The organism is Microbacterium sp. Y832, from assembly GCF_057669765.1.
Genome location: NZ_JBYHFM010000001.1, coordinates 1 through 57,671 on the forward strand (window position 1 = coordinate 1; position 57,671 = coordinate 57,671).

Consider the following 57,671-nt stretch of genomic DNA (forward strand, 5'->3'; position numbering starts at 1 on the left):
GAAAGGGCCACCCAATGCTGGGTGGCCCTTTCGCGTTTTAGGGGTAGTTTTCCGCGAGCAGCTCCGCGTTGACGGCGCTCACTGAAATTCCCCAGTTGTGCTCATCGAAATTCCCTACTCCGGGTCGCTTCCGTTCGTGAGGGCGGGCCTCCCTCGAAGTCGTGCCGATTTAGTGCGTAGCGCTCCGGTCGAGTGAGTCGAGGATTTCCTGTGCGTTGGCTCCGGGCGGCGTGGTCGCGGTGATCTCGTTCCCGCCGATGCTGATGCTGACGTCGCCGAGTGGTCGGAGGCTGCGGATGATCTTGCGGACGCTGGCCGCGGTGGCCTCTTGTAGGTGGCGTGAGACGGCGAGGGCGGTGCACACGATCGTGAGGTGTGCGTGGATCGAATCCCGTTCGTGGTGGAACATTAGTCGCGCGCAGGTCGGTCTTCGCCATCCGGAACGACCGCTCGACCCGGAACAGCTCCTGATACGCCGCGACGACCTCACCACCGGGGAGCCGGACCTGGAGGATGTTCGTGACGTACCCTTTCAGGCCGGCGAGCTGCCGGGCGCGGTCGATGAGGACCTGGTCGACGGCGGGGCGGGTGCCGGTGAGCTTGACGAAGCGGTCCTTCTTGAGCGGCCGCACGTCATGGCTCGGCTTGGATGCTCGGCGCGCTCGGGTCAGCGTCGGGCGGTTACCCCGAGGACAGATGAGATCGTCTCTGCGGGCATCGTGTGGAGAGGGAGGGAGTGCCTGCCTTCATTTCGGGGGCAAACGTCGTCGAGCCACGAGGTTAACTCCGAGCGACGGTCTCGGAGGTAGGGCTGCAAGGTTGGTAAGTCTGCCAGCTCGCGAGCATCGATATCGAGGGGCACGAGTCCTGTTGCCTGCGAAACGCCGAGCCTGCTGGCCCAGAGGACAGCTTCTGAGTGAAGATTCTGCGATTCGTCGCCCTCGCTCGTTGGCCCGTTTTCAGGCAATCCGACCCTTGTCCCATATCCCCTACTCTGCAGAACCCAGAGGGCAGCTGCGAGACCTCGGGCGGTCGGGAAATATGCTCTCCGCGTGGCCATGCGTGTCACGCTACGCCGCCTCAAGGCAAGGAAGAGGGGGGAGATCTGGCGTCAGCAGTGGTACACAGCCCCTTGATTGCTTCATCCTGATCCTGTCGCGGATGAGCGCCTGCGGAACGGGGGAAATGATGAAGAAGTCCAGGATCTCAGTTGCAATCATCGCGACGGCGACGGCGACGGCGACGGCGACGGCGACGGCGACGGCGGCGGCCGTGTGCGGGGTGCTTCTTGGCTCGTCCGCCGTATTCGCCGATGAGTCAGTCGATACAAGACTGTCATAGCCCTCGTGGTCGCTGTGGGCGACGGCGAGATTCCTGAAGATGCAGCCTCTGTGGAGGCCGTCCTCGCGTGTGATGAGTTCACCGGCGACGTTCTGGCATACGCCCAGGAGCGCGGCTACTGCCCGACGCCCAGCAAGGGAGGGCCGACTACCTATGCGGTGCAGACATATAACTGCGGAACAGCCTGGATCGAGGGATACAACCGGGGCGCGCGCGGGCGAATGTATGTCAACTACGGGTTCAGCTCTAGCCAAGGCGTCGTCGTCCACCGAACCCTCACGGTCGGAACCGACCTCGCCATAGGGTGGAACGACAGCGCCGCGATGTGGAGCGCCGGTGACGATTCAGGCGACCGGTATGTCGGCATCGGGTCGCCAGGCTGGCACTCGGCGTCGTACTCGGGCGCTGTCACGTTGGTCTGGGGCGGATGGTGCACGATTCCCACGATCACCGACAACTTCACCATCTGACCGTGCGGACGACGTTACCCTTCAGCATCGCGGATCGGCGGCGCACTCGAGACGTATTCGTCACGCGGGGGCGTCGTTCGGGTCGAGCGTCTTGAGCATGTCCTCTTCGACGGCGTTGTCGGCTTCGAGTTCGCTTTCTGTCGTCTCGTCGCCGCCCGTCGGGGCGTCTTGTTCGATGGGCTGGTCTTCGGCGCGTCGCTCTTCATCCATGCCGTAAGGCTAGGCCTGCATCCGCGGGGCGGATAGGGGCTTGACGGGAGCTGCACGCGCGAGAAGGGGCGGGGATGCCTGACTGCGCATCCCCGCCCCTGGTCACTCTGCGGCTGACTAGCCTTCGACGGGGAACCCGACGAACGGAGCCGTTTCGGTTCCGCTGAACAAGACGCCGTCGATGGTTCCGGTCACCGTGACCGTCGCCTCACCGGCCGGAACCGACGCCAGACGCGTGTTGATCGACACCGAGACCGTCTTGCCCGGCGCAACGTTCGTGAACGTCTTGGCACCGTAGACGGTCGAGATGGTCAGGTCGACCGGAACCGAATCGTGGTTCGTCGCCGACACTGACAGGTAGACCTTGCCCGCGAGGGAGCGCGGCGTCACTTCGGCCGTGACATCCAAGCCCGCGTTCAGCGAGAAGGTGCCCTCGATGCCTGCCAGTCGGCTGGTGTAGCTCGTGAGGTACCGGCTCAGGAACGGCGCGCGCGCGCCGTGCGCTTCCTGGTCGTTCGCGGTGCTCGCCAGCGGCAGCGTCAGGGTGGGTTCGCTCACCGTGATGGTCCCGCCCGAGCCGCTGCGCGGCCAGCTGCGGGTGTAGTTCGTGCCGATGCCGACGGCGAGCTGGTGGCCCTCGAGCAGGGTCCAGTCCACGTCCTTGAGGTCGAACGTGACCGTACCGTTGGCCACCCTCGACATCTGCTCGGTGAACATCACCGCGGTGCCGTCGGGTGCGACATCCCACAGCCGCGCCAGCACGTTGCCGGTGCCGGTCGCGTTGAACGAGATCGTGGGAGTACCCGAAACGCGCGTCTCATCGTTCAGCGGGCGCGACCAGGTGTAGTAGCCGTCCGCGTCCGATGTGGTCCGCGGCGGTTCCGCGCTGCGACTGCGAGCCTGGAAGTTGCCGCTCTCGGCCTTGACGAGATCGCCCTTCGGCAGCAGGCTCGGGGCGTTCTCCATGTCGAACGTGGCAGCGCCGGCCGGGGCGGCCGTGCGGCCGTCGTCATCGACGTACGACCCGGGCTCGAGGTCGATCACGGTGGTGCGGTCGATCGCGGGCCACGAGTCCTGTGCGCGCCACGAGCCGAAGTTGTCCTGGATCAGGAACGCGGGGTCGACGACCTCGGGCTCGATGCCCTTGAGGTACTTGTCGTAGAAGCGCATGACCTCGTCGTACCAGCCCTCGCGTCCCATCTCGAGCACGCCGGCCGCGTTGCGGTCACCGCCGCGCACGTGGTCCCACGGACCGAGCCAGCCGCGCTGGGGTCCTTCGTGGTTGGTGAGGTACTCGTTGAAGTCCTCGGGCTTGGTGTTCGCTTCGGTCATGCCCTGTGTGACGAACAGCGGGACCGTCGAACCCTTGGCCTGCTCGGCCAGGTTGCGGGCGCTCCAGTACTCCGAGTCCAGACGGGGCTCCAGTGCATCCCGCAGGTTGTTCGAGAGGCATTCGGGGTGTGCGATCTCGTACGCCGCGTTGGCTTTGTACCGCGCGGTGTCATCGGCCATGCCCTGCAGCGACGCGATCCCGTTGTAGGCACGCGGGGTGCCGGTGACGTTGGAGCGCGGCACCTCGTTGCTGTACAGGTAGTTGTACATGTTCCACAGCGGCTCCTGTGCGACGACGGCCTCGAGTCCTTCGGGCTCGAGGTTCGCTCCGATGAGGCCGGTGACGGCGTCGTAGGACTTGCCGTACAGGCCGACCTTGCCGGTGGACCATTCCTGGTTCACGACCCAGTCCACTGCTGCGACCACGTCGGCCTGTTCGCCGGGTCCGGCGAAGTCGATGCAGCCCGTCGAACCGCCGTATCCGCGGAGGTCGACGTAGACGACGGTGTAGCCGCGTTCCATGAGCGATCCGCCCTCGATGAGGTCGGTGAAACGGTCCGAGGGGCCGGTGTGGGGGTGGCGGTCATTGCCGGACTGGCCGATGTGCCCGAAGTACGGACCGACCGACAGGATGATGGGGGTGGGCTGGTCGAGCGGCAGGTGAACGGGTCGAAGCACATCGGCGTGCAGTTCGACATCGCTTCCGTCCGAAGTGGAGAAGTAGTGCTCGGTCCAGGCGGCGCCTGCCGGGACTCGGCTGTTCTGGTCGCGGGTGATGCCACCCGTCAGGGGAGCGTCGACGATCGTGTCGGGCGGGGTGACGGGAACCTCGGCCGCCTGCGCGACGGCGGGGAGGCTGGCAAGGACGAGGCCCGTTGTGCAGGCCAGCGTGAGTGTTAAGCGCCTGAGGCGCACGTGTTGTGTCATGCCGTTGAGGCTATGGGGGTGCGGATGCCGGGGGGAAGGGTTGCCCGATGGCTCGTTACCCGGTCGTTACCTCCGCCGGAAACGCCGCGCGGATCGGCCGTTTCGCGATGCTGTCCGCACTGGTAGCCTCTGCGTGACCGCTGAATCGATTCACGATTCGGGTCCGCACGATGTCGGCATCTCGACGCCGACGGGGTGGCCGACGGCACGCTTGTCAAGGAGGACATGTGAACACTGCTCGCACGCGCCTGCGCGATACCCTTCGCGCGCCACTGATCGCGCTACTTGCCGCGACGCTGGCGATCACCCTCGCGGGTGTGCCGGCGCGGTCTGCGTCGGCGGTCGAAGCCGGACCCGCGCCATCCGTTCTTTCCACGAACTTTCTGCCGGCGCCGATGGGTGTCGACGCCGCCACGGCGCCGACGTTCCGGTGGAACCTCGCGCCGTCGCAGTCCCAGACCGCCTACCGTGTCGTAGTGGCGTCGTCCGAGCAGCTCCTGGGCGACGCCGCTGATGTGTGGGACTCGGGGCGGGTCGAGTCGGACCGCATCGGCGGCATCGCGTACGCGGGTCCGGAACTCGCCGAGGGCGAGCGGTACTTCTGGAGTGTCATGACGTGGGACGGGGCAGGGGTCGCGACGTCATGGGCGACGGCGGCAATGTTCGGTACAGGCCCTGGTGCCGGGTGGTCCTCTGCGGACACTGTGTGGGTGGGCGGATCCGAGAGGTGGGGGTCGGACTTCTCGCTGAGTCTGCGTGCGCGGTTCGTGCAGCGTCATGTCACCGTCGCGTTCAGAGCGACGGACGCGAACAACTACTACCTGTGGCAGTTCCGAGGTGACGGTGTCAACGAGCTCGCCGTGCACCGAAAGCTCGACGGCGACCCGTCGCCCGCCGTGCTCAAGACGGTCCCGCTCGGCGTGCAGATCGAGAACGGAGCGAGCGCGAGACTCTACGACATCCGCATCGAAGCGGAGGGTGACGTGATCCGCACCTACCTCGATGACGTCCTGGTCGACACCACCGTCGACGCGACGCTCGCCAGCGGCGGGTTCGGTTTCTACACCGGCGGCACCGAGTCCTTCGTCGTCGACGACGTGCGGATGACCGACCCGCACGGGGCCGTGCTCTACGAGAACGACTTCGAGGGGACTGGATACAACGACTTCAGCTGCGGCACCCTGACCGGGTCCGCCCTGTCCATCCCGATCGCTCAGCGTACCGGGTGCATGCACTTCGGCCCGTGGTCGGACTACGACCTCGAAGTGGACGTCAAGGTCTCGAACGTCGCGACGGGGATTCTGCTGCGGGCCGCGGACGCCCGGAACAACGTCATGTGGCAGATCCGCGGCGACAACTCCCGCATCGTGCCGCACACGAGGGTCAACGGCACCTTCACCGCGCTGCCCCACACGGTGGTGTCTCCCGCGATCGGCATCGGCACGACCAACCGCATCAAGATTTCGGCGCGAGGCGACATGTTCACGACATCCGTCAACGGCACACAGGTCGATTCGCGTGTCGTCCCCGGCGTCCGCGCCGGCGGGATCGGGTTCCGCAACGGCGGCCAGGAGGTCGGCGTTTTCTCGAACCTCCGCGTGACCAGCCCGCGCGGACAGGTCGTGTACGAGAACGCCTTCCCGAGCGGTGACTCAGCGTTCCCCTGCGGCACCGCCGAGTCAGGGGAACTGACGGTTCCGCGGTCCGCAGACTGCGTGCGCGCGGGGCAGGCGGGCGGCGCGGAGGAATGGGCGTTCCTGCGCGGCGAAGCGGCGCTCGAAGACAAGCCGGTGGCATGGGCGACCTTGTTCACCAGCGGCTCGTCGACCGCCCCGGGGCGCCAGTACGTCTATCGCATCTGGGTCAATGGAGAGTTCGTCGGTGCCGGACCGCAGCAACCCGCCGCCGACGAGAACCGATTCGGCGGGTACGACGTCACATCGCTCGTGCGTGCGGGCGAGAGCAACGCCATCGGAGCGCTCGCCCATTCGACACAGGGCCCGGGGTTCCTCGCGAAGCTCATCGTTGAATACGAGGACGGGACTCGCCAGGTTTTCGACACGGGGCGCGAGTGGACGAGCCGCGGAGGGACCGACGTCTACCCGAGCGGCGGGTCGATCGGAACGTCGTACTTCCGCGCACCGGTCGAGGACCTCGACGCGCGCGTCTACCCTTTCGGATTCGCCGAGCCCGGGTTCGACGATTCCTCCTGGGCGCGAGCGTCCGCGCGATCGACTCTGCCGCGCCTCGCACCGTCGACGACCGAGAATCTCGCCGAAGAGCTCCACGCTCCCGAGCGGATCGTGCAGAAGGGTCCGGGCCACTACTTCGTCGACTTCGGCCGCTCCTGGCTCGGCGGCGTACGGCTTCAACTGGACGGTGCCGCGGGAGCGCGCGTAGAGATCCGGTACGGCGAAGAGCTGACCGATCGCACCACCACGGCGAACACCGTGCGCTGGCAGATGCGCACCGGCAACAACTACCGCGACTATTACACGCTGTCGGGCAACGGGGAGGCGCTGCAGAATTGGGGCTTCCGGGTGTTCCGCTACGTGGAGATCATCGGGGCGCCCGAGCCTGTCACGGCAGACAACCTGCAGGCGGCCGCGCTCGTTTACCCGATGAGCGACGACGCTCAGTTCCGAGGCGACGGTGAAGCGATCGATGCGGTCTGGGAGTTGTCCCGGCACACGATCGACTCGCAGAACTTCGACATCTACGGCGACTCGTGGACGCGAGAGCGCGCGCCGTATGAAGCTGACGTGTTCATCCAGCTGCAGTCGCACATCTATCTCGATGCTGACCCGACCCTCGCGCAGTACTCGGTGGAGTACCTGTTGAGCAGGCGCACCTGGCCGACCGAATGGCCGATGTACCTGATCCTCGCCGCGCACGAACTGTGGCAGTCCACGGGGGACGAGTCGTTCACCTCCGAACACTATGACGCACTCGTGTCGAAGCTTCCCGCTCAGTACCTCGAGGAGGAGACGGGGCTCATTCGCAAGACATCGGGTTCGGACGGATGCAACAGCCGCACGGACTGCGACATCGTCGACTGGCCCGCGGGCGAGCGTGACGGGTACCAGTTCCGTCAGTACAACACCGTCGTCAACGCGCTCGCCTATCGCAGCTACCGCGACATGGCCGACATCGCCGACGCGACCGGTCACGCCGACGACGCCGTGCGCTTCGGCGCGATCGCCGATCGGCTGCGCGAGGCGATGAACACTTATCTCTACGACCGGGACGCCGGTGCATTCGATGACGGGATGGATGCCGCGAAGGTGCGCACCGGTCATCATGCGATCCACGCGAGTGTCTTCGCGCAGGCGTTCGGCGTCACAGCCGACGATCAGCGAGAGACCGTCGGTGAGTACCTGGCGGGTCGCGGCATGCAATGCAGCGTGTACTGCGCGCCCTTCCTTTTGCAGGCGCTCTATGACGGCGACCAGGGTGACGCGGCGTACGGGCTCATGACGTCGACGGGGCAGCGCAGCTGGATGAACATGATCGCGCTGGGTGCGGGTGCCACGATGGAGGCCTGGGACCCGGCACTGAAGTCGAACACCACGTTCTCGCATCCCTGGGCCTCGTCGCCGGCGTTCATGATCCCGCGCGGTGTGTTCGGAATCAGGTCGATCGAGCCGGGGTACGAGAAGTTCTCGGTCAAGCTGCAGCCGGGAGGGTTGTCCTCCGCGGACGTCAGCGTGCCCACCGTGCGCGGCTTGATCCGCGCGGCATACGCGCAGGAGGGCGGCCGGACGGATCTCGGACTTCGGGTGCCGTCGGGCTCGACCGCGGTCGTGTCCGTTCCCGTCGAGGGCGTGGGAGACGGCACTCTCTTCGTGGACCGGATCGAGACTCAGGCCGCCCGCGAGGGTGGGTACCTCGTCATCGAGGTGCCCGCTGGGTGCCATTACGTCAGCGCGTCGCGGGACAGCGACCCGAGCGCCGTCGGTGCGGCGTGCCCGGACGGCTTCGATCTCGGCGCAGAAGTGACGCCGAGGATGCTGGGCGGCAAGACGTACCTCTCCGTCTCGGCGGCGAACAACGCCACGGTGCAGGCTGACGTCGTCATCGCGACGCCGTACGGGAACAAGACGTTCACGAACGTCCAGCCCGGCACGTCGGTCAGCGTCTCGGTCAACTCGAGGCTCGCGGCGATCCCCGCGGGCGAGGTGACGATCGTCGCGACGCGCATCGCCGACGGTGAGACGGTCTCGGACACGAAGACCGTTCGGTACGCGGCGTTCCCTCCTGGGCAGTGACCGGCTCGTGCGTCGCGTCAGCCCTTGACGGCGCTGCTCGTCATCCCGGCCACAACCTGCTTCTGGAAGAGGATGCACATCACCGGCGGTGGAATCGTGATCAGCGGGATGTCCGCGAACAGCGGGTCCCACTGCGAGTTGGACGGGCTCTGGACGTTGTGACCGCTTGGAGCGCGCTGGTCACGATCCCATCACGGACTGCGCTCGACTTGACCGGGGGGATGAGCGTAAATAAGGTAGGAGTACCCGGCTGAATCGATTCACTTTCGGCCTGACCTCAAAGGGGAGGCTGCACCCGTGGCTGAGAGCAACCCGTCGCGCGAGCCCGCGCTCGTCCTCGAGCGCGTCGTGAAATCCTTCGGTGCTGTTCTCGCGCTGCGCTCGGGAAGTCTGACGCTGCACCGCGGGTCGATTCACGCGTTGATCGGAGAGAACGGCGCCGGCAAGTCGACGCTCGTCAAGATCGTCGCCGGCCTCTACCGGCGTGATTCGGGCGAGTTCCTCTTGGACGGCCAGTCGGTCGACTTCACCTCGACGGCGCAGTCGAAAGAGGCCGGAATCGCCGTGATCTACCAGGAGCCGACGTTGTTCCCCGACTTGTCGGTGACCGAGAACATCTTCATGGGGCGCCAGCCCACGAATGCCGTGGGGCGGATCGACCGCAAGGCGATGCGCGCGGAGGCCGTGCAGATCTTCCAGCGTCTGGGCGTGAGCCTTGACCCTGACCGCGTGACCGACGGCCTCTCGATCGCCGATCAGCAGATCATTGAGATCGCCAAAGCCATTTCGCTCGATGCCAAGGTGCTCATCATGGACGAGCCGACAGCGGCGCTGTCCGGCGTCGAGGTCGAGAGGCTGTTCGCCGTGGCGCGGAGCCTGCGCGACGAGGGTCGTGCGCTGTTGTTCATCTCGCACCGGTTCGACGAAGTCTTCGCCCTGTGCGACACGGTCACGGTGATGCGCGACGGCTCGTACATCGACACGACGGCAATCGCGGACACGACCGTCGACGATCTCGTGCGCCAGATGGTCGGGCGCGATGTGAACGACTTGTTCCCCAAGCTGCCCGCCGAGATGGGCGACGTCGTCCTCGAGGTCGAGGGACTGACTCGGAAGGGCGTGTTCTCCGACATCTCCTTCCACGTACGTGCGGGCGAGATCGTGGGTCTGGCAGGGCTCGTCGGCGCCGGGCGCAGCGAGGTAGCGCGCGCTGTCTTCGGCGTGGACACCTACGAGTCCGGGGTCGTCACGCTCGAGGGCAAGGTGCTCCCGAAGGGCAACCCCCGCCTCGCGACGACGCGAGGCGTCGCACTGGTACCGGAAGACCGCCGCAAGCAGGGACTCGTGCTCGACGATGGAGTGTCCCGCAACATCACACTCGCGATTCGTTCGAAGCTCGCAAGATGGGGACTCATCTGGAACGGCCTGGAGAATCAGGCTGCGAAGACGTGGGCCAGTCGCCTCGAGGTGAAGACGGCAGCCCTGGACGCCGAGGCCGGGACTCTCTCCGGAGGCAACCAGCAGAAGGTGGTGATCGGCAAGTGGCTCGCGACGGAGCCCACAGTGCTGATCGTCGACGAGCCGACCCGCGGCATCGATGTGGGAACGAAGGCCGAGGTGCATCGGCTCCTCAGCGAACTGGCACAGCAAGGGCTGGCGATCCTCATGATCTCGTCCGAACTTCCGGAGGTGCTCGGCATGGCCGACCGTGTACTCGTCATGCGCGAGGGCCGCCTGACCGGGGAGTTCCCGCGGGCAGCCGCGACGCCCGAAGCCGTCATGTTCGCAGCGACGGCGGATGCGGGGGTCGCCGCGTGAGCGCGACTCTGACACCCTCCGCCGTGAAGCCGGGGACGAGCGGCGCCGCACGGCTCGTGCGGCGCATCGCCACGGCGCGCGAGGCCGGTATCGCCATCGCGCTGATCGTGATCGTGGTCGTCGCGACCGCCGCGAATCCCACCTTCCTCTTCTCGAACGACGGTTTCCGCGACCTGCTGCTGACGCCGTCCCTGCTGCTGCTTGTGGCTGTGGGTCAGGCTTTCGTCATCATCACTCGCAGCGTCGACCTGTCGGTCGGTTCGGTCGTGGGGCTCACCGCCTACCTGACGGGCCGCTTGTTCATCGATTTCGAGGGCATCCCGCCGATCGTCGTGTTCGTGGCGGGAGTGGTGTTGGGGGGCCTCCTCGGCGCGATCAACGGACTGCTCGTGGCGTGGGCCAAAGTGCCGGCGCTGGTGATCACCCTCGGCACGATGTACATCTATCGCGGCATCAACGTGGCGTGGACCGGAAGCGATCGGATCAACGCGTCGGATCTGCCACGGGACTTCCGCGGTCTCGGAACCGACCAGCTGCTGGGGATCCCGGTCCTCACGATCATCGCCGTCGTGGTGCTGATCGCTGCGGCCTGGTATCTGCGCAACACGCGCGGTGGCCGTGAGTTCTACGCGATCGGCTCCGATCCGGCAGCCGCGCACCTCTACGGGCTGAAGGTGAACCGACGCATCATCACGGCATTCGTCGTCTCGGGCGCCCTGTCGGGTCTGGCCGGTGTGCTGTACGCAGCGCGCTACGGGACGGTCTCATCCGCAGCCGGAACCGGCTGGGAGCTGCAGGCGATCGGTGCCGCGGTGATCGGCGGCGTCGCGATCGCGGGCGGTGTCGGAACGGTGTGGGGCGCCGCCATCGGCGCGTTCCTGCTGCTCACGATCAACCGCGCCCTGCCCATCCTCGGGATCGACGACTTCTGGCAGCGCGCCGTCGTCGGCATCCTCATCATCGGATCGATCGTGCTCGACCGCGTCCTCGCGGTCCGCCAGCACCGACGACTCATTGCACAACGGGAGGAGGGCCGATGAGCGCCGTGGCCACCGAGACCACCCCGGTCCGGCTCTATCAGGCGCACGCCCGTCCGGCGTGGAGACGCATCCTTTTCACGCGCGAGTCCGCGATCATCGCGCTGCTCGTCATCGTGATCGTGGTCGCTCTGGCGACGGTGCGCAACTTCGACAGTCCGCTCACGGTCACCTACCTGCTGCGCGACGTCGCGCCGATCCTGCTGATCGCGCTGCCCATGACGTTGATCATCATCACGGAAGAGATCGACCTTTCCGTGGCATCCGTCGTCGGGCTGTCGAGTGTGATGACGGGCATCCTCACACAGGCGGGGTTGCCGTTCCCCGTCGCCGCCGTGCTGGCGATTCTCGTCGGTGCCGTAGCGGGCGCAGTGAACGGCTTTCTCATCACGGTGGTCGGGCTGCCCTCACTCGCGGTCACGATCGGCACGCTCGCGCTGTTCCGCGGGATCGCGGTGGGCCTGCTCGGCACGACGGCAATCACCGACTTCCCGGATGAGTGGACCGCCCTCGCGAAGGCGAACATCCCCGGTACGCCGATCCCGGTGGTCATCATCCCCTTCATCGTGCTGGCGATCCTGTTCGCGATCCTGCTGCACTTCACTCCGTTCGGGCGCTCGCTGTACGCGATCGGCCTCAACAAGGAGGCCGCGCACTTCTCGGGCATCGACGTCGGCCGCACCAAGTTCCTGCTGTTCGTGATGTCGGGCACCGTCTCGGGCTTCGCGGGCGTCTACTTCACGCTGCTGTACTCCAACGCGCGGGGCGACAACGCGATGGGCATGGAGCTGCAGATCATCGCCGCCGTGTTGCTGGGGGGCGTGTCGATCTTCGGCGGTCGCGGTGCGCTTCACGGTGTCATCGCCGGTGTTCTGCTGATCGGCACCCTCGGCAGCGCGCTGCGCCTTGCCGGTGTCACGAGCGACATCATCAATGTCGTCACCGGTGTTCTGCTGATCCTGTCGGTGGTGTCTGCAAGTTTCCTCGCATGGCTGCACAAGCGACGTACCGCGGCCATCGGAAAGCGAAGAGGAAGACGCGTCGCTGAGCGAGCGACAGCCGTCGACCCGACGCCGTAATCACAAACCCCGCGAGAGCTCCTCGCACCAAGGAAGGAAACAATGATGTTCGGATTGAAGCGTAAGCGGCGTGCTGGTGTTGCAGCCGCGCTGGCTCTCGGCGTGGTGCTGGTCGCGGCCGGTTGCTCGGGCGGCGACGGCGGCGGCACCTCGACCGACGGCGGCGACAGCGGCGACGGCGACGCGAACCTGACGATCACGATGCTGCCGAAGAACCTCGGCAACCCGTACTTCGACACCTCGACCGGCGGCGCCGAAGAGGCGACCGCCGAGTTCGACGGCACGTTCGAAGAGGTCGGCCCGACCGAGGCTTCGCCGACGTCGCAGGTGCAGTACATCCAGACGGCTGCCCAGCAGGGTGCGGGTGGACTCATCGTGTCGGCGAACGACCCCGAGGCGATCTGCGACGCACTCGACGAGGCGCGGTCGGCAGGCGTCAAGGTCGTCACGTTCGACTCGGACACCAACCCCGACTGCCGCGACCTGTTCATCAACCAGGCGGCCAGTGAGGGTATCGCCAGGGTCCAGGCTGAGCTGATCGCGGACCAGATCGGCGGCTCGGGTGAGATCGCTGTTCTGTCGGCGTCGGCGAACGCGACGAACCAGAACGAGTGGATCGAGTTGATGGAAGAGGAGCTCGCCGCGAGCTACCCGGACATCGAGATCGTCGAGATCGCCTACGGTGACGACGACGACCAGACGTCGTTCGACAAGACCGCCGCTCTGCTGCAGACCTACCCCGAGCTGAAGGGCATCGTCTCGCCGACCACCGTCGGTATCGCCGCTGCGGCACGTTACCTGTCGACCTCGGAGTACCAGGGCAAGGTCGCGCTGACCGGCCTGGGCACCCCGAACCAGATGCGCGAGTACGTCGAAGACGGCACCGTCAAGTCGTTCGCGCTGTGGAACCCGGCTGACCTCGGCTACCTTGCCGCGTTCGCCACGGCGGCGCTCATCACCGGCGAGATCACCGGTGCCGAGGGCGACACGTTCGAGGCCGGCAAGCTCGGCTCGTTCGAGGTCGGCCCGGACAACGGCGTGCTGCTCGGAGACCCCTTCGTCTTCGACGCCGACAACATCGGCGACTTCGACTTCTAAGTCGTCACCAACGCACGAAAGCCCGGTCTGCGTCCGCATGCCGGGCTTTCGCGTGCACCGACATCCTCGTGGGAGTGCGCGCCCCACGGGTCCGCTCGCACGAGTCCTTGACCGTGGCGTCAGGCTGCTTTATCGTTTCAATCGTGCCCGCCAAGGCACTTGGCCACCCACCCCAGGGCGATGACGCACCGCGGATGAAGAGGTGTGAACGCAATGCCGCCGTCGCCGGAAAGCCGGATCCATGCCTGACGACCTGACCCCCGTCCACTCCAGACGCCACCGCGGCCTCGTCGCGACCGCCGCTCTGAGTGTCGCGGCCCTGACCGGTGCGCTGCTCGCCCTGCCGAGCGCCGCCGCCAGCGCCGAGACGAACGCTCCCGATGCGCCCACACGCCTCACGGTCGAGGATGACGTGCAACCGCTCGGCACCGACGTGACGCCTCGCTTCGGGTGGTTGCCACAAGACGAAGACGGCAACGAAGTGCAGAGCGCCTACCGTATCCGCGTCGTCGACGACGCCGATGATGTCGTCTGGGATTCGGGCAAGGTCGCGGCATCCGATCAGTCGTACATCGACTACGGCGGCGAGGCGCTCGAGCCGGGCAGCACCTACTCCTGGACAGTACAGACCTGGGATCGCGACGATCTGGCGTCGCCGTGGGCAGAAGAGGCGAGCTTCGACACCGGCCTCGGCGATGGCGACTGGGGCGGGGCGGAGTGGATCCGTCGCGAGCCCGGCAACCCCGACGCATCTTCGCTCAGCATCATCGACGGCAAGGGCCGCGTGAGCGGCGGCGACGTCACGCTCGTCAAGACCGGTGCCGACTGGACCGACTACGTCGTCACGATGGACGTCACGCCGATCACCCGCGCCGCGGCCCTCGTCTTCCGCGGCAGCGGCGACCGCAACGGGTACATGTGGCAGCTGCACGCCAACGACAACGCACTGAAGACCCACCGCATGATCGCCGGCGGCTTCCCCACCGACGCGCGTCGTTCGGTGCCGCTCACGATCGACACGCAGATCACCTACCGGACGAGCATCCGGATCGAGGGACAGGCCTTCACGACGAGCATCAACGGCGAGGTCGTCGACACCTGGACCGATGCGTCGAACACGGGCTCGACGCAGGGCACGATCGGGCTGCGCATGGCCAGCGGCGAGGTGGCCGACTTCGACAACATCCGAGTCACGTCGCTCGACGGCAGTCAGGTGCTGTTCGCCGAGAACTTCGACGGCGCCCTCGACCAGTGGGTCCGAGGCACGACGAACCGCGAAGCCGACGAGTACACGCTCGCGCGCACGGCTGTCGACCTCCCCGAGGGCGAGATCGTTCGGGCACGCAGCTACCTCGCGGCAAGCCACACGGCTGAGCTCTACCTCAACGGCGAGACCGCTGATCGCGTGAGCAACTTCGGCTACCCGGGCGAGGGCTACTACCACGTCGCCGACGTGACGTCGCTGGTCGAGCCGGGCGAAGAACTCGCGATCGGGGCGATGCTGCACTGGTTCAGCAGCGGCCAGGGTCGCGCTGGGGTCGAACCGGGCCTGCTCGCGCGCATCGTCGTCGAATACGCGGATGGGTCGGAGTTCGTCGTCGTCACCGACGACTCGTGGAACGTGCGCCGGGGGCCGTACCGCATGGTCGGCACGCGCAACGGCGAGGGACTCTACATCGAACACCTCGAGGGCCCCGCCGTCGCGGCGATCGGCGAATGGAAGCAGCCGTCGTACGACGACAGCGACTGGGCCGACGCGGTCGTGCTCGGTGAGCACCCCACGGGTCCCTGGACGACCCTCGAGGGCGACATCACCCGCATGAGCGAGACCGTGGTGCATCCCGAGCAGATCCTCATCGCCCAGGACGGCACCCCGGTCGCCGACTTCGGTGTCGTCATCCCCGCGCGACCCGCCGTGACCTTCGAGAACGGCCAGGCAGGTCGAGTGATCCCGATCCGCGGGAGCCTCGGTCTCGCCCCGAACGGACGCGTCTCGACCGCCGGCGTGGACACGCAGGGCACCAACATGTCGTGGCCCTATACCCAGGTCGCCGGCGCCCAGCGGTACGAGGCGTTCGGTCACCTGGCGTTCCGCTACCTCGAGATCCCGGATGCCGGTGAACCGATCACGACCGAGGATGTGACGGCGACGATCGTGCACGTCGATTACCCCGAGGACGGCGCGGCGACGTTCGAAAGCTCGAACCCGACATTGAACGCCGTCTGGGACCTCATGGATCGGTCGCTGCGCTACTCGGTGCAGGAGACATTCGTGGACACCCCCACGCGTGAGCAAGGCCAGTTCCTGCACGACACGATCAGTATCTCCGACGGGCTCATGGCGACTCAGTTCGAGCGCAACGCCACGCGCAAGGCGATCCGCGAGTTCATGCTGAGCCAGGAACGCTGGTGGAGCGCGACGCTCGCCGACAGCGGCCGCTACAACGCGGTCTATCCCAACGGCGACGGCAAGCGCGACATCCCCGACTTCACTCAGGTGGTGCCGGACTGGATCTGGCAGTACTACCACGAGACGGGCGACCGTGAACTGCTCGAGGACGTGTACGACAACATCAGCGCGACGGCGGACTACGTGCGTCGTCACATCCCGACCGAAGGGCCGACTGCGGGACTGGTCACACGCCTCACCGGCGGCAGCGGTCAGTACAACCACGGCATCGTGGACTGGCCCGCGCACGGCCGCTTCGGGTACGACATGGGGGCAGCGGCCCGCACGACCGTCAACGCCCTCGGCGTGAACGTGCTGCGAAAGGTCGCGCTCGTCGCCGAGGCGCTCGAACGCCCCGCCGACGAAGTGCAGGCGTACCGAACCGACGCCGATGCTCTCGCCCAGCGCATGAACGAGACGCTCCGCGGCGAGGACGGCATCTACGTAGACGGCCTGGCGGCCGACGGCACGCAGTCCGCACACGCCGGTCAGCACTCGACGTCGTATGCGATCGCGTTCGGCATCGCGCCCGAAGAGGACCTGCCCGCCCTCGGCGCGCACATCGCCTCGATGGGCATGAAGCAGGGTCCGATGACGTCGCACTTCCTGCTCGCCGCGCTCGCCGCGTCGGGGCAGGGTGAGGGGATGCTCAACCTGCTGACGAACGAAGACGACTTCGGCTGGGCGCAGTGGCTCAAGCAGGGCGGCACGTTCACCCCGGAGGCATGGGAACTGAGCGGTTCGGCCAACAGCGGCTCGCATGGCTGGGGTGCGCAGGGCGTCGTCGACATCCTCGATTCGGTGCTGGGCATCGCGGTCACGGATGCCGGTGCCTCCCGCATCCGGATCAGTGTTCCCGACACGGGACTCCAGCATGCGGAGGGCTCGCAGGTCACGCAGCGTGGCCGGGTGTCGTCCTCGTGGACCCGTCAGGGCAACAACGTGACCCTGAGCGCGACGATCCCGGTCAACGTGTCGGCGATCGTCGAGGTGCCGAACGGGGTGGGCATCGACTATGCGATCGACGGTCCCGATGGCGCGACGGCTGAGTCGCTGGGTGTCGAAGGCGGCATCGAGCGCTTCCGTGTCGGGTCGGGCACGTGGGTGTTCACCGGGGTCGAGCGTCTGCCGGCGTCGGTCGATGTGGCGCAGCGCACGCTCGCCGGCAAGGCGTACTTGTCGGTGTCGGTGACCAACGATGCGGACGTTCCGGTGGATGTGTCAGTGGCCACGCTGTACGGGAAGAAGTCGTTCACACAGGTCGCATCAGGCGCCTCGGTATCGGTGTCGGTGAACACGAGGCTGGCCGAAGTGCCCGCGGGCGAGGCCACGGTCGAGGTCGCGGGTGTCATGGACGGTGTGTCCGTGAGCGAAACGAAGACGGTGCCCTACGGCGCCTTCTCCGTCCAACGCTGACCCTCGGCTCGCGAGACTGCAACAGGGCGCCGAGAGCGCGGGTGGGACCCCCGGTTTCGGCGACCGTTGCAGCCTCTCCGCCGGTGATGGGCGTTGACAGTGGGTGGCCGCGGCCAATAGCTTTGCCTGACTCGGCTCCAGCTGCGGGAGATCCAGGATGTTCCTGGGGACGCCCCGATGCAGCGCTCGTCGAACGCTCAAAGGAGAGACGATGTCGATGATTGCACGATGGCGCCGGACGGCGATGGCGGGGGCGATCGGAATCGCGAGTTGCGCACTGGTTCTCGGTGGCACGACAGCGGCGACGGCGGCTCCATCTCACGCGATGGTCGCCGAGGTGGCGGCGCCCGATCTTGTGAGCGTCAACCTCACTCAGCGGATCCTCGCGGGCAACGTCTTCTTGTCGATCACGGCCACGAACGTCTCGTCGACCCCCGTCGACATCGTCTTTTCGACCGTCTACGGCGGCCCGACTTTCGCCGCCGTCGCGCCGGGCCGGACCGTCGCAGCGTCGATCAACACCCGCCTCACGATCATCCCGCCCGGATTCGCCACGATCACGGCGACGAGTGGCACCGCGAGCGAGACCGAGACCGTGCCCTACGGCGGGTACCCGGTCGAGGTCGTGCCGCGCATTCTCGCCGGTGATGTCTACCTGTCTGTGACGGCGACGAACACGCTCGCGGTGCCCGCCGACATCGTCGTCACGACGGCCTATGGTGGCAAGACCTTCCGTGGCGTCGCACCCGGGGACTCGGTCGCGGCGAGCATCAACTCGCGCCTCGCCGCCGTGCCTGCCGGAGCGGTCACCATCGCGACGAACGCCGGCAGCACGTCGGTCACGCGGACCGCGCCGTACGCGGCATACCCCGGGCAGTAGTCAGCGGGCCGGGTCGTAACGCCTCGGTGCGTGCGTGCGCGCGACGAGGTCGCGCAGCGTCTCCAGCGAGCCCGCCACGAGCCCCGCGGCCCTGGCCTGCACCAGGATGTTGCCGAGCGCCGTCGCCTCGACGGGCCCTGCCAGCACCGGCAGGCCCGAACGGTCGGCCGTGCGCTGGCACAGCAGCTCGTTGAGCGCGCCACCCCCGACGATATGGATCGTGCGCACGTCGACGCCGCCGATGCGGGCGGCTCGGCGAGATGCGTCGGCGAACGCCTGGGCCAGCGATTCGACGATCGACCGGGCGTACTCCGCCCGCGAGCGCGGGGGAGCGACGCCGTGCTCATCGAACCACGCGTCGATCCGTGCGGGCATGTCGCCGGGCGGCATGAAGCGCGGGTCGTTGACGTCGAAGACGGGCACGTCGCCCGAGACGTCTTCGGCCGCGTCGAGCAGTGACGCAAGGTCGATGCGTTCACCGGCGCGCTCCCACGTGCGCACGGTCTCGCTCAGCACCCACAGACCCATCACGTTGTGCAGCAGTCGCACGCGGCCATCGACGCCGCCCTCGTTGGTGAAGTTCGCCGCGAGAGCCTCGGGCGACAGCACCGGGCGGTCGACCTCGACGCCGACCAGGCCCCACGTTCCGCACGAGATGTACGCGGCGGCATCCGCTTGCATCGGCACCGCCACGACCGCCGATGCGGTGTCATGCGAGCCGACCGCGGTCACGGACACGCCCTCGGGTGCGCCGATCGACGCGGCGACCCGCTCCGACAGAGCGCCCAGGCGCTCGCCGGGAGCGATGAGCGGGGGAAGAATGCCGCGCGGCACGCCTGCAGCCGCCAGCAGGTCGGCCGCCCAGTCGCCGTCGCGGAGCAGCCCGGTCGTCGAGGCGTTCGTCAGCTCGGCGCGGGCGATGCCGGTCAGCCAGTAGCCGATGAGGTCGGGCACGAGCAACGCCGCGTCGGCGAACTCGAGCACGTCGCGCGGCTCGGCGGCGAACTGATAGAGCGAGTTGAACGGGAGGAACTGCAGGCCGTTGCGGGCGAAGAGCTCGGCGTGCGGCATCCGCTCGTGAACCGCCGTGACACCGCGCTCGGTGCGCGCATCGCGGTAGTGGAACGGCTCACCCAACAGGCGCCCATCGCGCAGCAGACCGTAGTCGACGGCCCACGAGTCCACCCCGATGGTGCGGATGCCGGGAGCCTGGCGGAACGCTTCGCGCAGCCCGTTCAGGGCACTGCCGTACAGCCCCAGAATGTTCCAGTGCAGCCCGTCCGAGGTCTGCACGGGGTCGTTCGCGAACCGTGCGACCTGCGTGAGCTCGAGCGTGTCGGTGCCGACGTGACCGACGACGACACGGCCGCTCGTGGCGCCGAGGTCGACGGCGGCGACCGTGCCCGTCGTGCTCATCGCAGGAATGCCGCGGCGACGCCGGAGTCGACCGGGATGTGCAGGCCGGTCGTACGGCTCAGCTCGGGTCCGGTGAGGACGTACACGGCGTCGGCCACGTTCTCGGGCACGACCTCGCGCTTGAGGATCGTGCGGTTGGCGTAGAACTGACCCAGGTCCTGCTCGGCGACGCCGTAGGTCGCGGCGCGGTTCGCGCCCCAGCCGCTGGCGAAGATGCCGGAGCCTCGCACGACGCCGTCGGGGTTGATGCCGTTGACCTTCACGCCGTGCTCACCGAGCTCGACCGCGAGGAGCCGTACCTGGTGGGCCTGGTCGGCCTTCGTCGCGGAGTAGGCGATGTTGTTGGGACCCGCGAAGACGGAGTTCTTCGACGAGATGTAGATGACGTCGCCGCCCATGCCCTGCTCGATGAGCGCCTTCGCGGCGGCTTTCGAGACGAGGAACGAGCCCTTCGCCATGACGTCGTGCTGCAGGTCCCAGTCCTTCTCGGTGGTCTCCAGCAGCGGCTTCGAGAGCGACAGGCCCGCGTTGTTGACGACGAGGTCGATGCCGCCGAATGCCAGCACGGTCGCGTCGATCGCCGCCTGGACGCCGTCGGCGTCGGCGACGTTCGCGGCGACGCCGATCGCGACGTCGGTGTTGCCGAGCTCGGCGGCCACGGCCTGCGCCTTCTCGAGGTCGAGGTCGGCGACGACGACGCACGCACCCTCGGCGGCGAGACGGGTGGCGATGGCCTTGCCGATCCCGGATGCCGCACCCGTCACGAACGCGATGCGGCCCTGGTGCGTCTTGGGCTTGGGCATGCGCTGCAGCTTGGCCTCTTCGAGAGCCCAGTACTCGATGCGGAACTTCTCGGCATCAGAGATGGGAGCGTACGTCGACAGCGACTCGGCGCCACGCATGACGTTGATCGCGTTGACGTAGAACTCGCCGGCGACACGTGCCGTCTGCTTGTTCGCGCCGTACGAGAACATGCCGACACCGGGCACGAGAACAATGAGCGGGTCGGCGCCGCGGATCGCGGGGGAGTCTGTCGAAGCGTGGGCGTCGTAGTACGCCTGGTAGTCCTTGCGGTACTGCTCGTGCAGCTCTTTGAGGCGCGCGATGGAGTCTTCGATCGACGCATCTGCGGCGAGGTCGAGCAGCATCGGCTTGACCTTGGTGCGCAGGAAGTGGTCGGGGCAGCTCGTGCCGAGCTCGGCGAGAGCGGGTGCCTTCTCGGACGCGAGGAAGTCCAGGACGACATCGGAGTCGGTGAAGTGGCCGACCATGGGCTTGTCGGTCGACGCGAGGCCGCGGATCGTGGGGGCCAGAGCCGCCGCTTTCGCACGGCGCTCCGTCTCGGGGAGGGCGGCGAATCCGGCGCGGACACCACCGAACGGCTCGGCCTTGCCGTTCTCATCGAGGTACTTCTGTGCCGTTTCGATGATCCACAGCGAGTTCGCCTCCGCCTCGTCGGACGTGTCGCCCCACGCGGTGATGCCGTGGCCGCCGAGGATCGTGCCGATCGCCTGCGGGTTCTTCGCCTTGATCTCGGCGATGTCCAGACCCAGCTGGAATCCGGGGCGACGCCACGGGACCCAGACGACCTTGTCTTCGAAGATCGTGGCCGTGAGCTCTTCGCCGTCAGCTGCAGTCGCGATCGCGATGCCCGAATCCGGATGCAGATGGTCGACGTGCGCCGCATCGACGAGGCCGTGCATCGCCGTGTCGATCGACGGGGCGGCACCGCCCTTGCCGTGCAGGCAGTAGTCGAACGCTGCGACCATCTCATCCTCGCGGTCCACACCGGGATACACGTCGACGAGCGAGCGGAATCGGTCCAGGCGCAGCACCGCGAGACCCGTCTCGGTCAGGGTGCCCAGGTCACCGCCCGAGCCCTTGACCCACAGCAGCTCGACGGGCTCTCCCGTGACGGGGTCGATTTCGGCCCCCTTGGCCGACGTGTTGCCGCCGGCGTAGTTGGTGTTGCGGGCGTCGGCACCGAGGCGGTTGCTGCGTGCGATCAGCTGTGCGGGAATCGAGTCGGTCATCACGGAGCCTCCAGTACGCGGATGTTCATTCGTGTGAAGTATGACAAGAAATGATCAAGCCTGCAATGGTCAGCGCAGGTCGACCACATCGCGCAGCGCGCGCAACCGCTCGTCTGTCGGGTCGAGCTCCGTCACCAGAAGATCGATCTGCTCCCAGTCGAAGCTGCGGGCGACATCGCGTTCACTGATCTTCGATGAGTCCAGGAGAAGCACGATGCGCTCCGCGGCGCGGGCGAACTCCTGCTTCACCTGAGCTTCGGACAGCGACACATCCATCGATCCGAGCTCGGCGTGCACCCCGCTCGCGCTCGTGAAGAAGGTGGAGTAGCTCATCGATGCCGCCGCCCGGCAGGCGAGCGGCCCGACGAGGCTGTCGGTAGAGGCTTCGGCCTGGCCGCCCGTGAGCAGAGCGTTCACAGAACCGGCGCGACGCACGGCGGAGAAGTTCTCCCAGGAGTTCGTGGCAACCGTCAGCTCGTCGGTGCCGGTGAGGGTGGCCGCGAGCGCTCCCACCGTCGTCGACGCATCCATCGCGATCGCGCCGGCGCGCGGCACGAGGTCGGCGGCCTTGCGGGCGATGAGCGCCTTCGCGTCGCGCTGCAGATTGCTGCGCACGCCGAACCTCTGCGGTCCCGGAGCGGTGATCGCGCCCCCACGCACGCGGCGCACCAGGCCTGAGGTCTCGAGTTCGAGCAGGTCTCGGCGGATCGTCATGGCCGACACGTCGAATGCCGCCGCCGCTTCGGTGAGGCTCACTGCTCCCTGTTCCTCCACGAGGTGGGCCAGGGCCTGCCGTCGCCTCTCGCTGTCCAGGGAGCTCGTGGTCGACATGACGTCGACATTGCTCCATCAGCGGTCATCGCACAACTTCTGGATGCATCCGACGTACTTGTTGCATCGCACGAGCGCCTTTGCTAGATTCACTGAATCACAAAAGGTTCAATGAACCCAAGTGCAGCCTGAGAGACAGCGACGTCGAACGGCGACGTCACAAAGGAGTGAGAAATGGCGAATGCCGGGCCCTACGAGAACGTCACGAGTGCGGAGACCGCGATCGAGCGCGCCATGGACGCCTCGGGTGGCGTCCTTTCGCTCGCGCCCGCCTGGGTGCCGCGCTCGTTCTGCACCCCGGGCCGCCGCATCCGCCTGCACCCGGATGACTACTTCCCGCTCGGCAAAGACCGGGGCGGCATCGACGAGCGCTGGCTCGCAAGCGCCATCCGCGCCGAGAACGGGCCGCGCACCGACCCGTTCGAGGGACTGAGCCTCGTGCGCGACCCCGACGGCAACGTCATCCCGTTCGACGAGTTCATCGCGCACTTCCGTGGCGAAGCGATCGGCGGGCTGTGGGATTCGCACGGCCTGTGGCCGATGTACTCGAAGTTCTTCGACAACGAGTTCCCGCTGCCCTTCCACATCCACCACCGCGACGAGCACGCCGCCCTGGTCGGCAAGCCCGGCAAGCCCGAGGCGTACTACTTCCCGGCGCAGATGAACAACCACGGCGGTCAGTTCCCGTACACGTTCTTCGGCCTCCACCCCGAGGTGACGAAGGATCAGCTGCGTGAGAAGCTCGCCGGATTCCTGCGCGGTGGAGACAACCGCATCACCGACCTGTCGAAGGCCTACCGGATCACGCCCGGCACGGGGTGGGACGTTCCCGCCGGCATCCTGCACGCCCCGGCCAGCATGTGCACGTACGAGCCGCAGGCCGCCTGCGACGTCTTCGCGATGACCGAGTCCTGGTCGAACAACCGTGAGGTCGGCGACGAGCTGCTGTGGAAGGACGTGCCCGACGACCGCGTCGGCGACCTCGACTTCATCGTCGAGCTGGTCGACTGGGAGCGCAACGTCGACCCCGACTTCTGGAGCCACCGCTTCACGCCCCCCGTCGAGACGGTGGCCAGCGCGCGCGCCGCAACGCCCGACTACGTCGAGAAGTGGATCACCTACCGCTCGCCCGCGTTCAGCGCGAAGGAGCTCACGGTGCGCCCCGGTGGAGCTGTCACGGTCGACGAGAACGATGCGTACGGTCTCGTCGCGGTCGGCGGCCGCGGAACCATCAACGGCCAGTCCCTCGCTGCGATCAGCTCGATCCGATACGGCCAGTTCTCGTCCGACGAGTTCTTCGTCACGGCATCCGCAGCCTCGGCGGGCGTCACGGTCGTCAACGAGTCCGCGACCGAAGACCTCGTCATCCTCAAGCACTTCGGCCCCGGCAGCGCGCAGCTGAACGCCGAGCGCGGAGAGCTGGGACTGTAGATGCCCGGCACGGCGGAGCTCTTCGGCGTCGACCTCACCGAGGCGCGGCGGCGGATCGGCACGCTCGCGCAGATCGCCCGGATCGACGAGTTCACTGAGACGCAGGGCGCGGCGCGCGGCGCTCGCCGCATCCGTGTCGACACAGGCGGCGGTCTGTCGTTCGAGGTGCACCCGGATCGGGCGATGGACCTCGGCCAGGTGACGTTCCGCGGAACTCCCTTGGCCTGGATGTCGCCGGTCGGCATCGGCGCGCCCGCCCACACGCACGACGTCGGCATGGACTGGCTGCGGGCGTTCGGAGGCGGGCTCCTCACGACCTGCGGTCTGGACTCGTTCGGTCCGCCGACGAGCGAGGACGGCGTGGACTACCCCATGCACGGCCGGATCAGCTCGATACCTGCGACGATCACGCGCGCGCAGGTCGCTGACGACGGGATCGTCATCGAGGGCGAGGTGCGGCAGGCGTCGGTGTTCGGGGAGAACCTCGTTCTGCGCCGCCGGATCCACGCTGACCTCGGCGGCTCGGTCATCCGCATCGACGACACCGTGACCAACGAGGACTCGCGCTCGGCCGGTCACATGGTGCTCTACCATTGCAATCTCGGCTGGCCGCTGCTCTCGGAGGACGCCGTGCTGCGGATCCCGTCCGCGGCCGTCACTCCGCGGGACGCGGCCGCAGAAGCCGGCGTCGCGAGCTGGCATGAGCTGTCGGCACCCACGCGCGACTACGCCGAGCAGGTGTTCCGTCATGACTTCCGCGATCAGGGTTTCGCCGAAGTCTCGGTGGACAACCCCGAACGCGACGTGCGTCTCGCCATCAGGTTCGACACCAAGACGCTGCCGGGCCTGCACCAGTGGAAGATGCTCGGCGAAGGTCACTACGTGCTCGGGCTCGAACCCGTGAACGTCGATTGGAGCAGGGGGCGCGCCACCGCGCGCAGTGAAGGCGTCCTGCCTGAGCTGCAGCCGGGGGAGTCGGTGTCCTATGCCATCGAGATCGATGCCGGGCCCAGCCGCGCGCGCGGCGCGAAGAGGAAGGAGTCGGCATGAGTGTGCCCGCCCTGGAGATGCGGGGGATCTCGAAGTCGTTCCCCGGCGTCAAGGCGCTGTCAGACGTGGACCTGGTCGTCGAACCCGGCGAAGTCCACGCCATCGTCGGTGAGAACGGCGCCGGCAAGTCCACCCTCATGAAGATCCTCGCCGGGGTCTACCAGCCCGATGCCGGCTCGGTCGCCCTGGCGGGCGAACGCGTGCGGATCTCGGGTCAGCTGGATGCGCGGCGCCGCGGCATCGGCATGGTCTATCAGGAGCTCAACCTGGTGCCCGACCTATCCGTGGCCGAGAACATCACCCTGGGGGCCACGCCGTCGAGATTCGGCATCGTGCGCCGTCGCGCGCTCTTCGAGTCCGCCCGTGCGGTCCTTGACGCTCTCGACGCTCGGATCGACCCGCGCGCACGTCTCGGATCGCTGACGGTGAGCCAGCAGCAGCTGGTCGAGATCGCCAAGGCCTACGCCGCCCGCCCCCAGATCATGGTGCTCGATGAGCCCACGTCGTCGCTGAGCGAGCACGAGGCGCAGGCGCTCTTCCGTGTCATCCGCACGATGCGCGCCGACGGAATCGCCATCATCTACATAAGCCACCGCCTGCGCGAAGTGCTCGACCTGGCCGACCAGGTCACGGTGCTGCGCGACGGCCGTCAGATCGAGACGCGGCCCGCATCGGGGCTGACCGCGACCGAGATGATCACCCTCATGGTCGGGCGCGATCTGACCGACGTCTTCCCCAAGCGCGACGTGCCGATCGGAGACGTCGTGCTCGAGATCGACGGCCTCAGCCGCTCGGGTGCCTTCGACGACGTCTCGCTCACGGTGCGCGCCGGCGAGATCGTCGGTCTCGCGGGCCTCGTCGGTGCCGGCCGGACCGAGGTCGCGCGCGCCGTCTTCGGCCTGGACGCCGCCGATGCCGGAACGGTGCGTGTCAACGGCGCGGATGTGCGCGTCCGCAGTCCGCGCGCAGCGGTCAACGCGGGCATCGCCTACGTCCCCGAGGATCGCAAGCGCGACGGGATCATCCCCGAAGCATCCATCAAAGACAACATCGCCCTGCCCGTGCTGCCCAAGGTGAGCTCGGCCGGCTGGATCTCGTCGCGGCGCGAGCGCGACCTCGCGCGAAACGAGGTCGACGCACTCGGGGTCTCCCCGCCCGTCATCGAGCGCGCCGTGAGCACGCTCAGCGGCGGCAATCAGCAGAAGGTCGTCATCGCGAAATGGCTCGCGACGCACCCGGACGTGCTGCTGCTGGACGAACCGACGCGCGGGGTCGACGTCGGCGCGAAGGCCGACATCCACACGATCATCGGCGAGCTCGCCGCCCAGGGGGTCGCGATCCTGCTCATCTCGTCCGAGCTTCCCGAGGTTCTCGCCGTCAGCGATCGCGTCTATGTCCTTCACGAAGGGCGCGTGTCGGCCGAGTTCGACCGCGCCGACGCCGACGAAAGATCCGTCATGCACGCCGCTACCGGAGAGGTATCGCAATGACCTCATCGACCGCGCCCACGCGGGCGCAGACCAACACGACCCGATCGGGCGACCGCCTGACCAAGAGCAGCGCGCTCTCGCGCATCGGCCCCTGGATCGGCATGCCTGTCGGCATCGTTCTGCTGCTGATCGTGGGGTCGGTCCTGTCGGACCGGTTCCTGAGCATCGGCAACCTGACGAACGTCCTCATCAACATCTCGATCCTCGGCGTCATCGTCGTCGGGATGACCTTCGTCTTCATCACCCGCGGCCTCGCCGACCTCTCGGTGCCGGCGACCGTCGCCGTCGGTGCGATCCTCGTGCTCGGACTGCAGCCGATGATGGGCACGATCCCGGCGGCGCTCGTGGCGATCCTCGCGGCCCTCGCCGCCGGAGTCGTCAATGGTCTCCTCATCGGCTATGCGGGCATCAACCCCGTCATCACAACGCTCGCCGTCGGCACGATCGTGCTGGGCATCGCGCAGTGGAGCGTGGGTGGCGTCATCGTCTACGGCAGCGACCCCGAGGCGCAGGCCTTCCTCAACGGTCGCATCTTCGGCATCCCCGTCATCGTGCTGGTCTTCCTCGCGGTTGCGATCATCGGGCACCTCGTGCTCTCGCGCACCGTTCTCGGGCGCTGGGTGTATGCGGCTGGTGGGAACCCGGACGCGACGCGGGCCAGTGCCGTGCCTCTCTTCTTCACGCGTGGTGCGGCCTTCGTGCTGACCGCAGGTTTGGCCGGAATGGCCGGCGTGCTGCTCGGGGTGACGCTGCAGACCGCGCGCCCCGGCATCGGAATCGGCTACGAGTTCGACGCGATCACGGCCGTCGTCGTGGGTGGCGTCAGCCTCCTCGGCGGATCCGGCAGCATCCCGCGCGCGATCGGCGGACTGCTCTTCGTCGCGCTCCTCAACAACATCCTCGTGCTGCAGGGCGTGCCCACCGCGGTGCAGGGCATCGCCAAGGGCGCGCTCATCGTGGCGGCCGTCTCGCTCGATGTCTACCTCCGCCGGAAGGGAGGCCGATCATGACCCGTACCTCGTCGAATCGGATCACCGACAGTGTCGTGTTCCTGAGCCTCGTGCGCTATCGCGTCATCGTCATCCTCGTCGCGACCCTCGTGCTGTCGGCCTCGTTCGTGCCCGGCTTCTTCGAAGGCCGCACGCTCAGCCTCGGCATCGACCGTGTCGCGACGATGGGACTCCTCGCGATCGGTCTGACCGTCGTGCTGATCGCCGGCCAGCTCGACCTCTCGGGCGGGGCGATCCTCGCCCTCTCGGGTATCGCCGCGATCGGATTGCAGCCCGCTCTCGGTCAGATCCCGGCGGCCCTCGTCGGCGTCGCGGTCGCCATGGCCGCGGGCGCCATCAACGGCGTGCTCGTGGTCGTGCTCAAGATCAACTCGCTCGTCGCGACCCTCGCGACGATGGTGTTCTTCCGGGCCGTATGCCACCTCATCACCGACTCCCGGCCCCTCAGCGGCACGGACCCGTTCTTCGGTATCCCGCTCACCCAGCCCGTCGCGGGCACCGTGTCCGCTCGCGTGCTGCTGTTCCTCGCGCTCATCGTCCTGCTGCACTTCTGGCTGACGCGCAGCGTCGGCGGACGCAACCTGTTCGCCGTCGGCAGCAACGCGGCCAGCGCGACGGCCAGCGGCGTGCGCTCCAACGCGTACCTGTTCGGCGCCTTCGTGTTCAGCGGGATGATGGCCGGCGTCGCCGGTGTGACGTTCAGCATCGCCTCGAACACCGGCTCACCCGTCTTCGGCGACACGATCGTGCTGACTGCGATCGCGGCCGTCGTGATCGGTGGCACGCGGCTCGAGGGCGGCGTCGGCTCGGCGCTGGGAACCCTGGGCGGTCTGCTGACCCTCGCGGCGCTGACGACGGCGATGGAGTACCAGAGCGTGCCCGCCTACGTGCAGGACATCGTGACCGGCTGCATCCTGCTGCTTCTGATCCTGCTCGACCGCTTCACCTTCGCGAAGCAGGGTGTCGACCTCTCCCTGTCGTCGCTCGCGCGACGGCTCCGACGACGGAGGTCGGGCGCGCAGAAAGACACCACCCAAGAGATCGAAAGGACGATCGCATGAAGAAGAAGTTCCTGTTCGGCGGAGCCGTGCTGTCAGCGGCGATGCTGCTCGCCGGATGCGCCGGCTCGGCAGACGCCGGATCCGGCTCGACAGACGGCGAGGCCGCAGGCTCCGGCAAGGAGATCTGCTACATCACGGCAGCCGAATCGCACGCCTACGCCACCCCCGCCAACGAGGCCTTCCTCGCCGCCGCCGAGGAGGCAGGCGCCAAGGTCACGATGCTCAGTCAGGACTTCGACGTCCAGACCGGCACCGAGCAGCTCTCGACGTGCATCGGCCGCAACCCCGACGGCATCGTGCTGTGGCCGCTCGACCCGCAGGCCTACATCCCGGGCCTCATCCAGGCGCAGTCGGCTCAGATCCCGGTCGTGCTGATCAACTCGCCGATGGATGACGAGGCGCTCAAGCTCGTCGCGAGCTTCACGGGCCCCGACGTCTACGAAGAGGGCGTGCTATCGGCCGACGCGATGAACGACGCGCTCGGAGGCGAAGGAAACGTCGTCATCATCGCCGGCCAGGCAGGCAACGGCACGAGCATCGGTCGCAGCGACGGCTTCACCGACCGTCTCGATGAGCTCGGATCGGGCATCGAGATCCTGCAGTCGGTGAATGCCGACTTCGACCAGCAGAAGGCGCTCGTCGCCAGCCGCGACCTCATCACGCGCTTCGGCGACGACATGGACGGCGTCTATGCGAGCGATGACACGATGGCACGCGGCTTCATCGACGCGTGGACCGAGTCGGGCCGTGACCTCGCCGACATCCCCGTGATCGTCGGCATCAACGGCCAGGCGGATGCGTTCGCGTCCATCAAGGCCGGTCACTTCTACGCGACGATCCTGCAGTCGCCCGTCGAGGACGGCCAGCTCGCGCTGGAGACGATCCTCAAGGTCGCCGGCGGCGAGACGGTCGACGCGCGTCTGCCGATCCCGCTGACCGTGGTCACGATCGACAATGTCGACGACGTGGAGCCCGCTTTCTGAGTCGGACTCTTATGAAGGGGCGGATGCTGCAGCAGCATCCGCCCCTTCGTGTTCTGTCAGGTCGATTCGCGCACGACCAGGTCGGGTTCGAGGACGACGTGATTCGTCCTCGGGCTGCGCTGGGGGCTGTCGATGAGATGCATGATCATCTCGACCGCGGTCCGGCCCAGCTGTGCGCGCGGCTGCGCCACGGTCGTCAGGGGCACGGCGCCCACTTCGGACCACACGACGTTGTCGTAACCGACGATCGCGAGATCCTCGGGCACGCGCAGTCCGCCGTGCGTGACCGACTGGAGCAGGCCCAACGCGATGACGTCGTTGGCGCACAGCACCGCCGTCGGTCGCTTGTCAGGCTGTCGTGCCAGCAGGGCCCGCCCCGCCGCACGGCCTTCGTCGACGGTCCAGGACTCGGTCGAGAGCAGTTCGAGAGTGATGTCGCCCGCCGTGCGGTCGACGACCTCGCGCGCCCCCTCGTAGCGCATGCGCACCTTGGGGGAGCGGTGCGGGTGCCCGACGTACGCGATGCGCCGGTGCCCGCGGTCGATGAGGTGCTGTGCTCCCGCGCGCCCGCCGTGCCCGTCGTCGACGACGACCGACCAGCAGTCGCGATCATCGCCGACCCGGTCGACGAAGACCATCGGCACGCCACGATCGCGCAGCATCTCGAGGCGGGAGCTGTTCTCGTCGACGGGCGAGATGATGATGCCCTGCACGCGCTGCTGCACGAGCAGGTCGAGGTTCTGCGACTCGCGCACGGCGTCGTACGCGCTGTTGCAGACGACGACACCGAGTCCCAGCTCGCGGCTGAGCTGCTCGGCGCCGAGAGCGACATCGACGAAGAACGGATTGTCGAGGTTGGCGACCACGACGCCGATCGTGCGTGTGCGGCCGGCGCGGAACTGCCGCGAGCTCTGGTCGGGCACGAAATCGAGTTCAGCGATCGCGCGGACGACCTTCTCGCGCGTTTCGGCGCGCACGTAGGACGGGCGGTTCAGCACGTTGCTGACCGTGCCGGCCGAAACGCCGGCAAGCCGTGCGACGTCGCGGATCGTTGCCATCAGAAAGTCCGCTCGTCGTCGCGGGGCTGGTTCATTGAACGATAGTAGCGCCGCGGGCTGCTCCCCGCGCCGATTCGGGGTGTTGGCTTGTGTGAGAACCTGTGCGATTCAGGGTGTGAAGTCTCTATGATGTGAGTGTGAAGTCGCTCGCCGCAGAGGAACGTGCCGCCTGGCTGCTCGAGCAGCTGCGGACGTCGAAGTCGGTGACACTCTCCGACGCCGCTGCCGCCCTCGACGTGAGTGAGATGACGGTCCGTCGCGACCTCTCGGATCTCGAGGCCTCGGGCATCGCCCGTCGCGTGCGTGGAGGCGCGGTGTATCTCGGGCCCGTGAGCTTTTCGGGTCGCGAGCGATCGCACTCCGAAGAGAAGGCGGTCATCGCCGAGAAGCTCCTGGCGCTCGTGCCGCCCGCGGGCGTCATCGCGATGGATTCGTCGACGACGATGCACCGGCTCGCGCTCGCGCTCACGGCGGCCGAAGATCTCACGGTCGTGACCAACGGCCTCTCGACCTTCCAGGCGCTGCAGGACATCCCCGGTGTCACCGCGATCCTCACGGGCGGGGCGGCCGACCGGCGGTCGGATTCGCTCGTGGGTCCCGTCGCGACGGCGTTCCTCGAGAGCATGCGCTTCAGTGCATTCTTCGCCTCGACGGCCGCGCTCGACGAGCGGGCATGCTACGAGGACACGCTCGAAGAGGCCGAGATCAAGCGCGCTTTCGCCCGCTCCTCGTCGACCGTCGTGGTCGGTGCGCACGCCGACAAGCTCGACGGGGATGCGACCGCGGCATCGATCGGCCTCGCCCGACTCTCCGTCCTCGCGACGGATCTGACCCCGTCGTCCGCAGAACTGCGGCCCTACGCGCAGATCGTCGCGACCATCCTCTGAGGCGCCTCGCGCGCACCGGCGCTCGGCGTGCCTCGTCACGCGCGCCGCTGTGCGATTGTGTGAGCGTGCGCAGCAAAGTTGACAAAAACTAACACGGTGTCACAGACTGACGACACCGCAAATCCACAAAGGAGTGCTCCGTGGTGATGAACCTGCAGGCGACCCGCTGGGAAAGGCCGACCCCATGACCGACGTCGTCGCGCATGCCGTCGAGCACCGACCGATCACGCTGCAGGCATCGGGGATCACAAAGCTCTATCCCGGCGTCACGGCCCTCCAGGACGTCTCGTTCGACCTGCGCCCCGGCGAGGTCCACGCCATCGTCGGTGAGAACGGCGCCGGAAAGTCAACGCTCATCAAGGTGCTCTCGGGCGCCGTCGCCCCCTCTGCGGGATCGATCGTCGTCGACGGCGAGGAGCACGCGGCGCTGACCCCGGCGTCGGCGCAGGAGCTCGGCATCGCAGTCATCTACCAGGAGTTCACGCTCGTCCCGACGCTCAACGCGATGGAGAACGTGTTCCTCGGGCACTACCCGAAGCGCGGACCGGTCCTTGACCGCAAGCGCATGGCGGCCGAATCCGCCGCGCTCTTCCAGCGCCTCGGAGTCAAGATCGACCCCGCTGTGCTCGTGAGCGATCTGACGACGGGCTACCAGCAGATCGTCGAGATCGCCAAGGCCCTCTCGCGCAAGGCGCGACTGCTCATCATGGACGAGCCGTCGGCGCCGCTCACGGCTGCCGAGGTCGAGGCCATGTACCTCGTCGTCGACGCCCTCAAGGCCGAGGGGATGACGATCGTCTACATCTCCCACCGCATGGAGGAGATCTTCCGCCTGTCCGACCGCGTGAGCGTGCTGCGCGATGGCCAGTACATCGCGACGATGGACACCGCCGAGACGAACCGTCGTGAGCTCATCACCCTCATGGTCGGACGCGAGCTCACCGAAGGCTACCCGGTGCGCGACTTCGAACCCGGCGCGGTCTCGCTGCGCGTGTCCGGCCTGACGGGCAACGGCGTGCGGGACATCTCCTTCGAGGCGCGCTCGGGAGAGATCCTCGGCTTCGCCGGCCTCATCGGCGCCGGCCGCACCGAGCTCATGGAGCTGCTTTTCGGCGCCAAGCCCATCGAGGCCGGCGCCGTTACCCTCGACGGCGAATCCGTCATCTCGCGCACGCCGATCCAGGGCATCCGCAATCGGATCGCGCTCGTCCCCGAGGACCGCAAACGCCACGGTCTCGTGCTGCCCTTCTCGATCCGCGACAACATCACGCTGCCGCTTCTGAAGGACATCGCGCGCGCGGGTGTGCTGAGGCCCCGCGTCGAAGACGACCTCGCCGCCCGGTACATGGAGGAGCTGCGCATCAAGGCGCCGTCGGCCGACGAGATCGTCGGGAACCTGTCGGGCGGCAACCAGCAGAAGGTCGTGCTGGCGAAATGGCTCGCGACAGACCCCTCGGTGCTGATCTTCGACGAGCCCACGCGCGGCATCGATGTCGGCGCTCGCGCCGAGATCTACCAGATCATCAATCGCCTTGCCGAAGAGGGCAAGACGATCCTCATGATCTCCTCCGACATGGAGGAGCTCATCGGCATGTCCGACCGCATCGTCGTGCTTCGCGAAGGCGAACAGCAGGGCACGCTGCGCAAGGGCGAAATCAATCAGGAGGCCGTCATGGTCCTCGCCGCTGAAGGAGTGGTGGAATGAAGCTCAAATTCATGCCGAGGCTGAAGGATCTCGGCATCGTCCTCGTGCTGGTCGCCCTCGTCGTGGCGTTCAGCATCCTGACGCCCAACTTCCTCGATCCGAACAACGTCTTCAACATCGCGCGTCAGATCGCCACGCTCGGCATCGTCGCGGTGGGCTTCTCGTTCGTGCTGATCACCGGCGGTATCGACCTCTCCGTCGGGTACCAGATCTCGCTCAACGTCGTCGTGACGGGCATCCTGATGGCGCAGGTGGGTCTGCCCTGGTACCTCGCGGTGCTCGCGGCTCTCGTGCTCGGCACGCTGATCGGCATCGTGAACGGCCTCATCATCACCTACACCGGCGTCGCACCGCTCATCGTCACGCTCTCGATGATGATGATCCTGAACGGTGCGAGCTACCTCGTGTCCAAGGGCCTGCCGATCTTCGGGTTCCCCGCGGAGTTCTCGCTCATCGGGCAGGGTGCTCTGTACGGCATCCCGATCTCGCTGCTGATCCTGCTCGTGGTCTGGGCCGTCGGTCTGTTCATCCTCAACAAGACGTCGGTCGGTCGTTACTTCTACGCGATCGGCAACAACGCCGAGGCTGCCCGACTCTCGGGCGTCAACACGCGGCGCACGATCATCCTGGTCTACGCGCTCAGCGGCCTGTTCACCGCGATCGGCGCCGTCCTGCTTCTCAGTCGTCTCAACTCGGCGCAGTCCGCGACCGGCGCGGGCTTCGAGTTCAGTGTGCTGACGGCCTGCGTCCTCGGCGGCATCAGCGTCATGGGTGGCCGCGGAAGCCTGTTCGGCGCCTTCGTCGGCGTCATGATCGTCGGCGTCCTCGACAACGGACTCGTCCTGATGAACGTCAGCGAGTACGTCCAGCTCGTCATCAAGGGTGTCATCCTCATGACCGCCGTCATCTACGACGCGATGTCCAAGAACTCCAAGGGCCGCCCGAAGCAGATCGGCGGTGTCGCCCTGCGCACGCCGAAGATCCCGGCGACCGCGTGAACTCTCCCCTCGACGCCGGACGCGAGTCCGGAGCGAACCCCATGAAAGGAACCTCAATGAAGAAGCTCGGCATGTTCGCCGTCGCCGCCGTGGCGGCCCTGACCCTGACCGGCTGCGCCGGCGCCGTCACGACACCCGGATCGGGTGACGGCGGATCGACCGCCGGAGACTCCGACACGTACACCGTCGGAATCACCTTCTCGGACCTGAGCAACCCCGTGTGGGCCGAGCTTGTGCAGGAGGCCGAGTCCTACGGCGCCGAGCAGGGGCTCGAGGTCACGTACGTCGACGCGACGAGCGACGCATCGAAGCAGGTCACGCAGATCGAGAACTTCATCCAGCAGGGTGTCGACTCGATCATCATCTGCGCGGTCGATTCGAAGGCTCTCGTCGACGTGACCAAGCGGGCGCAGGATGCCGGCATCGACGTCATCGGCTACACCCAGGTCCTCGACAACTACGACGCGCAGTACCTCGTCGATGCCTACAACACCGGCTACGCCAACGGTGAGGCCGCCGCGAAGTGGATCAACGCCAACTTCGACGCCGCGGAGACGGTCGAGTGGGGCCTCATGGACCTGCCCACCTTCCCCGAGATCATCGATCGCGCGAACGGCATCAAGGACGCCATCGCCGAGCTCGCGCCCAATGCGAAGCTCGTCGCCACGGCTCCCGCGCTGACCGCAGAGGACGGCGTCTCGAACGCCGAGAACTTCCTGCAGGCCAACCCCAACATGAAGGTCATCGCGACGATCGGCGGCGGCGGCGCCGTCGGCGGCAACGAGGGCGTCAAGTCGGCCGGTGTCACCGACTACGAGTCGTTCGGTCTCTTCGGGATCGACGCGACCGAGAACGAGATCCAGAACATCCTGAAGGGCGACCCCGCCAAGACGACCATCAGCCTGGGCGGCGGCAAGGCTCACGGGCGCACGCTGATCGACATGGCAGTTGCGCTCCTCGCGGGCGAGGAGATCGAGAAGGACCAGTTCATGCCGGTCACGGTCATCGACAAGGACAACGCTCAGGAGTACTACGACGAGGTCTTCGGCGGATGATCGCCGGCCGCCCCGCCGATGATGCACCGGCGGGGCGGCACCACCGCGTCAAAGCCGCGTCCGCGCGGCGAACCGCGGGGCTCCCGCCTCACGACAGACTGCCGACGCGACGTCGTCGGCGAAAGGACAGATCATGCCGCGCATCCTCGCTGCGGGCGACCGGTTCATCCGATCCAGCCTCTTCCGCTCGTCGCTCGAGCGGGCGATCCCTCAGCCCCTCGACATCGCCGAGCTCGAGTTCATCTGGCCCGACGAGCCTTTCGGCCGGATCGGCGAGGTCGACGAGGCCTCCGGCAGCGAGGACGAGATCATCGCGGCGCTCGAGGGAGTGACGGCGATCGTCACGCAGCTCGCGCCGCTCACCGAGCGCGTCCTCGCGGCATCCACCGATCTGAAGATCATCGGTGTCTCGCGCGGCGGCCCCACGAACGTGAACCTCGACGCGGCGCGACGTTTCGGCATCGCCGTCGCAAACGTGCCCGGCCGCAACGGCATTGCGACCGCCGAGATGTCCATCGGCCTCGCCCTCGCGCTGCTGCGCCGGATCCCCCTCGCCCAGGCCAGCATGCTCCGCGACGAATGGCGCGGCGACCTCTACCGCTCGGATGCGGTGGGCCGCGAAGTCTCCGGGTCGGTCGTCGGCCTCCTGGGCGCCGGCGCCGTCGGCGCGCACGTCGCCCGCGTCTTCGCCGCGATGGGCGCCCGCGTGCTCGTGTTCGACCCCTACCTTCCGGCCGGTGTCCTGGATGACATCGTCGAACGCGTCTCCGACATCGACGACGTCTTCCGCCGCGCCGACCTCATCTCGGTGCACGCGCGACTCACGCCCGAGACTCGACACCTGGTCAACAGCGAGCGTCTCGCGCTCATGCAGCCGGGATCCCTTCTCGTCAACGCCGCGCGCGGCGGACTCGTCGACTACGACGCCGTCGCGGCGTCGATCGACGCCGGCCGCCTCGGCGGCGCCGCATTCGACGTGTACCCCGACGAGCCCGTCGACTTCGGGCACCGTCTGTTCGAGCTTGCGAAGAGCGACGCCGACGTCGTCGTGACGCCGCATATCGCGGGCGCGAGCCAGGAGACCGCGCAGCGCGCGGCAGACGGAGTCGCCGAAGAGGTGCGGCGCTACCTCGCGGGCGAGCCGCTGCTGCATCCCCTCGTCGACCTGCCGCGGGCGGACGCGCGGTGACCGAGGTTCTCCTCGGCATCGACGTCGGAACGAGTTCGACGAAGGTCGTTCTGACGGATGCCGCCGGCACGCGCCTCGCCGATCGGTCGGTGCCGTACCCGACCGAGACGAGCGGTGCCGGTGCCGAACAGGACGCGATGTCGTGGTGGAGCGCCGTCGTGGACGCGACGAGCGCTCTCACGGCAGGCCGCACGGTGACAGCCGTCGCGGTGACGAGCCAGGCGCCCACGTTCGTCGCGGTCGACGCCGATGGCGAACCGACCGGGCGCGCGCTCACGTGGCTCGACCGTCGCGCGACCGCGGAGGCGGCCGAGATCGGACGTCTCGCCCCCCGGTCCCGCAACAGTGCAGACCCGTTCTTCGGTACCGCGAAGCTGCCCTGGTGGGACAAGCACAGGCCCGATGTGCTCAGCCGTGCGGCGCACGTGCTCTCGGCCAACGGATTCATCGTCTTCCGCCTCACCGGGGTCGCCTCACTCGACGACACGACGGCGTCGCTCATGCAAGGCTTCGACGAGGAGCGCGGGGATTTCGCCCCTGACCTGCGCGCGGCCGTGCCCTCCCTCCGATACCTTCCGCCGATCGTCTCCGCATCGGCTGTCGTCGGCGGTGTGACCGAGGCGGCGTCCGCCGCGACCGGAATCCCCGTGGGAACCCCCGTCGTCGCGGGCGGAATCGACGCGATCGGATCGGCGCTCGAAGCCGGCGCGCTCGCGGTCGGCGACCCCCTCGTCGACATGACCGGCTTCTCGAGCGTCACGATGCTCACGGTGCCGCGAGGCACGAGCGTTCCCGGCTTCATCCACTCCCGCCACTGCGTGCCCGGCGTCGACCTGCTCATCACCGCTCAGGTGACGGCCGGCGCGACGGTCGACTGGGTCAATTCGCTCGATCCGACGCGCGACCTCCGCGATGCCGGGGCCCTGCTCTCTCGCCCGCGCCCCGGGCGCGCGGTCATGGTGCCGAGTCTGGCGGGCGAGCGCACGCCCAGCTGGAACATCGAGGCGCGCGGCATCCTCGACGGACTCGACCTCACGACGGACGGCATCGACCTCATGATCGCTGCGATGGAGGGCAATTCGCTCGCACTCGCGCACGACCTCGACACGCTGCGCGCCCACGCGTTCACTCTCGACAGCATCACGAGCACGGGTGGCGGGGCGACGTCCGACGCATGGCTGCAGATCAAGGCGGATGTGCTCGGGATCCCGGTGCACCGTCCGGTGCAAGGCCACGGAGCCGCGCACGGTGCGGCTCTTCTCGCGGGGCTGGCGACGGGCGTCATCTGTTCGCTCGCCGACATCCGTGCCCTCGCGGGTGCCGTCGAACGCCGGTTCGCACCGGATCCGGAGCGTCATGCCGCGTACGCGGCATCCCGTGAACGCTACGCGCGACTGACGAGCATCAACCGCGGCGCGTGACCCGCGCCCGAACGCGCGCCGGTGCGGCGGCCGAATTCTCGCGTCGCTGCCTCAGGCGCCCCAGCTCGCCGGCACGCCGCCGACGCGTTCGGCCTCGATGCGCTCCTGGTATCCGGATGCCGCGTAGGCGGCCATCGGATCGGCGGGCAGTCCGCGCGACTCGCGCCACTGGGCGAGCGCTGGGCGCACGTCGGTGTAGAAGGCATCCATGAACACGGCGTTCGCCGCGAGGACGTCGCCGGACTTCTGAGCCGCCGACAGGGCATCGCCGTCGACCAGGAGCGCGCGCGCCGTCATCTCCTGCACGTTCAGCACCGAGCGGATCTGACCGGGGATCTTCTGCTCGATGTTGTGGCACTGGTCGAGCATGAAGGTCACGGCGGGGTTGTTGAGCGCGCCACCGCGGATGACTTCGAACAGGATGCGGAACAGCTGGAACGGGTCGGCGGCGCCGACGATGAGGTCGTCATCGGCATAGAACCGCGAGTTGAAGTCGAACGAGCCGAGCTTTCCGAGGCGCAGCAGCTGCATGACGATGAACTCGATGTTGGTGCCGGGTGCGTGGTGGCCCGTGTCCAGGCACACCATGGCGCGCTCTCCGAGCGCCGCGACCTGCGCGTACGAGGTTCCCCAGTCCGGGACGTCGGTGTGATAGAAAGCCGGCTCGAAGAACTTGTACTCCAACACGAGCCGCTGCTCGCCGGACAGGCGCGCGTAGATCTGCTGCAGCGACCCTTGGAGGCGGTCCTGGCGGCCGCGCAGGTCCGCCTGGCCGGGATAGTTGGAGCCCTCGGCGAGCCAGATCTTGAGGTCGCGCGAGCCCGTGGCATCCATGACGTCGATGCACTCCAGGTGGTGGTCGATCGCCTTGCGGCGCACGGCTGCATCTTCATGGGTCAGGGCGCCGAACTTGTAGACGTCGTCCTGGAAGGTGTTGGAGTTGATCGTGCCGATCTCGACGCCGAGGTCCTCGGCATGGCGGCGCAGCGCGGAATAGTCATCGACTCTGTCCCACGGGATGTGCAGTGCGACAGCGGGGGCGAGAGCGGTCACGCGGTTCACCTCTGCGGCATCCGCGATCTTCTCGAACGGGTCGCGGGGGGTTCCCGGGGTCGTGAAGACTTTGAAGCGGGTGCCGGAATTGCCGAATGCCCAGCTGGGCAGCTCGATGCCCTGGCGTTCGAGGCTTGCGAGGATCTCGGGGGTCAGCGTCGTCATGATGCGGAGCTTTCGTTCTCGGAGGCCGCGGCCAGCTGGTCGTGAAGGTGGAAGATCTCATCGAGCGGCGTCGCCGCCTGGTCGGGGCGCCCGCTGAGATCGACGAAGAAGCGGGCCATCTCGGCTTCCCACGCGGCGGCGACCGGCGACGCGGCGAGGTAGGCCTGCGCGGCAGCGTCGTCGTCGGTCTCGTAGTAACCGATGAGGGTGCCCTGGTCGCCGACGAAGAGTGAGTAGTTGCGCCGGCCGGCGGCGGCGATCACGGCGAGCATCTCGGGATGCACTGGACTGTGGAGCGCGATGTACTCGTCGAGGAGCTCGGGGCGCACCTGCAGCTGGAAGCACACGCGCTGGGGTGATCTCAGATTCGACATCGACAGATCCTCTCAGCGAAGCGGCACCCGCTCATGAATCGTTTCAAGATTAGAGGGCTCGGGGATGATCCGCAAGCCGGGGCCCTCGAGGGCGCCGCGGTTCGCGTCGCAGCGGCACACGTGGCATAAACTCCGGACTGCACATGCATTCGAGCGGGAGCCCAGATGACCGTGAGTATCAAAGACGTCGCGGCCGCGGCATCCGTCTCGGTCGGCACGGTCTCGAACGTGCTGAACCGGCCCGAACGGGTCGCCCCCGCGACCGTCGAGCGCGTACACGCCGCGATCGCCCACCTCGGCTTCGTGCGCAACGACGCCGCGCGTCAGCTTCGCGCCGGCCGCAGCCGAAGCATCGGGCTCGTCGTGCTCGACGTGCGCAACCCCTTCTTCACCGATGTCGCCCGCGGAGCCGAGCGCCGCGCGGCCGAGAGCGACCTCACGGTGCTGCTCGGGAACAGCGACGATGATCCGGCGCGTGAGACGGGCTACCTCGATCTGTTCGAAGAGCAGCGGGTGCAGGGTGTGCTGATCACCCCCGTCGACGACATCTCGAACAGGCTCGAGCGGCTGCGCGCGCGCGGCATCGCAACGGTCCTCGTGGATCGCCCGAGCGACGACCTCGATGTGTCGTCGGTCTCCGTCGATGACGTCGCCGGCGGCCGCCTCGCGGTCGAGCACTTGCTCGAGACGGGACGCCGCCGCATCGCCTTCATCGGGGGGCCTGTCTCGGTGCGTCAGGTGGCGGACCGCCTCGAAGGAGCACGACGCGCTGTCGAGGCGCACGGTGGGGCGACTCTCGAAGTGATCGAGACCCCCGCGATGAGCGTGCTGGCCGGCCGCGCCGCGGGGGAACGCCTGCACGCTCGTGCCCCCGGCGATCGTCCCGACGCCGTCTTCGCGGGGAACGATCTGCTCGCCATGGGGGTCCTCCAGGCGCTCGTCATGCTCGGCGGTGCCTCTGTGCCCGGCGACATCGCGATCATCGGCTACGACGACATCGACTTCGCCGCCGCCGCCGTCGTGCCGCTGTCATCGATCCGCCAGCCGAGCGAGCTCATCGGCTTCCGCGCCGTGGAGCTTCTCCTCGAAGAGGTCGACGCCGGCGGCTCCCGAGCGCAGATCGTCTTCCAGCCCGAACTCGTCATCCGCGAGTCGACGGGTCGCGCCGACGCCGTCTCGTCCTGACTCGCTGACCCTCTCCCGAGAGCCGGCGACGCCGAGTCGGCGGGGTCGCCTCGTCTCGTCCGCGCGTCGCGATCTCGTCGGCCCGGTTCAGCGCCCTTCCGGCGGGCGGTGATGCGGGGAGGGAACGCCGATCGGGGTCGTCTGGGCGACCTCGTCGCTGAACGCCTCCGGCGAGGGCTGAGTGACGACGGTGAGCGGCAGCGTCTCGTCGATCGTGAGGCGGAAGCGGCTGTCTTTGCGGCGCTTGAGCCGCCCCGACGCGAGCATCCAGATCGCGCCGATCGAGAATGCCGCGAAGCCGGCGAGGGCGCCGAGGCCGATGGCGAAGCGCGGGCCGAACTCGGCGGCGACCCATCCGACGATGGGTGCGCCCACCGGCATCCCGCCCATCAGGATCGCCATGTAGAGCGCGAGCACGCGACCGCGAAGCGCAGGATCGGTCGTCGTCTGCACGTACCCGTTCGCGGTCGTCAGCATCGTGACGACGGCGAACCCCGTGAACATGAGTGTCACCGCATACGTCCAGTAGGTCGGCATGAAGGCCGACACGGAGGCCGCCGTCGCGAACAGCAGCGTGCCCGCGATGACGACGCGGATGCGCGCACGGTCGCGTCGGGCGGCGAGCAGTGCACCCGACAGTGAACCGATCGCGAGGATCGAGCTCAAAAGGCCGTAGCCGTCGGCCTGCTGGCCGAACTCGAGGGCCATGGTCGAGGCGAAGATGGGAAAGTTCATGCCGAACGCCCCGATGAGGAACACCATCGCGAACGTGACGACGAGGTCGGGGCGGCGCGCGACATAGCGGAAGCCGTCGGCCAGGCGCGACGCCCCCGGTGCCCGCACGCGCGGGACGAGCTCGTCGGTGCGGATGAGCAGCAGCGCGGCGATCATGGCGATGAACGTCACAGCGTTGACGACGAACACCCAGCCCGTGCCCACCGCGACGATCACGATGCCCGCGACGGCCGGGCCGATCATGCGCGCGCCGTTGAAGGACGCCGCGTTGAGCGCGACGGCGTTCGAAGCGTTCTCGCGCGTCACGAGGTCGGACACGAATGCCTGGCGGGCGGGATTGTCGAAAGCGGCGACGACGCCGAGCGCGAGCGCGAAGGCGTACATGAGTGGCAGGGTCATGACGCCCATGAGCAGCAGCATCCCGATCACGAGGCCCAGCAGAAGCAGCAGGCTCTGCGTGACCATGAGCAGATGCCGTCGGTCGAATCGGTCGGCGACCCAGCCCGTGACGCCCACCAGAAGAAGCGGTGGAGCGAACTGAAGCGCCATCGTGATGCCCATCGCGCTGGCGTCGTTCGGGGTCAGCTCGGTCAGCACGACCCAGCTGAGGGCGGTGGACTGCATCCAGGCGCCCGTGTTCGACACGAGCGCGCCGATGAACCAGACGCGATAGTTGAAGACCGAGAACGAGCGGAACATCGCGGGGGTGCCGCGGCGTCTGCGGCTCATCGCGTCACCATCCGCTGCATGATCCCCGCCGCGCGGGCCATGGTCGCCCGTTCGTCGTCGGTGAGGTCTGCCAGGGCCGCGTCGACCCAGGCGTCACGACGGCGAGAGGTCTCTTCGACGACCGATCGGCCTTCCGCGGTCAGGTCGATGACGACCTTGCGGCCGTCGGTCGCGTCGGCGGCGCGGTGCAGGTAGCCGGCCTCTTGCAGGCAGTTGACCGTGCGGTTCATCGCGGGGGGTGACACGTGCTCGCGGTCGGCGAGCTCGCCCAGGGTGTGTGCGCCGTGCACCCACAGCGCTGCGAGCACGGCGTACTGCCCATCGCTCATCGTGTCGACGGCGCGTTGGGTGCGCATGCGCCGCGCGAGCCGGAAGACAGCCGTGCGCAGATCGGAGGCATCGTGATCAGGCATAAGTCCTTAGCATAGGTCATTATCGTTGTTAAGTAAAAATGCGGCGGCAGCCTGCCTAGAATCGAGCGCATGCCCGAGTTCATCGATGCACACGGCGTTCCGATCGTCTACGACGTCCACCTCGCGAAGAGTGAGGCTCGGGCGGCCGTGCAGCTGCTGCACGGCGTCGGTGAGCACGCGGGGCGCTACACGGCCCTCATCGAAACGCTCACAGATGCCGGTTACGCGGTGTACGCCGACGACCATCGAGGCCACGGGCGCACGGGCATGGGGCAGTGGAACGGCGACGCGACCAAGCTCGGCCGGCTCGGACCGGGCGGGATGCCGGCCACGCTCGCCGCCGTGTGGCAGTTCACGCAGCTGATCCGCGAGGAGAACCCCGGGCTGCCTGTCGTGCTGCTCGGTCACTCGTGGGGGTCGTTCCTCGCGCAGATGCTGTTCAACGCGCACCCGGATGCGTACGACGCCGTCGTGCTGTCGGGGTCGGCGCTGCGGTGGCCGGGGTCGCTCAACGGGGGCGACCTCAACGCGCCGTGGAAGGCGAAGGATGCCACGGGCACCGCGTGGCTGTCGTCGGATCTCTCCGTGGGAGCGGCGTTCCTCGACGACCCCCTCACCACGACGACCCCGCTGCTCAAGCTGTTCGGGCTGCGCGACGCGGCGCGCCTGTACGGGCTGCCGCGCCGGGATCTCGGGCACGACGTGCCCGTGCTGCTCATGGTGGGCCGCGACGACACGGTCGGCGGGCCGCGCAGCGTGCACCGCCTCGCCGATGCGTACCGCAAGCGGTCAGGGCTGACCGACGTCACGACGCTCGTCTACCCCGACGCCCGCCACGAGATCTTCAACGAGGTCGGCCAGGCCGAGGTGCGCGCCGACCTGATCGCGTGGCTCGACGCCCGCCTGCCCGCGAGGGGACTGACCCCCGCATAACCACGACGACGCGCCGGGGTCTCCCGGCGCGTCGTCGTGGGTGAGACACCGCGGTGTCTCAGGATGCTGTGCTCAGCCGCGGGCGCGGCGGTTCGGCGTGCGTGCGCTGCGGCGGATGTCGGAGACGGTCGCACCGGTCGTGAAGCGCTGGCTCGACGAGGTTCCCGTGCGCACGGCCGGAGCCGCACTGCGGGTCTGCTCGGACGAGCGTGCGCGACCCTGGCCGGAGCGTCCTGCGCCCGAGCGGGACTGGTCCGAAGCGGGCTGGCGCGCGGCATCCGTCGTGCTCTTGCCTCGTCCGCCCGAACGGCCACGCGCCGGACGGCCCTGGCTCTCACCGGAGACGGCGGGCTTCCTCTTGGTCGAGGGGCGCTGCTGCTGCGGCGGCTGGACGGGAGCCGGCGTGACGTGCGGGGCGGGCTCGCCGACCAGTTCGGCGACGGCGGCGTGCTGGGCGTGGACGGCCTCGAGGGGCGCGGTGACCTTGGCCTTGCGCAGGAGGTCCTTGACCTCGCCGCGCTGCGAGTCGGTCGCGACCGTCACGACGACGCCCTCGGCGCCGGCGCGGGCGGTGCGACCCGAACGGTGCAGGTACGCCTTGTGCTCGACGGGCGGGTCGACGTGCACGACCAGCTCGACCTCGTCGACGTGCACTCCGCGCGCGGCGACGTCGGTCGCGACGAGCACGCGCACGCCGCCCTTCTCGACGGGTGCGCCGAACGCGGCGAGGTTGCGCTCGCGTGCGTTCTGACCGAGGTTGCCGTGCAGGTCGACCGACGGGATGCCCGCTGCCGTGAGCTGCTTCGCGAGCTTCTTGGCCTGGTGCTTCGTGCGGGTGAAGAGGATGCGGCGCCCGTGGCCGGACGCGAGGTGGCGCACGAGCGCGAGCTTGTCGTCAGAGTTCGTGACGAACACACGGTGCGTCATGACGCCCTGGGGGACGCTCTCCTCGTCGACCTCGTGCAGGACCTCGTTCGAGAGGAACCGCTTCACGAGGCTGTCGACGCCGCGGTCCAGCGTGGCGCTGAAGAGCATGCGCTGACCGCCCGACGGCGTCGCGGCGAGGATGCGGGTGACACCCGGGAGGAATCCGAGGTCGGCCATGTGGTCGGCCTCGTCGAGCACGGCGATCTCGACGGCATCGAGCTTGGCGACGCCCTGCTTCATGAGGTCTTCGAGGCGGCCGGGGCACGCGACGACGATGTCGACGCCGCGTCCGAAGGCCTGCTCCTGGGGCTTCTGGCTGACGCCGCCGAACACGGTTGTCACGGTCAGTCCGGCAGCGTCGGCCAGCGGCTTGATCGTCGCGGCGATCTGGGTCGCAAGCTCGCGCGTCGGGGCGAGGACGAGCCCGCGGGGGCGACCGGGGCGGCGCTTGGCTGCCCCTGCTCCGGAAAGGCGGGCGACGAGGGGCAGCGCGAACGCGATGGTCTTGCCGCTGCCGGTGCGGCCGCGGCCGAGCACGTCGCGACCGGCGAGCGAGTCCGGGAGCGTGTCGCGCTGAATGGCGAACGCCTCGGTCTTGCCATCAGCGGCGAGGACGGATGCGAGGTTCTCGGGCACGCCGAGAGAGAGGAAAGAAGACATGAGTGCTTTCGGTGGTGCACGCGTGCGGAAAGGCAGCAGTGCTGAGGTGGCGACGGCGCGGGATCGCGCATCGGTTCGCCGTTCGTAATGAGCCACGGCTTCGGATGCCGGGGAGCGTGACGACGACGCAACGGCACATGGCCGCGGCACAACGATAGCAGTCCGGCCGGACGCGAACCTGCGAGCCACCCGCGCGACGGCGCGTCGGCCGCCCGTAGGCTGAGGTCCATGCACGGTGAGTACAAGGTTCCGGGCGGCAAGCTCGTCGTCGTCGACCTCGAAGAGCGCGATGGGCGGATCGTCGACTTCCACCTCGCGGGCGACTTCTTCCTCGAGCCCGACGATGCTCTGGCCGACATCGACGCGGCCGTCAACGGGATGCCCGTCGAGTCCGACGTGGCGGCGATCGCCGCCGCGGTGCGGGGTGCGCTGCCCGAGGGTGCCCAATTGTTGGGCTTCACGCCCGAATCGGTCGGCACGGCGGTGCGCCGCGCGCTCGTGACGGCTCCGGGATGGCGGGACTTCGACTGGGAGATCGTCCACGAGCGCCCCGTCTCTCCGCAGCTCAACCTCGCGCTCGACGAAGTGCTCACGACGCGGGTGGGCGACGGTCGCCGGCGTCCGACACTGCGCATCTGGGAGTGGGATGAATCCGCCGTCGTGATCGGGTCGTTCCAGTCGCTGCGCAACGAGGTCGACCCCGAGGGCGCTGCGCGCCACGGCTTCGATGTCGTCCGCCGGATCTCGGGCGGCGGCGCGATGCTCATGGGGGCGAACTCGATCGTGACGTATTCGCTGTACGTGCCGGCATCCCTCGTCGCCGGCATGACGTTCGCGGACTCGTACGCGTTCCTCGACGACTGGGTGCTGCAGGCACTGCGCTCGCTCGGGGTCGAGGCGACCTACCAGCCGCTCAACGACATCGCATCGCCGCAGGGCAAGATCGGCGGCGCCGCCCAGAAGCGGCTCGCCAACGGCGGCGTGCTGCACCACGCGACGCTGAGCTATGACATGGACGGCGAGGTCATGACCGAGGTGCTGCGCATCGGCCGCGAGAAGCTGAGCGACAAGGGCACGACGTCGGCGGCCAAGCGCGTCGATCCCCTGCGCCGGCAGACCGGCCTGTCGCGCGAGGCGATCATCGAACGGTTCAAAGAGACCTTCGCGAACCTGTACGGCGCCGTGCCGGGGTCGATCTCGGACGACGAGTACGCCGCAGCCGAGGAACTCGTCGCGTCGAAGTTCGCCACCGACGCGTGGCTGCAGCGCGTGCCGTGACCGCGGCCCCCGCCCCGGGCTCCCTCCCGGCGTCGGCGTCGGTCCCCGCGCTCGCCGCAGGGTCGGTCACGATCCACCACGGCGACAATCTCGACGTGATCCGCGGCTTCGACGACGGCTCGTTCACGCTCATCTACCTCGATCCGCCGTTCAATACGGGACGCCAGCGTGAGCGCGCGCTCGAAACGGCGCGCGTGCCTCGGCCGGCGGCATCCGCCCCCCTCGCGGCAGACCCCCTGACGGTGGCTGATGCCCCCGGTGTCGATGACCCGGTGCCGTCCGCCGGTGCGGAGGGTGCAGGCGAGGGGGAGCGCGGAGTCGTGCGTCGGGGGTTCCACGGCCGTGACTATGAGCGGCTGCGGGGTGACCTGCGCGCCTACGACGACCGGTTCGACGACTACTGGGGGTTCCTCGAGCCGCGGCTCGAAGAGGCGTGGCGCCTGCTCGCCGACGACGGCACGCTCTACCTGCACCTGGACTACCGCGAAGCGCACTACGCCAAGGTGCTGCTCGACGCGCTGTTCGGGCGCGACCGGTTCCTCAACGAACTCATCTGGGCGTACGACTACGGGGCGAAGACGCGCCGCCGCTGGCCGACCAAGCACGAGACGATCCTCGTCTACGTCAAGAACCCCGACGCGTACTGGTTCGATTCGGAGACGGTCGACCGCGAGCCGTACATGGCGCCGGGCCTGGTCACGCCCGAGAAGGTCGCGCGCGGCAAGCTGCCGACCGACGTGTGGTGGCACACCATCGTGCCCACGAGCGGGCGCGAGAAGACCGGCTACCCGACGCAGAAGCCCGAGGGGATCCTGCGTCGCATTGTGCAGGCCTCGAGCCGCCCCGGAGACCGTGTGCTCGACTTCTTCGCCGGGTCGGGCACGACCGGAGCCGTCGCGGTCGCGCTCGGTCGCCACGCCGTGCTCGTCGACGACAACCCCGACGCGATCGCGGTGATGCGCAAGCGCATGGCGCACGCCACGGTGGTCGACTACTCCGGATGACGGGTGGGTCGGGGCGGCAGCCCAGACCCGAAACGGCGTTTTCTCCGGAGTTGTCGACGCCCCCGCTCGGTAGGCTCGGCCCCATGCGATTCGGAACCTTCATTCCCCAGGGCTGGCGCTTCGACCTCGTGGGCATCGACCCCACCGAGCAGTGGGGCGTCATGGACTCCCTCGCGCGTCGCGCCGACGAGGGTCCGTGGGAGTCGCTGTGGGTGTACGACCACTTCCACACGACGCCCGTGCCCAGCGAAGAGGCCACGCACGAGGCGTGGACGCTCATGGCGGCCTTCGCCGCCTCGACCAGCCGCATCCGCCTCGGACAGATGTGCACCTGCATGGGGTACCGCAACCCCGCCTACCTCGCGAAGGTCGCCGCGACGATCGACCACGTCTCGGCCGGACGCCTCGAGATGGGCATCGGCGGCGGCTGGTACGAGCACGAATGGCGCGCGTACGGCTACGGGTTCCCCGCCATCGGCGACCGACTCGGGATGCTTCGTGAAGGCGTCGACATCATGCGACAGGCCTGGACCACCGGCAGCGCCACGCTCGACGGCACGCACTACCAGGTCGACGGGGCGATCGTGCAGCCGCTCCCCGTACAGGACGGTGGCATCCCGATGTGGATCGCCGGCGGCGGCGAGAAGGTGACGCTCAAGATCGCGGCGACGTATGCCTCGTACACGAACTTCGGGGCGAACGACCTCGATGTCTTCGACCACAAGAGCGCCGTGCTGCGCGGGCACTGCGAGCGCATCGGCCGCGACCCGGGTGAGATCACGCGCAGTGCCAATTTCAACACGATCATCGGGGCGACCGAAGCAGAGGTCCGCGATCGACTGGCCGCGGTGATCGACCGACTGCGCCCGCACCTCGGCGACGAGCACACCGCGGCTGTCGAGCGCGACTACCTCGCGTCGCCCGCGTTCGGCACGCCCGAGCAGATCGCCGAGCGGCTGGCCGAGCGCGCCGCGCACGGCATGGACTACGCGATCCACTACTTCCCCGAGGCAGCCTACGACCTCTCCGGCATGGAGCTGTTCGAGCGCGAGGTCATCCCCGCGCTCAGCTGACACGGTCGCTCGGGGGGACCTGGGTGCGGACTGGCCTTGGCCTCTGGTGCCCGCGACGGAATGGGCTTATTCTCCGTTGCACAGCGGGACGCCATGTTGTTCCCCAAGCTCGGCGCGTTTCGCAGATCACCTCTGAGGAGTGCCATGAGCAATTCCCGTTTTCGCCACGCTCGCGCCGTCATCGTCGGTGTATCTGTGGTGGGGCTGCTGGTCAGCGCGATCGCCGTACCCGCGTCGGCAGCACCGCCGCCGTCGGACTTCACCGCGTCGCCGATCGCGCCGGACGGACCTCCGCACGTCGGTGCGAAATCCGCGTCGGGCAACCTCGCGAAGAGCGATGACGACCTGCTCGCGCGCTCGGACGCCGCGGTCGTGCCGGTGCTCGTCAAAGTCGACGTCGACCCGGTCGCCTCGTACGCCGGCGGTGTCGACGGCTACAACGCGACGAGCCCTGAGGTGACGGGGCGTTCCCTCGCTGACGGCGGTGCCGCGGTCGCGCGCTACGCCGAGTACGTCGAAGCCCAGATCGCGGCGGCGCAGGCCGACGCGCTCGCCCTCGTGCCGGATGCCCGCATGATCGCCACCTACGCGACGGTGTACGGCGGCTACGCCATGACGATCCCGGCGAACCGCGCGAAGGATGTCCTCGCCCTGGGATCGGTCGCCGCCGTGCAAGAGAACGAGCTGCGCCAGTCGGATGCCGCGACCCCGGCCGCCGACCCGCTCTCGACCCCCGAGCCGTCTACCCCGACGCCGACGCCTGAGAAGGCCCCGGCGAAGGCCCCGGCCACGAAAGCCCCCGCGACGAAGCCGCCGGCGACCCCCGTCGCCCCGCGGGCCGCGGTCACCCTGCCCCCCACGACGCCCGCGCCGGATGCCGACGCGACGACGTTCATCGGAGCGGATGCCGTCTGGCCCAAGCTCGGCGGCCGCGACAAGGCCGGTGAAGGCGTCATCATCGGCGTCATCGACACGGGCATCTGGCCCGAGCACCCGATGCTGCGCGACAACGGCATCGACCGGCCGGACGGTGGGCCGTGGGCGTGCGAGTTCGGCGACGGCAGCGTCGGCGCGGCGTTCGAGTGCAACGACAAGCTGATCGGCGCGCACGCCTTCCTCGACACGTACGTCTCGCTGCATGGACCTGCCCTCGAGGGCGAGTACTGCACGGTCGACGTCTGCTCGGCGCGCGATGCCAACGGCCACGGCACCCACACCGCGACGACGGCGGCCGGCAGCCACGTCGAATCGGCTGAGATCTTCGGCGTCGACCGGGGCGCGATCAGCGGTGTCGCCCCCGGTGCATCCGTCATCGCCTATCGGGCGCTCGCTGAGCTCGGTGGGTATGACGGCGATCTGCTCGCCGCGATCGGCCAGGCCGTTCTCGACGGCGTCGACGTCATCAACTACTCGATCAGCGGCAGCCAGAATCCGTATGACGCCGTCGAGCTCGCGTTCCTCGACGCGTTCGCGGCGGGAGTCACGGTCAACTCGTCGGCGGGCAACTCGGGGCCGGGCGCCTCGACGCTCGACCACGCGAGCCCGTGGACGACGACCGTCGCCGCCTCGACGTCGGACCGGGCCTTCACCTCGACTCTCGTGCTCGCAGGCGCCGCAGGCGAGACGTTCGTCAAGCCCGGCACGACGATCACCGCCGGGGTCACCGACGCACCCGTCGTCCAGACGAAGAACGTCGCCGGCTACCCGGGCACGGAGTACTGCGACAAGCCGTTCGCACCCGGGTCGGTCGCCGGACAGGTCGTGCTCTGCGTCCGCGGCGGCGCGAACAGCGGCGGACGGGTCGAGAAGGGGTATTACGCGCTGCAGGGAGGGGCGGCGGGCATGATCCTCATCAACCCCCAACCGCAGGATCTGCAGACGGACAACCACTTCCTTCCGACCATCCAGCTCGAGGGGCCCAACGGCGACCTCGTGGCGTTCCTCGATGCGAACGCGGGAGCGACGGCGACGTGGGCGGCCGGCACCGCCACGGTTTCGCCGGGTGACGTCATGGCGGCGTTCAGCTCGCGCGGTCCCGCCGGCGACTTCCTCAAGCCCGATGTCACGGCGCCCGGCGTGCAGGTCATCGCGGGGCACACGCCGACACCGTCCGAGATCTCGAGCGGTCCTGCGGGAGAGCAGTACCAGGCCATCGCGGGCACGTCGATGTCGGCGCCGCACGCTGCGGGGGTCTCGGCACTCGTCAAGGCGGCGTATCCGTCGTGGACGCCGGGGCAGATCAAATCCGCGCTCATGACCTCGTCGCTGCAGTCGGTCGTGAACGTCGACGGCTCGCCCGCCGGTGTGTTCGACCGCGGCGCAGGATCGATCCGCGCCGACCGGGCCATTGCGCCCGTGCTCACGATCAGCGAATCGGCGGCCGACTTCGCCGCGAGCGCGACCGATCCACTGCACCGTGTCGACCTCAACATCCCGAGCGTCTATGTCGACCCGCTCCCCGGAGCGATCGCGACCACGCGCACCGTGACGAACGTGAGCGGCAAGACGCAGCAGTTCACGGTGAAGGCCACGAGCGCCGAGGGGGTGCGGATCACCGTCATCCCCTCCAGCTTCTCGCTGGCGCCGAAGAAATCCAGAGACCTCAAGATCGTCCTCGACGCGCTCAAGGCGACCGAGGGGTGGCACGAGGGGCAGATCACGATCACGCCCCGCACGGGGAACCCCGTGGTGCTGCCCGTGGCGGCCAACGTCGGCGAGGCCGAGGTGACCTTCTCCCAGACGTGCGATCCGACGACGATCACGCGCGGCTCCACGACGACGTGCACCGTCACGGCGTCGAACTACCTGCCGGTCGAGGTCTCCGCCAAGATCGACGTCGCGGCGAGTCCGCTGCTGCAGGTGCGTTCGGCCACGGCGCCGGCCAAGAAGACGCTGCTCGGAGCGAAGTGGAGCGGCACCCTGGCGCCGGCGATCCCGCCGACCGTCTCGTCCGTCGCGCTCGTCGCCCCCGGATCGACGCCCGGCGGCGGCTACCTGCCGCTGTCGCTGTTCGGCATCTCTCCGACGCCGATCGGCGACGAGGAGATGCTCAACTTCACCGTGCCCGCCTTCCCCTACGGAGGCGAGACGTACACGCAGGTGGGGGTCGACTCGAACGGCTACGTCGTCGTCGGGGGTGGCGCGGCCGCCGACCACCGCTTCGAGCCGAACGGGATCCCCAATCCCGTCGCGCCGAACAACGTGCTCGCTCCGCTGTGGACCGACCTTGACCCCGCGGCAGGCGGCGCGCTGCGCGTCGGATCGCTGACCGACGGGGTGTCGTCGTGGCTCGTCGTCGACTGGAATGGCGTGCCGACGTACGCCGGCAACGCGACGAACACGTTCCAGGTGTGGATCCGGCTCGGAGGCGAGGAGGACATCACGTTCGCCTACGGTGCCGCCGCCGTCGGCAGTGCGGGGGCTGCGACCGCGGTCGGTGCTGAGAACCGCGACGGCACGAGCGGGGCGACTCTCGCGACGCTTCCTGCCGCTGGCGACACGGTGCGGGTCACGACGGCCCCGCCCTCGGCGGGTGGCACCGTGACGTTCGATTACACCCTCAAGGGGCTCCTGTGGGGCACGTGGTCGACATTCGCGACGCTGCAGTCCGACGCTCTGCGGGCGACGCCTGCCGAGCAGACGAAGATCAGGGTCAAGTGAGAGAAGGGGATGCCGCGACTCGCGGCATCCCCTTCTCTTGCCGTCGGGTCAGGCGGCGAGGAAGGCCAGCAGTGCGTCGTTGACCTCGGCGCCGTGGGTCCACAGCAGGCCGTGCGGGGCACCCTCGAGTTCGACGTAGGTCGCGTCGGGCAGCAGGTCACGGAAGCGCCGCGCCGTCGCGTCGGCGGGCAGGACGCGATCGGCGGTGCCGTGCAGGATGAGTGCCGGCACCGTGATCGCGGGGATGTCGGCCCGGAAATCGGTCGGCCAGGTGAGGGGTGCTGCCGCGATCGCGGTATTGCCGGCGGTGTTCGCCACCTGCACGCTCGCGTCGACGGCGTCCTGTGAGATGCGCGAGCCGAGGTTCTGGTCGAGGTTGTAGAAGTCGTCGAAGAATCCGCGCGCGAAGGCGTAGCGGTCCTCACGCACCGACTGCGCGATCCCGTCGAAGAACTCCTGCGGCCCGGCGCCGTCGGGGTTGTCGTCGGTCTTGAGCAGGTACGGCTCGAGCGAGCCCAGGAAGGCGACCTTCGCGACACGCTCGGTGCCGTAGCGCGAGAGATAGCGCGCGATCTCACCCGTTCCCATCGAGAAGCCCACGAGCACCGCGTCGGTGAGGTCGAGGTCGTCCATCAGCGCGTGCAGATCCGCGGCGAAGGTGTCGTAGTCATACCCCGAGCCGGCTTTGGACGACCGGCCGAATCCGCGGCGGTCATACGCGATGACGCGATAGCCCGCATCCAGCAGCGCTGCCTGCTGCTTGCCCCACGACTCTCCGTCCAAGGGGAAACCGTGGATCAGCACGACCGGCTGGCCAGCGCCCTGATCGGTGTAGAAGAGGTCGATGTCGGCCGAGTTCTCGGTGCCGACGGTGATGTGCGCCACGGTCACTCCTTCCGGCCGGGCGGGATCCCGGCACCATCTGACGCTAGGGCCGGTGGGTGCGAAGTGCCAGGCCTTGACCGCGTCAGTCGTCGCGGCCTGCGCCCGCGGACGGCGTCACGGTGAACACCGTGGGGGCGGTGAAACCGGATGCGGCGAACGCCGACCGCGCGGCATCCGCGACGGCGTCGACGCGGTCGTGCGGCACGAGGGCGATGGCGGCGCCGCCGAACCCGCCGCCGGTCATGCGCGCACCGATCGCCCCGGCCGCGAGCGCCGCATCGACCGCGGTGTCGAGTTCCGGCACCGAGATCTCGAAGTCGTCGCGCATCGAGGCGTGCGAGGCGATGAGGAGGTCGCCGATCGCGGCGGGACCGTGTTCGCGCAGCGTGCGCACGGTGTCCAGCACCCGCTGGTTCTCGGTCACGACGTGGCGGACCCGGCGGAAGGTGACGTCGTCCATGAGGTCGCGCGCGCGGCCGAGGTCGGCGGGCTGCAGATCCCGCAGGGCCGGGACGCCCATGATCGCGGCACCGCGCTCGCAGGCCGCCCGGCGCTCGCCGTAGCCTCCGCTCGCGTGCGCATGCCGGACGCCCGTGTCGATGACGACGAGCTGCAAGCCCGCAGCGGCGAAGCCGAGGTCGACCACGGTCGCGTCCAGGGTGCGGCAGTCCAGAAAGATGGCGGCATCCGCCTGGCCCTTGATCGAGGCCATCTGATCCATGATCCCGGTGGGCGCACCCACCGCTTCGTTCTCGGCCGTCCGACCCGCTTGGGCCAGAGCCTCGCCCTCGAGTCCGAGGTGCCAGATGTCGTTGAGGGCGGCAGCGGTCGCACCTTCGATCGCCGCAGACGAGGACAGCCCTGCCCCGACAGGGACCTCGGTCGTGAAGGCCAGGTCGACGCCGGTCGGGGAGTCGACGCCCGTGGCACGCATCAGCGCCCACGCGACGCCGAGCGGGTATCGGGCCCACTCGCGGACCTCGTCGCGACGAGCGGGGAAAAGGGCGTCGAGGTCGGCCAGGGAGAGCTCGACGGGCGCGCTGTCGTGCGGCGAGCCGCCCGGGAACTGCGAGACGACGCGGATGCGGCCGTCGTCGCGGGTGCCGAGGGCGACCTGCGTGCGGTGCTGGATCGCGAAGGGCAGGACGAACCCGTCGTTGTAGTCGGTGTGCTCGCCGATCAGGTTGGCTCGTCCCGGTGCCGACCAGGTGCCTTCGGGCTCGCGGCCGTAGACGGTCTCGAACAGCTCACGCGCGGCGCTCATGCCTGCACCTCGGGGATCGTCGCGACGGCCTCGCGCAGACGCTCTGCGGCGACCTCGGGGGGGATGTCTCCGATCCACGCCCCCATCGCGGCCTCCGAGCCGGCGAGGTACTTGAGCTTGTCCGCGGCGCGACGCGGGCTCGTGAGCTGCAGATTCAGGCGCACGGTGTCGCGGCCCTCGTGCACCGGAGCCTGGTGCCAGGCGGCGATGTACGGCGTCGGCGTGTCATAGAGGGCGTCGATGCCGCGCAGGAGGCGCAGGTACAGGGGGGCGAGCTCGTCGCGCTCGGCGTCGTTCGTCTCGGCGAAGTCGGCGACGTGGCGATGCGGCAGCAAGTGCACTTCAAGGGGCCAGCGCGCGGCGAAGGGAACGAACGCCGTCCAGTGCTCGCCCGCCAGCACGACGCGCTCGGAGGCCCGCTCGAAGTCGAGGATCCGCTCGAACAGGTCGGCGCCCTCGCGCCGGATCGAGGCGAGAAGCGTCGCGGTGCGCGGAGTGACGTAGGGGTAGGCGTAGATCTGACCGTGGGGGTGGGCGAGGGTCACCCCGATCGCCTCGCCGCGGTTCTCGAACGGGAACACCTGCTCGATTCCGGGAAGGGCCGACAGTGCCGCCGTGCGATCAGCCCACGCCTCGATCACGGTGCGGGCGCGGGTGCGGGTCTGGGTGCCGAACGACCCCTCGTGCTCGGGGCTGAAGCACACGACCTCGCAGCGACCGACCGACGTGCGGGTGCGGCCGAGGCCGGGCGCCGTCAGATCGTCGGTGCCGCGCGGAGGATCGATCGCGGCCGGCGCATCGCCGTGCGCCTCGGCCAGGGCGGGGCCGAACGAGGGGGACTTGTTCTCGAAGACGGCGACGTTGTAGCGCGAGGGGATCTCGGACGGGTTCGTCGGAGTCTGCGGGGCCAGCGGGTCGAGTTCGGCCGGGGGCAGGAACGCGCGGTTCTGCCGCGCCGCGGCGATCGAAATCCAGTCGCCGGTGAGGACGTCGCGGCGCATCGACGCTGTCGGTGGGCGAGGCGTGCTCACACGGGCGTCGACGGCGCGTTCCGGGCCGAGGGTCGTGTCGGGGTCGTCGAAGTAGATGAGTTCGCGGCCGTCGGCGAGGACGGTGGACCGCTTGACGACACCGGCGCCGAGCACTTCGCCGGCCGCGGGGGTGTCGTTCTCCGGAGTGTTCACGTCAACACGGTACCCGCGAACCCGTGGTAACGTCAACACTCCTGAGTTGTACGCGGAGGTGCCGGTGGATCCCGAGATGCGTGCCTTCGAGCGTCTCGAACGCGACCACGAGGCTCGCCGCGGGCGCAGCCCCCGGCCCCGACCCGCCGCCGACGGGCGCCGCGTCTCGATGGCCGACGTCGCCGCGCGAGCCGGGGTGTCGGGGCAGACGGTGTCCCGGGTCGTCAACGGCAGCCCGCGCGTCGACCCCACGACCCGCGCCCGGGTCGAGGCGGCGATGGCCGCACTGGGCTATCGCCCGCACCGCGCCGCGCGCGCTCTGCGGACCGGCCGCAGCGGCACGATCGGCGTCGTCGCGTCGACCCTCGCGACGGTCGGCAACTTCCGCATGCTGCAGGCCGTGTCCGACGCCGCTGCGGTGCGCGGCTACGCGCTCGCTCTTGTCATGGCCAGTGAGCGGGCCTCACTCACCGACGCGTTCGAGCGGCTGAGCGACCAGGGCGTCGATGGGGCGATCGTGCTCAACGAGGCGACCGCCCTGGCGCGCGACGCCGAAGCGCCCGCGCAGCTGCACCTGGTCGTGGTCGACTCGCCTCCTGACCCGCGCTTCGGCGTGGTCGACTCGGACCACGCCGGGGGCGCCCTCGCCGCCACCCGGCACCTGCTCGCGTCGGGGCACGAGACCGTCTGGCACATTGCGGGCCCCGCGGGGTCGTTCGCCGCAGATGAGCGGGAGCGGGGCTGGCGCGAAGCGCTCGCCGCGGCGGGGGCGGCCCGGCCCGAGGTGCTCCGCGGTGATTGGAGTGCGTCTTCCGGTCACCGCGCGGCCGCGGCGCTGCCCGCCGACGTCACGGCCGTCTTCGCGGCGAACGACCAGATGGCGCTCGGCCTGCTGCGCGCTCTCGCCGATTCCGGTCGCCGCATCCCCGAAGACGTCGCCGTGGTGGGCTTTGACGATGTGCCGGATGCCGCGGAGTTCCGCCCGCCGCTGACCACGGTCCGCCAGGACTTCCAGGCGCTCGGCGAGCGCGCCGTGCTGGCCCTCACGGCGGCGATCGACGGCGCACCCGTCGCAGCGCACGTCACCCCGACGACGCTCATCGTGCGCGACAGCGCGCCCTGAGCATCAGCCGTCGAGGGCCTCGGCGACGACGGCGCGCGCTTCGGCCTGAACCTGAGCGAGGTGCTCCGGTCCGCGCAGCGATTCGGCGTACAGCTTGTAGACGTCTTCGGTGCCCGAGGGGCGGGCGGCGAACCACGCATCGGCGGTCTGCACCTTGAGTCCGCCGATCGCCGCGCCATTGCCGGGAGCGTGGGACAGCTTGCCCGTGATCGGCTCGCCCGCCACCTCCGACGCCGCGACGGCGTCGGGCGAGAGCCGGGCGAGCGTGGCCTTCTGCTCCGGCGTCGCGGGCGCGTCGACCCGCTCGTACGCGGATGCACCGTACTCGGCCTCGAGCTCGGCATAGCGCTCGGACGGCGTCTTGCCCGTGACGGCGAGGATCTCGGCGGCGAGCAGGCAGAGCAGCATGCCGTCTTTGTCGGTCGTCCAGACCGAGCCGTCCATGCGCAGGAACGAGGCGCCGGCAGACTCTTCGCCGCCGAACGCGATCGACCCGTCGAGCAGTCCGGGCACGAACCACTTGAAGCCGACCGGCACTTCGTACAGCTGCCGGCCGAGCGCCGCCGTCACCCGGTCGATGATCATCGACGACACGAGTGTCTTGCCGACCGCGGCATCGGCCGGCCAGCCGGGCCGATGCGCGTACAGGTAGTCGATCGCGACCGCCAGGAAGTGATTCGGGTTCATCAGTCCCGCGTCGGGGGTGACGATGCCGTGGCGATCCGCGTCGGCGTCGTTGCCCGTCAGGATGTCGTACTCGTCGCGCCGTGCGACCAGTGAGGCCATCGCTGAGGGCGAGGAAGGATCCATGCGGATCTTCTCGTCCCAGTCCAGCGTCATGAAGCTCCACGTCGGATCGACGTCGGGGTTGACGACCGTGAGGTCGAGGTCGTGCATATCGGCGATGAGCGCCCAGTAGTCGACCGAGGCGCCACCGAGGGGATCTGCGCCGATCCGCACGCCCGCCCGGCGAATCGCGTCGAGGTCGATGATCGTCACGAGGTCGCGCACGTAGGCGTCACGGAAGTCGTACGTGCCGATCGACTCCGCCTCGATGTCGGCGTAACGGGTGCGGGCGACCCC

General features: G+C 68.6%; 42 protein-coding genes and 1 pseudogene (1 of these 43 running past the window's edge). 26 read left to right on the forward strand and 17 right to left on the reverse strand.

Translation table 11 applies throughout. The features are described 5' to 3' along the window. Positions 1 to 169: 169 nt before the first annotated feature. From AC25YV_RS00005 to AC25YV_RS00020, 4 genes and pseudogenes are all read right to left on the reverse strand, one after another. Positions 170 to 629, reverse strand: a pseudogene (locus tag AC25YV_RS00005) (IS1634 family transposase); the annotation flags it as partial. A gap of 441 nt (positions 630 to 1,070) precedes the next feature. After that, the gene (locus tag AC25YV_RS00010; RefSeq protein ID WP_488121777.1) at positions 1,071 to 1,610 is read right to left on the reverse strand and encodes a hypothetical protein; all 540 of its coding nucleotides are present in this window, start codon (positions 1,608 to 1,610) and stop codon (positions 1,071 to 1,073) included. Between the two features lie 261 nt (positions 1,611 to 1,871). Then, positions 1,872 to 2,021 (reverse strand): hypothetical protein, encoded by a 150-nt coding sequence (locus AC25YV_RS00015; RefSeq protein ID WP_488121778.1) that lies wholly within the window; start codon positions 2,019 to 2,021, stop codon positions 1,872 to 1,874. A gap of 117 nt (positions 2,022 to 2,138) precedes the next feature. Then, positions 2,139 to 4,280 carry a CocE/NonD family hydrolase gene (locus AC25YV_RS00020; protein WP_488121779.1) on the reverse strand — a complete coding sequence of 714 codons (2,142 nt, stop codon included), beginning with the start codon at positions 4,278 to 4,280 and terminating at the stop codon, positions 2,139 to 2,141. A gap of 227 nt (positions 4,281 to 4,507) precedes the next feature. On the opposite strand from AC25YV_RS00020, the gene AC25YV_RS00025 reads away from it, so the two are divergent. From AC25YV_RS00025 to AC25YV_RS00055, 7 genes are all read left to right on the forward strand, one after another. Continuing rightward, the gene (locus AC25YV_RS00025; protein ID WP_488121780.1) at positions 4,508 to 8,548 is read left to right on the forward strand and encodes a family 78 glycoside hydrolase catalytic domain; all 4,041 of its coding nucleotides are present in this window, start codon (positions 4,508 to 4,510) and stop codon (positions 8,546 to 8,548) included. Between the two features lie 297 nt (positions 8,549 to 8,845). Continuing rightward, entirely contained in the window at positions 8,846 to 10,366 is a 1,521-nt protein-coding gene (locus AC25YV_RS00030; protein WP_488121781.1) for a sugar ABC transporter ATP-binding protein, read from the forward strand. Then, positions 10,363 to 11,406: an ABC transporter permease gene (locus AC25YV_RS00035; RefSeq protein WP_488121782.1), complete on the forward strand. Its 1,044-nt coding sequence runs from the start codon at positions 10,363 to 10,365 to the stop codon at positions 11,404 to 11,406. The genes AC25YV_RS00030 and AC25YV_RS00035 overlap by 4 nt, the downstream gene beginning before the upstream one ends. Beyond that, positions 11,403 to 12,482, forward strand: a complete 1,080-nt coding sequence (locus AC25YV_RS00040) for an ABC transporter permease (RefSeq protein ID WP_488121783.1) — start codon at positions 11,403 to 11,405, stop codon at positions 12,480 to 12,482. The genes AC25YV_RS00035 and AC25YV_RS00040 overlap by 4 nt, the downstream gene beginning before the upstream one ends. Before the next feature lie 45 nt (positions 12,483 to 12,527). Beyond that, complete coding sequence (rhaS, locus tag AC25YV_RS00045) at positions 12,528 to 13,580, forward strand: rhamnose ABC transporter substrate-binding protein (protein WP_488122279.1); 1,053 nt, start codon at positions 12,528 to 12,530, stop codon at positions 13,578 to 13,580. Positions 13,581 to 13,821: 241 nt separating this feature from the next. Then, entirely contained in the window at positions 13,822 to 17,445 is a 3,624-nt protein-coding gene (locus tag AC25YV_RS00050; RefSeq protein WP_488121784.1) for a family 78 glycoside hydrolase catalytic domain, read from the forward strand. Between the two features lie 211 nt (positions 17,446 to 17,656). Next, positions 17,657 to 18,325: a hypothetical protein gene (locus AC25YV_RS00055; protein WP_488121785.1), complete on the forward strand. Its 669-nt coding sequence runs from the start codon at positions 17,657 to 17,659 to the stop codon at positions 18,323 to 18,325. On the opposite strand, the gene AC25YV_RS00060 is transcribed toward AC25YV_RS00055, so the two are convergent. From AC25YV_RS00060 to AC25YV_RS00070, 3 genes are all read right to left on the reverse strand, one after another. Next, positions 18,326 to 19,741 carry a rhamnulokinase gene (locus AC25YV_RS00060; protein WP_488121786.1) on the reverse strand — a complete coding sequence of 472 codons (1,416 nt, stop codon included), beginning with the start codon at positions 19,739 to 19,741 and terminating at the stop codon, positions 18,326 to 18,328. Continuing rightward, entirely contained in the window at positions 19,738 to 21,774 is a 2,037-nt protein-coding gene (locus AC25YV_RS00065) for a bifunctional aldolase/short-chain dehydrogenase (RefSeq protein ID WP_488121787.1), read from the reverse strand. The genes AC25YV_RS00060 and AC25YV_RS00065 overlap by 4 nt, the downstream gene beginning before the upstream one ends. Positions 21,775 to 21,843: 69 nt before the next feature. Then, the gene (locus AC25YV_RS00070; RefSeq protein WP_488121788.1) at positions 21,844 to 22,605 is read right to left on the reverse strand and encodes a DeoR/GlpR family DNA-binding transcription regulator; all 762 of its coding nucleotides are present in this window, start codon (positions 22,603 to 22,605) and stop codon (positions 21,844 to 21,846) included. 174 nt (positions 22,606 to 22,779) lie between these two features. On the opposite strand from AC25YV_RS00070, the gene AC25YV_RS00075 reads away from it, so the two are divergent. From AC25YV_RS00075 to AC25YV_RS00100, 6 genes are read left to right on the forward strand one after another with little or no spacing between them, the layout of a single operon-like run. Beyond that, the gene (locus AC25YV_RS00075) at positions 22,780 to 24,036 is read left to right on the forward strand and encodes a hypothetical protein (protein ID WP_488121789.1); all 1,257 of its coding nucleotides are present in this window, start codon (positions 22,780 to 22,782) and stop codon (positions 24,034 to 24,036) included. Next, the gene (locus AC25YV_RS00080; protein WP_488121790.1) at positions 24,037 to 25,086 is read left to right on the forward strand and encodes an aldose 1-epimerase family protein; all 1,050 of its coding nucleotides are present in this window, start codon (positions 24,037 to 24,039) and stop codon (positions 25,084 to 25,086) included. It begins immediately after the preceding gene. Next, a complete protein-coding gene (locus AC25YV_RS00085; protein WP_488121791.1) occupies positions 25,083 to 26,576 on the forward strand; it encodes a sugar ABC transporter ATP-binding protein in 1,494 nt (497 codons plus the stop codon). The genes AC25YV_RS00080 and AC25YV_RS00085 overlap by 4 nt, the downstream gene beginning before the upstream one ends. Beyond that, positions 26,573 to 27,586: an ABC transporter permease gene (locus tag AC25YV_RS00090; protein ID WP_488121792.1), complete on the forward strand. Its 1,014-nt coding sequence runs from the start codon at positions 26,573 to 26,575 to the stop codon at positions 27,584 to 27,586. The genes AC25YV_RS00085 and AC25YV_RS00090 overlap by 4 nt, the downstream gene beginning before the upstream one ends. Next, a complete protein-coding gene (locus tag AC25YV_RS00095) occupies positions 27,583 to 28,647 on the forward strand; it encodes an ABC transporter permease (RefSeq protein ID WP_488121793.1) in 1,065 nt (354 codons plus the stop codon). Before AC25YV_RS00090 ends, AC25YV_RS00095 begins: the two co-directional genes overlap by 4 nt. After that, positions 28,644 to 29,630 (forward strand): sugar ABC transporter substrate-binding protein, encoded by a 987-nt coding sequence (locus tag AC25YV_RS00100; protein ID WP_488121794.1) that lies wholly within the window; start codon positions 28,644 to 28,646, stop codon positions 29,628 to 29,630. Before AC25YV_RS00095 ends, AC25YV_RS00100 begins: the two co-directional genes overlap by 4 nt. Positions 29,631 to 29,686: 56 nt before the next feature. On the opposite strand, the gene AC25YV_RS00105 is transcribed toward AC25YV_RS00100, so the two are convergent. Beyond that, complete coding sequence (locus AC25YV_RS00105) at positions 29,687 to 30,688, reverse strand: LacI family DNA-binding transcriptional regulator (protein ID WP_488121795.1); 1,002 nt, start codon at positions 30,686 to 30,688, stop codon at positions 29,687 to 29,689. A gap of 137 nt (positions 30,689 to 30,825) precedes the next feature. Here AC25YV_RS00105 and AC25YV_RS00110 point away from each other — a divergent pair, with 137 nt between their 5' ends. The 6 genes from AC25YV_RS00110 to AC25YV_RS00135 all read left to right on the forward strand — a co-directional run bounded on the left by AC25YV_RS00110 (position 30,826) and on the right by AC25YV_RS00135 (position 37,943). Further along, a complete protein-coding gene (locus AC25YV_RS00110) occupies positions 30,826 to 31,575 on the forward strand; it encodes a DeoR/GlpR family DNA-binding transcription regulator (protein WP_488121796.1) in 750 nt (249 codons plus the stop codon). A gap of 184 nt (positions 31,576 to 31,759) precedes the next feature. Then, entirely contained in the window at positions 31,760 to 33,280 is a 1,521-nt protein-coding gene (locus AC25YV_RS00115; protein WP_488121797.1) for a sugar ABC transporter ATP-binding protein, read from the forward strand. Beyond that, on the forward strand, positions 33,277 to 34,278 hold the full coding sequence (locus AC25YV_RS00120) for an ABC transporter permease (protein WP_488121798.1): 1,002 nt from the start codon (positions 33,277 to 33,279) through the stop codon (positions 34,276 to 34,278). Before AC25YV_RS00115 ends, AC25YV_RS00120 begins: the two co-directional genes overlap by 4 nt. A 56-nt stretch (positions 34,279 to 34,334) precedes the next feature. Next, complete coding sequence (locus AC25YV_RS00125; RefSeq protein ID WP_488121799.1) at positions 34,335 to 35,333, forward strand: sugar ABC transporter substrate-binding protein; 999 nt, start codon at positions 34,335 to 34,337, stop codon at positions 35,331 to 35,333. Positions 35,334 to 35,466: 133 nt separating this feature from the next. Beyond that, positions 35,467 to 36,522 carry an NAD(P)-dependent oxidoreductase gene (locus AC25YV_RS00130; protein WP_488121800.1) on the forward strand — a complete coding sequence of 352 codons (1,056 nt, stop codon included), beginning with the start codon at positions 35,467 to 35,469 and terminating at the stop codon, positions 36,520 to 36,522. Beyond that, a complete protein-coding gene (locus AC25YV_RS00135; RefSeq protein WP_488121801.1) occupies positions 36,519 to 37,943 on the forward strand; it encodes a xylulokinase in 1,425 nt (474 codons plus the stop codon). The genes AC25YV_RS00130 and AC25YV_RS00135 overlap by 4 nt, the downstream gene beginning before the upstream one ends. Positions 37,944 to 37,994: 51 nt before the next feature. Here AC25YV_RS00135 and rhaI read toward each other — a convergent pair whose 3' ends face one another. After that, positions 37,995 to 39,161 (reverse strand): L-rhamnose isomerase, encoded by a 1,167-nt coding sequence (gene rhaI, locus AC25YV_RS00140; RefSeq protein WP_488121802.1) that lies wholly within the window; start codon positions 39,159 to 39,161, stop codon positions 37,995 to 37,997. Continuing rightward, on the reverse strand, positions 39,158 to 39,535 hold the full coding sequence (locus tag AC25YV_RS00145; protein ID WP_488121803.1) for an L-rhamnose mutarotase: 378 nt from the start codon (positions 39,533 to 39,535) through the stop codon (positions 39,158 to 39,160). The genes rhaI and AC25YV_RS00145 overlap by 4 nt, the downstream gene beginning before the upstream one ends. A 165-nt stretch (positions 39,536 to 39,700) precedes the next feature. Here AC25YV_RS00145 and AC25YV_RS00150 point away from each other — a divergent pair, with 165 nt between their 5' ends. Beyond that, positions 39,701 to 40,720, forward strand: a complete 1,020-nt coding sequence (locus AC25YV_RS00150; RefSeq protein WP_488121804.1) for a LacI family DNA-binding transcriptional regulator — start codon at positions 39,701 to 39,703, stop codon at positions 40,718 to 40,720. An 87-nt stretch (positions 40,721 to 40,807) separates the two neighbouring features. Here AC25YV_RS00150 and AC25YV_RS00155 read toward each other — a convergent pair whose 3' ends face one another. Together AC25YV_RS00155 and AC25YV_RS00160 are read right to left on the reverse strand one after the other, a co-directional pair. After that, positions 40,808 to 42,184: an MFS transporter gene (locus AC25YV_RS00155; RefSeq protein ID WP_488121805.1), complete on the reverse strand. Its 1,377-nt coding sequence runs from the start codon at positions 42,182 to 42,184 to the stop codon at positions 40,808 to 40,810. Beyond that, the gene (locus AC25YV_RS00160) at positions 42,181 to 42,597 is read right to left on the reverse strand and encodes a MarR family winged helix-turn-helix transcriptional regulator (protein ID WP_488121806.1); all 417 of its coding nucleotides are present in this window, start codon (positions 42,595 to 42,597) and stop codon (positions 42,181 to 42,183) included. The genes AC25YV_RS00155 and AC25YV_RS00160 overlap by 4 nt, the downstream gene beginning before the upstream one ends. A gap of 69 nt (positions 42,598 to 42,666) precedes the next feature. Here AC25YV_RS00160 and AC25YV_RS00165 point away from each other — a divergent pair, with 69 nt between their 5' ends. Then, the gene (locus tag AC25YV_RS00165; protein WP_488121807.1) at positions 42,667 to 43,530 is read left to right on the forward strand and encodes an alpha/beta hydrolase; all 864 of its coding nucleotides are present in this window, start codon (positions 42,667 to 42,669) and stop codon (positions 43,528 to 43,530) included. Positions 43,531 to 43,602: 72 nt separating this feature from the next. Here AC25YV_RS00165 and AC25YV_RS00170 read toward each other — a convergent pair whose 3' ends face one another. Then, positions 43,603 to 45,117 (reverse strand): DEAD/DEAH box helicase, encoded by a 1,515-nt coding sequence (locus tag AC25YV_RS00170; protein ID WP_488121808.1) that lies wholly within the window; start codon positions 45,115 to 45,117, stop codon positions 43,603 to 43,605. A gap of 228 nt (positions 45,118 to 45,345) precedes the next feature. Here AC25YV_RS00170 and lplAB point away from each other — a divergent pair, with 228 nt between their 5' ends. The 4 genes from lplAB (at position 45,346) to AC25YV_RS00190 (ending at position 52,132) form a co-directional block, all read left to right on the forward strand. Further along, positions 45,346 to 46,395: a lipoate-protein ligase LplAB gene (gene lplAB / locus AC25YV_RS00175; RefSeq protein ID WP_488121809.1), complete on the forward strand. Its 1,050-nt coding sequence runs from the start codon at positions 45,346 to 45,348 to the stop codon at positions 46,393 to 46,395. After that, entirely contained in the window at positions 46,374 to 47,399 is a 1,026-nt protein-coding gene (locus AC25YV_RS00180; protein ID WP_488121810.1) for a DNA-methyltransferase, read from the forward strand. The genes lplAB and AC25YV_RS00180 overlap by 22 nt, the downstream gene beginning before the upstream one ends. An 83-nt stretch (positions 47,400 to 47,482) precedes the next feature. Further along, complete coding sequence (locus AC25YV_RS00185; RefSeq protein ID WP_488121811.1) at positions 47,483 to 48,472, forward strand: LLM class F420-dependent oxidoreductase; 990 nt, start codon at positions 47,483 to 47,485, stop codon at positions 48,470 to 48,472. Positions 48,473 to 48,616: 144 nt separating this feature from the next. Further along, positions 48,617 to 52,132, forward strand: coding sequence for a S8 family serine peptidase (locus tag AC25YV_RS00190; RefSeq protein ID WP_488121812.1), 3,516 nt, complete (start codon positions 48,617 to 48,619; stop codon positions 52,130 to 52,132). A 48-nt stretch (positions 52,133 to 52,180) separates the two neighbouring features. Here AC25YV_RS00190 and AC25YV_RS00195 read toward each other — a convergent pair whose 3' ends face one another. The 3 genes from AC25YV_RS00195 to galT all read right to left on the reverse strand — a co-directional run bounded on the left by AC25YV_RS00195 (position 52,181) and on the right by galT (position 55,465). Next, positions 52,181 to 53,017, reverse strand: coding sequence for an alpha/beta fold hydrolase (locus AC25YV_RS00195; RefSeq protein WP_488121813.1), 837 nt, complete (start codon positions 53,015 to 53,017; stop codon positions 52,181 to 52,183). An 82-nt stretch (positions 53,018 to 53,099) separates the two neighbouring features. Continuing rightward, positions 53,100 to 54,281 (reverse strand): galactokinase, encoded by a 1,182-nt coding sequence (galK, locus tag AC25YV_RS00200; protein ID WP_488121814.1) that lies wholly within the window; start codon positions 54,279 to 54,281, stop codon positions 53,100 to 53,102. Continuing rightward, positions 54,278 to 55,465 carry a galactose-1-phosphate uridylyltransferase gene (gene galT / locus AC25YV_RS00205; protein WP_488121815.1) on the reverse strand — a complete coding sequence of 396 codons (1,188 nt, stop codon included), beginning with the start codon at positions 55,463 to 55,465 and terminating at the stop codon, positions 54,278 to 54,280. Before galT ends, galK begins: the two co-directional genes overlap by 4 nt. Before the next feature lie 169 nt (positions 55,466 to 55,634). Between galT and AC25YV_RS00210 the strand changes: the two genes are divergently transcribed. Continuing rightward, complete coding sequence (locus AC25YV_RS00210; protein WP_488122280.1) at positions 55,635 to 56,588, forward strand: LacI family DNA-binding transcriptional regulator; 954 nt, start codon at positions 55,635 to 55,637, stop codon at positions 56,586 to 56,588. A 3-nt stretch (positions 56,589 to 56,591) separates the two neighbouring features. Here AC25YV_RS00210 and pgm read toward each other — a convergent pair whose 3' ends face one another. Beyond that, positions 56,592 to 57,671 carry the 3' portion of a phosphoglucomutase (alpha-D-glucose-1,6-bisphosphate-dependent) gene (gene pgm, locus AC25YV_RS00215; RefSeq protein WP_488121816.1) on the reverse strand. 561 nt of this gene lie beyond the right edge of the window, so 1,080 of the gene's 1,641 nt are visible here — the last part of the coding sequence; the start codon falls outside the window, past its right edge — the gene reads right to left on this strand; it ends in the stop codon at positions 56,592 to 56,594.

What these genes read in the sequence shown, in the direction of transcription:
- AC25YV_RS00095 (WP_488121793.1), top strand. Translation starts at nt 27,583, where the DNA reads ATGACCCGTACCTCGTCGAATCGGATCACCGACAGTGTCGTGTTCCTG.
- AC25YV_RS00160 (WP_488121806.1), bottom strand. Translation starts at nt 42,597, where the DNA reads ATGCCTGATCACGATGCCTCCGATCTGCGCACGGCTGTCTTCCGGCTC.
- AC25YV_RS00100 (WP_488121794.1), top strand. Translation starts at nt 28,644, where the DNA reads ATGAAGAAGAAGTTCCTGTTCGGCGGAGCCGTGCTGTCAGCGGCGATG.
- AC25YV_RS00040 (WP_488121783.1), top strand. Translation starts at nt 11,403, where the DNA reads ATGAGCGCCGTGGCCACCGAGACCACCCCGGTCCGGCTCTATCAGGCG.
- rhaI (WP_488121802.1), bottom strand. Translation starts at nt 39,161, where the DNA reads ATGACGACGCTGACCCCCGAGATCCTCGCAAGCCTCGAACGCCAGGGC.
- AC25YV_RS00085 (WP_488121791.1), top strand. Translation starts at nt 25,083, where the DNA reads ATGAGTGTGCCCGCCCTGGAGATGCGGGGGATCTCGAAGTCGTTCCCC.
- AC25YV_RS00145 (WP_488121803.1), bottom strand. Translation starts at nt 39,535, where the DNA reads ATGTCGAATCTGAGATCACCCCAGCGCGTGTGCTTCCAGCTGCAGGTG.
- AC25YV_RS00050 (WP_488121784.1), top strand. Translation starts at nt 13,822, where the DNA reads ATGCCTGACGACCTGACCCCCGTCCACTCCAGACGCCACCGCGGCCTC.
- lplAB (WP_488121809.1), top strand. Translation starts at nt 45,346, where the DNA reads ATGCACGGTGAGTACAAGGTTCCGGGCGGCAAGCTCGTCGTCGTCGAC.
- rhaS (WP_488122279.1), top strand. Translation starts at nt 12,528, where the DNA reads ATGTTCGGATTGAAGCGTAAGCGGCGTGCTGGTGTTGCAGCCGCGCTG.
- AC25YV_RS00070 (WP_488121788.1), bottom strand. Translation starts at nt 22,605, where the DNA reads ATGTCGACCACGAGCTCCCTGGACAGCGAGAGGCGACGGCAGGCCCTG.
- AC25YV_RS00120 (WP_488121798.1), top strand. Translation starts at nt 33,277, where the DNA reads ATGAAGCTCAAATTCATGCCGAGGCTGAAGGATCTCGGCATCGTCCTC.
- AC25YV_RS00125 (WP_488121799.1), top strand. Translation starts at nt 34,335, where the DNA reads ATGAAGAAGCTCGGCATGTTCGCCGTCGCCGCCGTGGCGGCCCTGACC.
- AC25YV_RS00115 (WP_488121797.1), top strand. Translation starts at nt 31,760, where the DNA reads ATGACCGACGTCGTCGCGCATGCCGTCGAGCACCGACCGATCACGCTG.
- AC25YV_RS00020 (WP_488121779.1), bottom strand. Translation starts at nt 4,280, where the DNA reads ATGACACAACACGTGCGCCTCAGGCGCTTAACACTCACGCTGGCCTGC.
- AC25YV_RS00185 (WP_488121811.1), top strand. Translation starts at nt 47,483, where the DNA reads ATGCGATTCGGAACCTTCATTCCCCAGGGCTGGCGCTTCGACCTCGTG.
- AC25YV_RS00015 (WP_488121778.1), bottom strand. Translation starts at nt 2,021, where the DNA reads ATGGATGAAGAGCGACGCGCCGAAGACCAGCCCATCGAACAAGACGCC.
- AC25YV_RS00080 (WP_488121790.1), top strand. Translation starts at nt 24,037, where the DNA reads ATGCCCGGCACGGCGGAGCTCTTCGGCGTCGACCTCACCGAGGCGCGG.
- AC25YV_RS00190 (WP_488121812.1), top strand. Translation starts at nt 48,617, where the DNA reads ATGAGCAATTCCCGTTTTCGCCACGCTCGCGCCGTCATCGTCGGTGTA.
- galK (WP_488121814.1), bottom strand. Translation starts at nt 54,281, where the DNA reads ATGAGCGCCGCGCGTGAGCTGTTCGAGACCGTCTACGGCCGCGAGCCC.
- AC25YV_RS00090 (WP_488121792.1), top strand. Translation starts at nt 26,573, where the DNA reads ATGACCTCATCGACCGCGCCCACGCGGGCGCAGACCAACACGACCCGA.
- AC25YV_RS00075 (WP_488121789.1), top strand. Translation starts at nt 22,780, where the DNA reads ATGGCGAATGCCGGGCCCTACGAGAACGTCACGAGTGCGGAGACCGCG.
- AC25YV_RS00065 (WP_488121787.1), bottom strand. Translation starts at nt 21,774, where the DNA reads ATGACCGACTCGATTCCCGCACAGCTGATCGCACGCAGCAACCGCCTC.
- AC25YV_RS00130 (WP_488121800.1), top strand. Translation starts at nt 35,467, where the DNA reads ATGCCGCGCATCCTCGCTGCGGGCGACCGGTTCATCCGATCCAGCCTC.
- AC25YV_RS00210 (WP_488122280.1), top strand. Translation starts at nt 55,635, where the DNA reads ATGGCCGACGTCGCCGCGCGAGCCGGGGTGTCGGGGCAGACGGTGTCC.
- AC25YV_RS00105 (WP_488121795.1), bottom strand. Translation starts at nt 30,688, where the DNA reads ATGGCAACGATCCGCGACGTCGCACGGCTTGCCGGCGTTTCGGCCGGC.
- AC25YV_RS00150 (WP_488121804.1), top strand. Translation starts at nt 39,701, where the DNA reads ATGACCGTGAGTATCAAAGACGTCGCGGCCGCGGCATCCGTCTCGGTC.
- AC25YV_RS00155 (WP_488121805.1), bottom strand. Translation starts at nt 42,184, where the DNA reads ATGAGCCGCAGACGCCGCGGCACCCCCGCGATGTTCCGCTCGTTCTCG.
- AC25YV_RS00055 (WP_488121785.1), top strand. Translation starts at nt 17,657, where the DNA reads ATGTCGATGATTGCACGATGGCGCCGGACGGCGATGGCGGGGGCGATC.
- AC25YV_RS00165 (WP_488121807.1), top strand. Translation starts at nt 42,667, where the DNA reads ATGCCCGAGTTCATCGATGCACACGGCGTTCCGATCGTCTACGACGTC.
- AC25YV_RS00060 (WP_488121786.1), bottom strand. Translation starts at nt 19,741, where the DNA reads ATGAGCACGACGGGCACGGTCGCCGCCGTCGACCTCGGCGCCACGAGC.
- AC25YV_RS00170 (WP_488121808.1), bottom strand. Translation starts at nt 45,117, where the DNA reads ATGTCTTCTTTCCTCTCTCTCGGCGTGCCCGAGAACCTCGCATCCGTC.